This is a genomic window from Nesterenkonia aethiopica, from assembly GCF_039534665.1.
GTDB classification, from domain to species: Bacteria; Actinomycetota; Actinomycetes; order Actinomycetales; family Micrococcaceae; genus Nesterenkonia; species Nesterenkonia aethiopica.
Genome location: NZ_BAAAVT010000017.1, coordinates 1 through 57,671, shown reverse-complemented (window position 1 = coordinate 57,671; position 57,671 = coordinate 1). Strand labels below are relative to the sequence as shown.

The following is a 57,671-nucleotide window of genomic DNA, read 5'->3' as shown; positions in this document are numbered from 1 at the left end:
TGCGGGTGGGCCGGGTGCGGCGGGCAGAGCTGCGGGTCGGTTCACGCCGTGCAGCCCGCCCCCGTGGATCGGGTCGGTGAAGATCTCGTCGTCGTAGAGGCGTCGCCGTGCTCATGGGCCTTCCTGATCCCTTCTGCTCATCCACATCTCCTCATCGCCGTCTGGAGGATATGACGTCGAGTGTAATCAGATGATGCGATTTGATGTGGTTTGGTGGTCTTGAATGTTACACGGGACAGGCCGATTCGGATAGTGTGGTCCCGCAACGACAGGGGCGGTGGGGCCTGGGGAGGGGATCACATGCGATGGGACGCGCTGTTCGCCGACCTCGAGAGCCAGTGGGCGGGGGAGGCCTCAGCTGAGTTGGGCCGGGACATCGCGGAGTTCACACGTCATGAGACGGCCTCGGTGGACCTCGGAGATCGTCTCCGGGCGGCCCTCGGGGAGACGGTGGCCGTGACATTGCCCGGAGGGCGCGTGGTGGAGCTGAGCTTAGGAGCCGTGGGCGAGGAGTGGATCGCCGGAGCCGAGGGGCATCATGGCGTGGTGATCCCCCGGGTGGCAGTCCAGGCGATCGACGGTCTGCCTCGGCGGGCGGAGCGTGAGCGCAGCTCGGTGCGTCGACGTCTGGGGATGGCTGCGGTGCTTCGACGGCTGGCGCGCGATCGCCTTGTCGTGGAGATCCGAGGCACAGGGGGTGAGGTGCTCGTCCACGGGCTGCTGCTCAGCGTGGGCCGGGACCACTGCGAGGTCGCCCTCACCATCGCGGGTGAGGTGCCTCGGCTTCGTGGAGCCCGCGGGCTGCGGACCGTGCCGTTTGCTGCGATGTCGGAGATTCGGGCGGAGGGCCGACCCCCGGTCTGATTCAGGCGGAGGACTCCGAGTCGGCGCGGGTCGTGCGTCGGCGCTGCTGACGCGCCTGGCGCTGGGCCTCATACTGGCGCTCGATGTACTCATCGAGCTTGGCCTCCTCGACCCGCCACTGACCGCGGCCTCCGACCTGGATGGCCTCGAGGTCTCCGCTGCGCACGAGGCTGCGGGCCTGGTCCATGGAGATGTTCAGAATCTCGGCCACGTCGGGGAGGGTGAGGAAGCGACGCATCGGTCTCCTTCACTCGAACGGCGTCACGGACAGTCGGGACAGGCCTGTCGGCCGGGTCCCGATGAGGTGATTCTCTCACAGACGGTGGGCTTCGATGGGATTCGTCCACAGTTGATGCGGATATCCACAGCTTGTCATGCGCAGCCCGGCGGTGATGGTGGATTCGGTACGCTGAAGGCGAGGCGATGCCATGTCGACGGCATCTCGCATCCACTCGCACGGAACGGATTTCGAGGGGCACATCCATGACCTCAGAGAAACAGCACCCAGACGCCGCGCCGCGCTCCGCGGCAGAGGCTGCGGATCGGCTGAGACGGCCCAGCTGGAAGGACCCGCGGCTCATCGTTGGGGTCCTCCTGGTGGTGGTCTCGATGGCGGGCGTCGTGGCGCTGGTCGGCTCCCAGGATCGCACCGCCCCGGTGTACGCGGCTGACCGCACGATCTCGGTCGGCGAACCGGTCTCGGCTGAGGACCTCCGTGTTGTGGACGTGCGACTGGACGACGTCTCGGGTCAGTACCTGAGCGCTGACCGGGAGCCTCCTACGGATCTGCAGTTCGTCTCCGTGGTGGAGGAGGGGGAGCTGGTGCCCGCGCGAGCGGTCGACGCGGTCGACCCTCTGGGACGGCAGGCGGTCACGTTGGAGATCGAGGACACTCTCGCCCGTGCGGTCGAGCCGGGTCGGGCGGTGGACCTGTGGGCCGCGACCCCCGGCGCGATCGGCGAGGACGCCGGTGCCCGCGTGGACCAGGTGGTCGCTGGGGCCGAGGTCTCCGCGGTGACAGAGTCCAGCTCGACCTTCGGCGCCCAGTCGGCGGTCACGGTGGAGCTGCTGGTGGCCCCCGACGACCTTCCCGAGGTGCTCGCTGCGCGGAGCTCGGCGGCGGCTCTGTCCCTCGTGCCCGCGGGCGCAGCCCCGGTGGCAGCCGACCATGAGGGCGAATCGGCCCCCGACGGCGAGTCCACGGAGGGCGAGGACGCCGACGAGGATGAGGGCAGCGAGGAGGAGGCACCATGAGGCGCTGCTCGGTCATCACCGCCGGTCACCTTCAGCGGGATCACATCGCCGCCGTCGAGGGACTCCATGGTCCGGTGACTATCGATCGGCGGTGCGCAGACCTCGCAGAGCTGGTCGCCGCCGCACGGACAGGAATGGCCGATGCGGTTCTGATCATCGGGGAGACCGAGACCATCACGGGAAGCCTGCTGACGGAGTTCACCGAGCCGGGGCTGGTCGTGGTGGCGGTGTCCGACGTCTCCGAGGACCGTGCCCGACTGCGGGCTCTGGGAATCGTGGCGCTGCCTGACACCGTGGACGCGAAGACGCTCACCGACGCGCTGCGGGGACTGCCTGTCCCCGAGCAGTCGGCCGAGGAGGATCTCCTGGGCGCTCCAGCGGCGGTGGGGAAGGAGCTCGACGACGTCCCCGTCGACCCGGAGGACGTACAGGCTCCTGCAGTGCACGACTCCGGTGCGGAGTCGGAGGCGCCTTCGGGGCGCACACAGGAGGGTGAGGGCGCTCCTGGAGGGCAGCACCCGCTGGACGCAGAGCTGGCCGAACTGCTCAGCGCGGCCGAGACGACCCGGAGTCGGCGCGAGGCCGCCTCGGCGGAGCCCACACAGGAGGAGCCCACACAGGAGGAGCACACACCGGACGACAGGCCCCTGGCGGCAGCCGGAACCGGTTCCGCACGGGACGACGATGCCGTACGCGCAGCTGGTGCCGCCCGGCGGGGCACCACCGGGCGGGACGACGCCGGACCGCAGAATGCGGACCTGCGGGCAGCCGCCGAGGAGGACGCCGGACAGGAGGACTCCGGTGCCGCGCTGCGACGTCCGGGGATCACGACCGTCTGGGGAGCTCCGGGCAGTCCGGGCCGCACCACCGTGGCGGTCAATCTGGCCGCAGAGCTGGCTCTGACCGGCGCCCGTGTGCTGCTGATCGATGCTGACACCGTCGCATCCTCGGCCGCCACGCATCTGGGCCTTCTCGAGGAGTCGGCAGGGCTGGCGCAGGCCTGCCGCCAGGCGGACCTCGGGCGGCTCGATGCGGCACGGCTGCGGCGGGCACTGACCGTGGTGGACATCTGTGGCTACCGGCTCCACCTGCTCACCGGACTCCCGCGCGCCGATCGGTGGCCCGAACTGCGGGGCGGGGCCCTGCGCCAGGTCCTGCAGCGGGCGGCCCGTGACTTCTCCCACGTGGTGGTCGACGTCGCCGCACCCACGGAGCACGACGAGGAGCTGACCTTCGACACCCGCGCCCCGCAGCGTCACGCGGCCACGATCACCGCCGTGGAGGAGGCGGACACGCTGCTGGCGGTCGGAGGGCCGGATCCGGTCTCCTTCCCGCGCCTCGTCAAGGCGCTGGACGACCTGCGGCTCAACCTGCCGCAGGCCCCTGAGCCTCAGGTGCTGATCAACCAGATTCGGCGCGAGGCGGTCGGCCGCGCCCCCGAGGACCAGCTGCGTGAGGCCTGGGACCGGTTCGGGTCCGGCGAGGCGCTGGAGACCTTCCTGCCCTGGGACCGTGCAGCCTGCGATGACGCCCTGCTCACCGGCCGTGTCCTGGCGGAGTCGGCTCCCCAGTCGGCCCTGCGCCACGCGATCGCGGACCTGGCCGGGGCGACCCTTCCGACGCGCCGGAGGCGCCTGCTGAGGCGGTAGGCTGGGTGCGGGCGGTCGGACACCGTGGTCCGGCCCGTGACCGGGGCATCGATGACCCAGAAAGAGTGAGTGCACATGACCGGTGAGAAGTCCCTCTGGACCCGTGGTGACGATGATCTGGAGACTCTGGAGAGCGCGTACTTCGCCCACGTCGCTCCGGAGGATCTGTGGTCCGTCAGCTCGGAGCATCAGAGAGAGTGGGTGGCTCGTCATCTGGAGCTCGCCCGCCTCCGCAGGGACTCCTCGCCGCAGGCGGACGTCGTCACCGTGGAGGGCCGCAGCGTCGTGCTGGTCGTCACCGACGACATGCCTCACCTTGTGGACTCGGTGACAGCCGAGATCTCCCGGAACGGGCACGCCATGTCCCTGGTGGTCCACCCCATCTTCCTGGTCAGCCGCACCCCGGAAGGCTCCGACGTCCTGGGCGTGCGCTCCGTCCCGGCTCCGCAGCGCGGCATGTCCTCGGGCGACACCCAGACCCTGCCGGACCTCTCCGTGCTGACCGATGAGGGGCAGCGCACCGATGTCGAGTCCTGGATCGCCGTGGAGCTGGACCGGGTGATCACCGCCGAGCAGGTGGAGGCGCTGGTGGAGGGCCTCTACAGCGTCGTCGACGACGTGAAGTCGAGCCACCGGGACCAGAACCGCATGATCGGCAAGGCCCGCGGGGCAGCGGGGCTGCTGCGCGAGGCCGAAGGCCTTCACGAGTCCCAGGAGTCGGCCGACCTGCTCGACTGGATGGCCGATGGAAATTTCCTGTTCCTCGGCTACCGGGAGTACGAGCTCGATGAGCACGATGACGACTCGGTGCACCTGCAGCCGCTGGAGGAGACCGGGCTGGGCATCCTCTCCCAGGTGCGCGGCAAGGGCACCCTCCACCGGACCACGGAGCTCTCCGAGGCCGGCCGGGCCAGGGCCCGGGAGCGCCGGGCGCTGGTGATCACCAAGGCGAACTCCCGTTCCACGGTGCGTCGCCGCACCTACATGGACTACGTCGCGGTGAAGACCTTCGGTCCGGACGGGTCGGTGCGCGGAGAGCGCCGCTTCGTGGGTCTGTTCAGCCAGCGGGCCTACACGCAGTCGATCCAGAACATCCCGCTGCTGCGCTCGCGGGCCCAGCAGCTCCTGGCACGCTCCGGGTTCAGCCCGGACTCCCATTCCGGCTCGGACCTGATGCAGATCCTGGAGATCTATCCGCGCAACGAGCTGCTGCAGATGGACATCGAGGAGATCGAGGAGACTGCCTGGCAGATCCTGCAGCTGCAGGAGCGCCGGCGGGTGAAGCTCTTCCTCCGCAAGGACCACTACGGGCGGTTCATGACGGCGATCCTGTATCTGCCCAGGGACCGGTACAACACGGCGGTGCGTCAACGGGTGGAGCAGGAGCTGCGGCGCCACATCGACGCGGAGTCCATCGACTTCAACGTCCTGCTGACCGAATCCGTCCTGGCTCGGGTGTTCTTCCGCATGCGCCTCTCGGGCGATGCCGCCGAGCTGGGGATCACCGTCGACGAGCTGCAGAACAGGCTGGCCCGGGCGATCCGCTCCTGGGCCGAGGGCATCACCCAGGAGGCCGAGGAACGGTACTCCGGCCGTCGGGCGGAGGACCTGACCCGCCGGTGGGGCGACGCCTTCCCGGAGGACTACCGGGTGCTCTACGAGGTCTCCGACGCCCTGGCGGACATCACTCAGTTCGAGACGCTGGAGCGGCACCCCGAGGACGGCCCACGCATGCAGTTCTACCCGCCTCGCGGGGACGACTCGGCGCATATGAGGCTGAAGCTCTACCTCTCCGAGCCCAAGACGCTGACGGACACGCTGCCGATCCTCGACGACTTCGGCCTCTCCATCCTGGACGAGCGCTCCTACACGCTGACCTGCGACGACGGCACGACCTTCCACCTGTACGACCTGGGCCTCTGCTACCCGGCGGGAGTGGATCCGCACACGACGATCGAGCTGCTCAAGGAGGCCTACAGCCACGTGCTGGTGGGCACCGCCGAGTCGGACATCTTCTCCCGCCTGGTCCTGCAGCTCGGGCTGTCCATCCAGAAGGTGACGGTTCTGCGCGCCTACGCGAAGTACATGCGTCAGCTGGGGTCCGCGCACTCCTATGCCTTCCTGGCGGAGGCGCTGCTGCAGAATCCGGAGGTCTCGGCCGCGCTGGTGGCCTACTTCGAGGCCCGCTTCGACCCGCAGCTGGACGAAGACCGCGCCGAGCGGATGGAGGAGACCCGTCAGCGGATCCTGGACGCGCTGGAGAATGTGCGCACCCTCGACGCCGACCGGGTGCTCTCGACGTTCCTGAACCTCATCGACTCCACGCAGCGGACCAATGCCTACCAGGGCCGGGACTGGCTGTCCCTGAAGCTGACGCCGGGCACCATCGACTCGGCTCCGCAGCCCCGTCCGGCCCATGAGATCTGGGTGTACTCGCCGCAGGTGGAAGGGGTTCACCTGCGCTTCGACAAGGTCGCCCGTGGCGGTCTGCGCTGGTCGGACCGTCAGGAGGACTTCCGCACGGAGGTCCTCGGCCTGGTGAAGGCCCAGATGGTGAAGAACGCGGTGATCGTGCCCTCGGGCGCCAAGGGCGGCTTCTACGCCAAGCAGCTGCCCGACCCGGCGGAGGACCGCGGGGCATGGTTCGAAGCCGGTCGCGAGGCCTACAAGGTCTTCATCCGAGGGCTGCTGGACATCACCGACAACCAGCTGGAGCGCGACGGGCAGATGGAGATCGTGGCACCGGAGAACGTGGTCCGGCACGACGGCGACGATGCCTACCTGGTGGTGGCCGCGGACAAGGGCACGGCCACGTTCTCCGATACGGCCAACGCGGTCTCCGCCGAGTACGGGCACTGGCTGGGCGATGCCTTCGCCTCGGGCGGCTCAGTGGGCTATGACCACAAGGCGATGGGCATCACCGCCCGCGGCGCCTGGGAGTCGGTGAAGTCGCACTTCTCGGAGCTGGGCCACGACACCCAGAGCGAGGATTTCACCGTCATCGGCATCGGTGACATGTCTGGGGACGTGTTCGGCAATGGAATGCTGCTCTCGGAGCACATCCGGCTGGTGGCGGCGTTCAACCACCTGCACATCTTCATCGACCCGGACCCCGACTCCGGCGCATCCTTCCGGGAGCGCCAGCGGCTGTTCACGGCCGGACGGTCCGGCTGGGACGCCTACGACGCGTCGCTGATCTCTGCCGGCGGCGGCGTCTTCTCCCGCACGGCGAAGACGATCACCATCACGGAGCCGATGCGACGGCGGTTCGACCTTCCGGCCGGCGTCGAGGTCATGACGCCGCCGGAGCTGCTCCATGCGCTGCTGCAGGCCCCGGTGGACCTGCTGTACAACGGCGGGATCGGCACGTATGTGAAGGCCTCGCACGAGACCCACGAGGAGGTCGGCGACCGCGCGAACAACGGCATCCGCGTCGACGGTCGGCAGGTGCGGGCCCGCGTGGTGGGCGAGGGCGGCAACCTGGGTCTCACCCAGGCCGGCCGCATCGAGGCGGCCCAGCAGGGGGTGCGGCTCAACACCGACGCCATCGACAACTCCGCCGGCGTGGACTGCTCGGACCACGAGGTCAACATCAAGATCCTGGTGGACCAGCTGATCTCCTCGGGCCACCTGGCGGCCGAGGAGCGGGACGAGCTGCTGCGGGAGATGACCGACGACGTCGCCGAGCTGGTCCTGCAGACCAACCGGGACCAGAACATCCTGCTCATGACCGACCGGCATCGGATGGGCGACTGGTCGCCGAGCTTCCAGCGGCTCATGGGCTGGTTGGAGGACTCTGCCGGACTGGACCGAGAACTGGAGGTGCTGCCCTCCGACGCTCAGCTCGAGGAGCGGCGGGATGCGTCCCAGCCGCTGACCTCCCCGGAGCTGGCGGTGCTGGTGGCCTATGCGAAGATCCAGCTCAAGGGTGCGCTGGTGGCTTCGGACCTTCCCGACGACGACTGGTTCACCTCCCTGCTGGAGGACTACTTCCCCGAGGAGATCACCTCCCGCTTCGCCTCGGAGCTGCCACGGCATCCGCTGCATCGGGAGATCATCGCCACTGTGCTGGCGAACGACGTGATCAACATGGGTGGGGCGACCTTCGTCTTCCGCGCGATGGAGGAGACCTTCGCCTCGGAGGCTCAGGTGGTGCGGGCCTTCGCCACGGTGCGGGAACTGTTCCGCCTCGATGAGTTCGACGCCGCGATGCGCAGCCTGCCGGTGAGCTTCCCCCGCGAGCGGTGGGCGCTGACCTACCTCGACATGCGGCGCCTGCTGGACCGCGCGGTCCGGTGGTGCGTCAACCACGCCCCCCGGGGCACGACGGTGCAGCAGGATGTCGAGCTGTTCGCCGAGCACCTGCGACCGCTGTACGGCAACCTCTCGGAGCACCTGCGGGGCGGGGACCGGGAACGCGTTCTGCGGCAGAAGGAGGAGGTGCTGGCCACCGGCATGCCGGAGGACCTGGCACGCTGGGTCTCCGAGCTGTTCGAGACGTTCTCGCTGCTCGACGTCGCCGACGTGGCCCGGGAGCTCGGCGTCGACTCCGCCGAGGTGGCGGGTGTGTACTACACGGTCTACGACGAGTTCAGCGCCGATTCGCTCCTGGAGCGCATCACGGGGCTGCCGCGGAAGGACAAGTGGCAGGCGCTGGCCCGCGGCGCGCAGCGTGACGAGCTCTACCACGCGATCCGGGATGTCACGACCTCGGTGCTGAAGAGCACCGAACCGGGCACGCCGGATGAGCGCATGGCGGCCTGGCGCCGGGAGAACGAGGCGAAGATCAGTCGGGCAGAGCGGCTGGTGGCGGAGGTGGACCAGCTCAAGACGGACAACATCGCGTCGTTGACGGTGCTGCTGCGGCACCTGCGCGGTCTCATCGGAGCCTGAGCCGTGGCCGTCTTCGAGGATCCGCTCATCGACCACCCGCACCTGCATGACGGGGATGCCGACTGGCTGCATGCGCTGGTCGCGGACTGGCAGATGCTCTCTGACCTGGCGTTTTCCGACCTGGTCCTGTGGTTTCCTCACACCGTGGAGGGATTCGTCTCCGCGGAGGACAGGTCCTTCATCGCGCTGGCCCAGGCGCGCCCCTCCACGACACAGACGGTGGTGCACCGTGACGTCGTCGGGGACAGGATCCGTGCGGACCTCAAACCCATGGTGGAACGGGCCTGGCGCTATCAGGTGGAGACGAACTCCTCGGATGAGGGCCGGCCCGCCCCGGCCCGGATGCGGGTCACCGCGATCCCGCTGATCCGCGGGGGTCGCACCCTGGCGGTGATGACCCTGCACTTCTCGGTCACCGCCCTGCGCACCCCGTCCAGGCTGGAGCTGACCTACCGGCGCTGCGCCGCCGATCTGCTGGTCATGGTGGGCCAGGGGCGGTGGCCGGAGACCCACGTGGAGTTCAGCGCCTACGGCGGAGCCCCGAGGGTGGGGGACGGGCTGCTGCGTCTGGACGTCGAGGGCAAGATCACCTTCGCCAGCCCCAACGCCGTCTCCGCGCTGTCTCGGCTGGGAGTGGCAGACTCGCTGGAGGGCCGATCCCTGGCCGGGATCGGGGCGGAGCTCGAACGCTCCACCGGTGGTGTGGTGGATGAGACCCGGCCGCTGCTGCTGACGGGTCGCCGGGCGATGCGTGCTGAGCTCGAGGCCCACGGGGCCGCGGTGACGCTGCGGTCCATCCCGCTGTACAAGGACGGCGAGCGGTTCGCCGCCCTGGTGCTGTGCCGGGACGTCACCGAGCTGCGGCGCCGTGATCGCCAGCTGATGAGCAAGGATGCGACCATCAAGGAGATCCACCACCGAGTGAAGAACAATCTCCAGACGGTCTCGGCGCTGCTGCGGATGCAGTCGCGGCGCATGGACTCGGAGGAGGGCCGGGCCGGGATGCGTCGGGCGATGCGTCGCGTGGAGACCATCGCGATGGTCCACGACTCCCTGTCGAAGGGGCTGGAGGAGAGCGTCGACGTCGATGAGCTGATGCGCCGGCAGCTGAGGCTCGCCGCGGAGATGGCCCAGTCCGAGCGCAGGGTGGAGACACACCTGGAGGGGAGCTTCGGCCAGCTGCCGCCGGACATGGTGACTCCGCTGGCGCTGGTCATCACCGAAGTGGTGGCCAATGCCGTGGAGCATGGTTTCGGCCCGGATCCGACCCGGCGCAGCCTGACGGTACGCATGGTGGTGAGTCGCTCAGCGGACGCGGCCGGCCGGGAGCGGCTGGAGCTGGAGATCGTCGACGACGGCGTCGGGCTGCCGGAGACGGACTGGGAGCCGGGCCTGGGCCTGCAGATCGTCAGGACGCTGGTGCGGGGAGAGCTCTCCGGGGTGATCGACTGGGACCACGGTGAGGGACCCGACGGCGAACCGGTCGGCACACGTGCGGTGCTGAAGGCGCCGATCCTGGGCCTGCAGCACCACTGATCCGTCCTGGACGCTGCGGTGTGCAGCGACAGACGTACGACAGACGAACGACAGACGAAGGGGCGGGACTGCTCCGAGAGGAGAGTCCCGCCCCGTCGTCCGTGGTGGGCTGCTGCGGCGTCCTGTCCGGACGCGGGCCTCAGGAGGCCCGGCGCGCGCGTGCGGCGCGACGCTTCAGCGCTCGGCGCTCGTCCTCGCTCATGCCGCCCCAGACGCCGGCGTCCTGGCCGGTCTCCAGCGCCCACTGCAGGCAGGTGTCCATCACGGGGCACCGGCGGCACACGCTCTTGGCCTCCTCGATCTGGAGCAGGGCGGGGCCGGTGTTGCCCACGGGGAAGAAGAGCTCGGGGTCCTTGTCCAGGCACGCTGCTCGGCTGCGCCAATCCATGGGAATCACTACTCCTTGCGTCCGGTGGTGGGACGCTGTTGCTCGGGTGGGGTGCTGCGGCAGTTCCTCGACCCGGGGCCCAGGGGTAGGCCTCGGGGAGTCCGTGCCGCCTCCGGAAGGCAGAAGCTTCAGTTGTCGGTGCGGGACCTGACCGTAGGACGCAGTCGCGCAGGCAGAGTCAGAGGACTGCCAGCCCGGAGAAGTACGTGTTCAAGGCTGACACGTTAACAGGATGCAAACAAGACTTCGCAGGGCAGAAATACGCCCGAAACGCTGTGGCATTGCTCACAGCAGAAAGTGTGATCCGGCGGGCGCAGAGAGGTCGCCTCGGCGGCCTCCCGGGCTGACCTGGAGCGACTTGTGTATGCCCCGCGTGCGGTCCTCAAGGGGCGTCACAGTCTGGTGGACGGCCCGGGGCCCCCGAGCATTGGCAGGGTTGCCGGAGAGGTCGGACGTCGGGTGCGGCCATGTCGGCGGTCCGGCAGGGCGGGCGGACTGGACGGAGTGCCGCCGGAGGGACTCCCTGGCGGGGCGCTCATAGGGCCCGGGTGGTTCAATGGTGGGCATGCTCGAGAAGGACTCTCCCCAGCCGGACTTCAATGCCCCGCAGGGGCCCCGACGCTTCACCCACGCCAGGCCGCGGCCGTGGCCGGTGTGGCTGATCTTCCTGATCCTGCTGATGCAGGGGCTCGCCGTGGGCTTCAGCTCCGTGGCGCAGTTCGTCGCCTCGGAGCCTGAGCAGCTGGACACTGTCGGCTACATCGCGATGCTGGTGCTCTATCTGCTGCTGGCGGCAGTGCTGATCCTGCTGGGCTTCCGGCTGTTCATGGGGGCGCCCGGTGCCCGCACGCCGGCGATGGTCCTGCAGCTGATGATCGTGGTGCTCTCGTTCAGCTTCTTCGCCTCGGGGGTGTGGCAGGTCGGTGCGCTGTTCCTCGTCCCGGCCGCCGTGGCCCTGGTGCTGGCCTTCGTGGGGCCGACTCAGGCATGGCTCGCCGCCGGAGACGGCGCTCCCTCCTGAGCCGGCCCTCGGTCCGGGTGGGCGCTGCGCTGGGACGGTCAGCGGCGTCGGGTCAGTTGACCGGACCGGTCCACTTCTCGCCGGGGCCCTTGCCCGGTGCGTCCGGCACGAGCGACTCCTCGCGGAAGGCCAGCTGAAGCGAGCGGAGGCCGTCGCGCAGCGGCGCGGCGTGGGTGGAGCCGACCTCCGGGGCGGCCGCCGTGACCAGGCCGGCCAGGGCGGTGATGAGCTTGCGTGCCTCGTCCAGGTCCTTCAGCGCCTCGGCCTCCGGGTCGTCGGCGAGGCCGGTCTTGACGGCGGCCGCACTCATCAGGTGCACGGCCACGGTGTTGATCAGCTCCACGGCCGGGACTTCGGCGATGTCTCGGGCCTGCTGGTCCACGGCCTGCTTGATCCCCTCGACGTCGGGCCCCTCGGAGGAGGGGGTGGCGTCGGGACGGTTGTTCTGGTCACTCTGCATGCTGGTAAGCTTGTCACATGTCTCGGTAGGCGCGCGATGCGCGCCCTGAGCGCCGAAGCGGGCGTCATCTCGCACCCCGCCATCGGGGTTCCACACCGACGACGCCCACTCGCCATCGTCATCAAACAGGAGTTGGACAGATCAGCGAACCACGCATCAACGAACGGATCCGAGTTCCGGAGGTCCGCCTGGTCGGCCCGCAGGGGGAGCAGGTCGGCATCGTCAGGATCGAGGACGCCCAGCGGCTGGCCTCCGAGGCCGGTCTGGACCTGGTCGAGGTCGCGCCCCGCGCGAAGCCTCCCGTCTGCAAGCTGATGGACTTCGGCAAGTGGAAGTACGAGGCCGCTGTCAAGGCTCGTGAATCCCGGAAGAACCAGACCACGACCACGCTCAAAGAGGTCCGGTTCCGTCTCAAGATCGACGACCACGACTATGAGACCAAGGTCAGCCGCGCCCGAGGATTCCTCTCCGCCGGTGACAAGGTCAAGGCCATGATCCAGTTCCGCGGTCGTGAGCAGCAGCGCCCGGAGATGGGTGTCCGACTGCTCCAGCGGTTCGCGGAGGACGTGGGGGACCTGGGCTCGGTCGAGTCCTCCCCGCGTCAGGACGGGCGTCACATGGTGATGGTCGTCGGACCGCTGAAGACCAAGGCAGAGGTCAAGAAGCAGGAGGCCGCCGAAGCAGCGGCCGAGGCCGCAGAGGCGGAGCCCAAGGGCACCCCCTCGAAGCGTGCCCGCAAGAACCAGGAGCGGGTCTCCACGGAGAAGAAGGACGTCAAGCCGCTGTCCAACTCCATGGCTGACTACCTCCCGGACGAGCTGAAGAACCTCTAGATCTCTGCGGTCCGCCGCAGAAGATCATCACAGTGGCCCTCCGTCGGATCTGCGACGGAGGGCCACTGCATGCCCAACATGCCTTCCGGTGCCGCATGGCGTAGAATGGCTCTTCGGGTTCACGGCAGGATGTGCCTGCGCGTCACGCGTCACCATCCTGTCGTTCCTATGACAAGGGGGCCGAGGCCCGCGACATCCTCGTCCACGGCGTCCTTCGCCGGGACGTCGGAGACGCGACGCCGGTCGGCCCCACCTCTGCGCCGCTGCCCGGCCGAGGCCTCGGATACGTTCCGGGGTCGACGGACGGGCCTCGTAGGCGTTGCAGGTCCGCACGATGTAAGGAGAACGGCACCATGCCGAAGATGAAGACCCACTCCGGGGCCAAGAAGCGATTCAAGCTGACCGGCTCCGGCAAGATCAAGCGCCAGCAGGCCAACCGTCGCCACTACCTGGAGCACAAGTCTTCCCGCCTGACGCGTCGTCTGGCCGGTGACCGCATCGTCACCAAGGCCGACGAGAAGCGCATCAAGCGGATGCTGGGCATCTGAGCGTCCTGCGACCTCGATCCCGATGACCGGGCCTCTGGGCGGCGTGGCATGCCGATGAGCATGCCGCCTCCCGGGCCTATGAACACCAGAAGACTCACTGCACTAGGAGATTTCACGTGGCACGAGTGAAGAGGGCGGTCAACGCCCACAAGAAGCGCCGCAAGGTCCTCGACCGGGCCTCCGGCTACCGCGGTCAGCGTTCCCGCCTCTACCGGAAGGCCAAGGAGCAGCTGCTGCACAGCTACACCTACAACTACCAGCACCGCAAGAAGCGCAAGGGCGACTTCCGCCGCCTGTGGATCCAGCGCATCAACGCTGCGTCCCGCGCCCACGGTCTGACCTACAACCGCTTCATCCAGGGCCTGAAGGCCGCTGAGGTGGAGGTCGACCGTCGCATGCTGGCTGAGCTCGCCGTCTCCGACGCCAAGGCTTTCGAGACCCTGGTGGACGTGGCGCGCAAGGCTCTGCCGCAGGACGTCAACGCCAAGAAGGCCGCCTGAGCCTGATTAGCTGAGACCAGCTGAGGACGGCGCCCGCCCCTGGACTCCAGGGGTGGGCGCCGTCGTCATGTCTGAGCAGAGTATCCGGGCGGATCGGCGATGACCTGGGCCGCTGCGGCCACCGGTGAGGAAGAATGAGGACCATGACTGATCCTGCAGTGCTGAACAACCCCCATGCGGACCGCGTGAAGAAGGTGGCCTCGCTGGCGACCCGGGCGGGCCGGCGTCGTCAGCGGCTCTTCCTCGCCGAAGGTCCTCAGCCTGTGCGGGAGGCGCTGACCCTGTGGCTGCGCCGCTGGGAGGACGTCCCCGACGGCGCGGCGCGTCACCCGGCTTCCGCCGTCAAGGGCCTGCCGGAGCTGGACGCGCTCTTCTTCGACGCCGAGGCGCTGAGCGCCCATCCGGATCTCCAGGCGCTGCTGGACCAGGCCCGGGGTGTTCTCTTCGACCCGCAGGCCGCCCTTCCGCGGCCGGCGCGGTTCTTCCTGCGCGAGGCCACTGCGGAGGTCCTGGCAGCTATGGGAGACGCCGAGACCTCTCAGGGAGTGCTGGCCGTGTGCCGCATCCCGCAGACGGGGGCGAGCGACGGCGGGGCCGGTCCGCTGGAGTCCCTGCTCGGCGGGCCCGAGAGCTCAGGAGCGCCGGCTGGGTTGGTCGCAGGCCTGCTCGGAATCCAGGACCCGGGCAATGCCGGCACCATCATCCGCACCGCCGACGCCGCCGGTGCGTCGGCCGTCGTGCTCACGCCGGGCAGCGTGGATCCCTGGGCGCCGAAGGTGGTCCGCTCCGCTGCGGGCTCGCATTTCCACCTCCCGCTGCTCACCGGGACGGACCCGCAGCGGCTGGTGGCCACCGCCAGGAGCGCGGGGCTGCAGGTGTTGGCCGCCGACGGCGGAGGAGAAGTCCCGCTGCCGGAGATGGAGGATCTCGGATCCCCGACGCTGTGGCTGCTGGGCAATGAGGCCCACGGGCTCAGCTCCGAGCAGCGTGGGCTCGCCGATCGTCGGGTCTCCATCCCGCTCTACGGGCAGGCAGAGTCGCTGAACGTCGCCACCGCGGCCACCGTGTGCCTCTACGCCTCAGCCATGGCGCGCGCTGAGGCCGGAGGTTCCGTGGGGGAGACTCCATGAGCTACGCGCCCGGCGGTCGAGAGGTGGAGAACACCGGATTCGTCTGCGGGCACTGCGGCCGGGAGGTCAGCCGACATTCCGGGGGCAGCTACCGCAACCACTGCCCGTTCTGCCTGCATTCACGGCATGTGGACGTCGTGCCGGGGGACCGGTCTGCGGACTGCGGGGCCGTGATGGCGCCGGTCGGCGTCGACCACTCCGGGAAGAAGGGCTTCATCCTCATCCACCGGTGCACCGCCTGTGGGGTCACGGCTCGGAATCGGCTGGCCCCGGATGATGACATGGACGCGGTCATCGCCCTGCAGCGACCCGGCTGAGTGGCGCCTGCGAGTCCATGGGCCTGGCGTCGTGGCGACGTCAGTACAGTGATGGCCCCACCGCGGGCGCGATGGGGCCATCGCCCGTCCCGAGGGCCGGTCAGCGGGTCCCGGGGAGGGGTTCTGAGTGCTCAGCCGATCGGGGTGACGTCGCGGCTTCCGAGGAACTCGGGTCGTGGCGCCGGGGCGGCGAACGGCTCTGCCGGAGCGTTCTCCACCGAGTTGTAGACGATGAACACGTTGGACCGCGGGTACGGGGTGACGTTGCCGTTGGAGGCGTGCATGCAGTTCGAGTCGAACATGATGGCTCCGCCGGCTGGACCCTCCAGCACATCGATGCCGAAACGGTCGGCGAACTCCGTCAGCGTCTCCGGGTCGGGCACACCGGCGCCCTGCATGACCAGGGACTGCTTGAAGTTGTCCTCCGGCGTGGTGCCCACCGCGCTGATGTAGTGCTTGTGGGATCCGGGCATGATCATCAGCGGGCCGTTGAAGGAGTAGTTGTCGGTCAGGGAGATCGAGATGCTCACCGCCCGCGGGGTCGGCATCCCGTCTTCGGCATGCCAGGTCTCGAAGTCCGAGTGCCAGGTGAAGTCCTTGCCCACGAATCCGGGCTTGTAGTTGATCCGGCTCTGGTGGATGTACACCTGGGAGCCCAGGATCTGCTCGGCCCTCCGCACGATCCGTGGATCGTGGGCGATCCTCCGGAACACCGCGTTGCTGCGGTGGATGTCGAAGATCGACCGGACCTCCTGGGACGTGGCCTCGACGACGGTGCGTTCGTCGGCCTTGACCTCCGGGTCGTCGGCCAGGCGGGCGAGCTCGTCGCGGAAGAGCGTCAGCTCCTCGTCGCTGATGAGCTTCTCCATGGTCAGGTAGCCCTTCTCGTCGAAGCCGCGCAGTGTGGCGGCGTCCATCGGGCCCTGGTCGGCGGTGCCCTGCACCACCGGGTCCTGGCGGGGGATCACCCGGGGCGCGTCGCCCTGGCGGGTGGGGTACTGGTCCGTCACGTCGTGGACGGTGGTCGTCATGCGAAGACCTCCTTCATCGTGGGACGTTCCGTAGGGGCCGCCTCCTGTCAGAGGGGCGGCCGGTGCGGCGCCTGCCGATGGGGCAGCTCCGGCGCCGCCACCTACGGACCCTAACAGCTCAGTTCCTCGCTGCAACCGTCGATGCTAGAGTTCCCTTATGGTTGCAGAGAGAAACTATGTCATCGACAATGCCCACCTCGTGCCGGTCACCTCCGCGCCGGTCGAGGGTCGGATCGTGGTCACCGAGGGTCGGATCGCCGCGCTCGGTGCTGAGGCTGAGATCCCCGCAGGCCATGAGGTCATCGACGCCGCCGGCCGCTGGGTGCTGCCCGGTCTCGTGGACGCCCACGTCCACCTCGGCGTGCATGAGGAGGGCGAAGGGTGGGCCGGCGCCGACGTCAACGAGACCACCGACCCGGTCACCGCCGCGGCCCGTGCCCTGGACGCCATCAACCCCACCGAGGTCGGCTTCGACGACGCCCTGGCCGGTGGGATCACCAGCGTCAACGTCAACCCCGGATCGGCCAACCCCATCGGAGGCCTCGCTGTGGCCATCAAGACCCACGGGCGTATCGTCGATGAGATGGTGCTGCGGTCGCCGTCCGGGCTCAAGGCCGCCCTCGGCGAGAACCCCAAGCGGGTGTACGGCGAGCAGAAGAAGACGCCCAACACCCGCCTGGGTGTCGCGATGACCATGCGCAAGGCGTTCACCGAGGCCCGGCGGTGGGCGGAGAAGCCCCAGGGCGAGCGCGACGCCGACCTCATCTCAGAGGCTCTGGTGAAGGTCCTGGACCGCGAGATCCCGTGGCGGCAGCACTGCCACCGCGCCGATGACATCGCCACGGCCATCCGGCTGGCCGACGAGTTCGGCTATGAGCTCGTGCTGGACCACGGGACCGAGTCCTACAAGATCGCCGATGTCATCGCCGCCCGCGGCATCCCGGTGCTCTACGGGCCGATGATCGTATCCCGGAGCAAGGTCGAGGTGCGGGACCGCACGGCGGCGGCCCCGCGCATCCTCTCGGAGGCCGGTGTCAAGGTCTCCCTGATCACCGACCACCCGGTGGTGCCCATCGACTTTCTGATGCACCAGGCGGCGCTGGCTGTCCGCGAGGGGATGGACCCCGCCGAGGCGCTGAAGGCGGTCACCATCAACCCGGCGGAGGTGATCGGCGCCGCCGAGCGCATCGGCTCCCTCGAGGTCGGCAAGGACGCCGATGTGGTCCTCTGGTCCGGCGACCCGCTGGACACCCGGAACCGGGTGCTGCGCACCTGGATCGACGGCCGGGAGGTCTACAGCTACGACGAGCAGACCCGGACGGGCACGGTGCTGGAACGCTGGTGAGCGGCGGGCGGGCCGTCGGGCAGATCGGACGTCACGGGGCACCGGCCGACGTCACCCGCCGCCGTCGTGCTCAGGGGCGCGGCGGCGGCGCCGGGGCCCCACGCGGCGGGGCGATCTTCGGCGGTGCCGCAGCGGATGCCCGTGAGTCGGTCTCCGCCGTGTCGACGTCGGACGAGGGGTCTGTGCCGCCGTCGAGGGCCGGATCCGGGCGGCTGCGATGCGGGGAGGGGTCCCAGCCGACGTCGACGACCTTCTTCTGGACGAGGATCGCCGAGCCCAGCACCAGCAGGCCCAGGGCGGAGACCACGACCAGCCCGCCCACCGAGCCGATCGAGGCGCCGAAGCCGATGAGGATCCCGAACCAGCCGAAGTCGGTGTCGCCGAAGGTGGTGTTCGCCTCGCCGAAGTCACCGAGCACCAGCAGCAGCCCGGCCGGCAGGAACGTGATCAGCAGCCCGTTGACGAAGCCTCCGGCGGCCGCACCCCGACGTCCGCCGGTCGCATTGCCGTAGACCCCGGCGGCGCCGCCGGTGAAGAAGTGCGGCACCAGCCCGGGGAGGATCAGGGCCAGGCCGAAGGCAGGGTTCAGCCACAGCGAGAGCACGGCCAGCCCGAGCAGCCCACCCGTGAAGCTGGAGAGGAAGCCCACCAGCACCGCGTTCTGCGCGTAGGGGAAGACGATGGGCGCGTCCAGCGCCGGGATCGCGCCCGGCACCAGCTTGGCCGCGATGCCCTGGAACGCCGGCACGATCTCGCCCAGGATGGTGCGCACCCCGAAGAGGATCACCGCCACCGCGATCCCGAACTGCAGCCCCTGCGTGACCGCCTGCATCAGGAAGTTGCCCAGGTTCTCCGCCCCTCCGTCGAAGGCCTCGTACGCGGACTCGCCCTCGCGGGCCACGGAGATCGCGGCGACGACCACATACATCAGCACCATGGACAGTGCCGTGGCCACCATCGAGTCGCGGAGGAAGCGCAGCGACTCCGGCAGCTTCAGCTCCTCGGTGGAGCGGCTGGACCGCCCGCCCACCAGCCGGCCGACCGCTCCGGCGGCTACATAGCCGGCGGTGCCGAAGTGCCCGATGGCGATGGAGTCGTCCCCCGTGATGCGGCGAGTCCAGGGGTGTGCCAAGGCGGGCAGGGAGACCATCAGGATGCCCAGGAGCGCACCGCCGACGATGACGGTGACGGCGCCGGAGTACCCGCCGGTGGCCAGCACGATGGTCAGCAGGGTGGCCATGAACAGGATGTGATGACCGGTCAGGAACACATAGCGCAGCGGGGTGAACCGAGCCAGCACCAGGGAGACGGCGAAGCCGAGGATCATCAACCAGGCCACCTGCGCACCATGGAGCTCCTGAGCGATGCCGACGATCGCCTCATTGGTGGGGACGACGCCGTGAGCACCTGTGGCATCTTGGATCATGACCCCCAGCGGGTCCAGGGAAGCGACCACCAGTGTGGCTCCGGCGCCGATGAGCAGGAAGCCGAGAGTGGCCTTCAGCGCCCCGCCGATGACCTGCCCGGCGGAGCGGCGCAGCGCCACCAGCCCCACGCCGGTGATGATGCCGATGAGGAACGCGGGCACGCTGAGGATCTCGTTGACGAGGAATTGGGCGGCGGTGATCAGAAGATCCATGCGGGGTCCTTATCAGACGTCGTAGAGGTCGCGCAGGGCGGCGTCGAGCTCGCCGGTGCTGGTGAAGTTCTCCACGACACGGACGGGCACGCCGACGTCGCCGAGCGTCTTCGCGATCTCCCCGGAGGTAAGGATCGCCGCCGCCTCGGACGCCCGTCCCCGGGCGGAGATCGTGTCGGTGGCCTCGACGGTCACATGCCGGGACCAGCCCCAGGTGTCCAGCACCTGCTCGAGGGTGTTCTTGAGGAACAGGGAGGTGCCCAGTCCGTTGCCGCACACGGTGAGGATGAGATGCCGGTCCTCGGCCTCTGCGGCCGTGTCCGGGGTGTTGCGGTGGTGCCGTTCTCCGGAGGCCTTTCGGCCGTCGAGCACGTGGAGGACCTCCTGCGCGGATCCTGCCAGGTCGAGCGCCTCGCGTGTCGAAGGCTCGGCCAGTCTGCGGGCCAGCTGCGCCATGGCCCGAGTATGGGCCGAGGAGTCCACGGCGGCCAGGGCCACGACCAGCGAGACCGGGTCGTGGGAGTCATGTCCGAAGGGCACCGGCGTGGCCAGCCGCAGCCAGGCCAGCCCGGTGCGGGCTACGCCGTCGGTGGGGCGGGCGTGGGGGAGGGCGAAGCCGGGGGCCACCACGATGTAGGGGCCCTTCTCTTCGACCGTGGTGATCATGGCGCGGGTGTAGTCGGCGTCGGCGACTCCCTGGTCCTCCAGCAGAGTTCCGGCGGTGCGGACGGCCTCCCGCCAGTCGGCGGCCTCGGCGTCGAGGCGGATGCCCTCAGGGCTCAGCAGCTCAGACAGCGATGACATGTGCGGCACATTACCACCGGGGTGGTGGTCCGCGGGACGGCCTGGTTCACTGGTGACATGGCAGACCACCAGACTCCTCGGAGCCGATGCACCACCGGTCGGATGCTGCGCGTGACCGGCCGGGTCCAGGGAGTGTTCTTTCGGGCCTCCGCCCAGGCGGAGGCCGAGGACCTCAGCCTCACCGGCTGGGTGCGCAACACGAAGGACGGCGCGGTCGAGATCGTCGTCGGAGGCCAGGGCCCTGCCGTGGACGCCCTGATCCGCTGGTGTCACCACGGGCCGAAGAACGCTCGCGTGGACCAGGTGGAGGAACGGGCGGCCACCGCTGACGAGCTGGCAGCCCTCCCGGACTCCGGGTTCGAGATCCGCCGCTGACGGGACGGGGCTCCGCGCCGGCCCGTCAGCCTGCCCCGGCCCGTCAGTCTGCCCCGGCCCGTCAGGCTGATCGGGGCAGTCTCAGGTCAGCTGGAGGCCGCGTGCGGCAGGGCGTCGTCCTCGGGTGCTGACTCCCTGCTCCGCGCCTCGGCGCCCGACGGCGGTGGAGTCAGCCCGAGCTGGACGGGCAGCGCCCGTTCGTCGCCCAGGACGTGTTCGGCCAGGAAGCTGAGCACCACCTCGTACCAGATCTTCGCGTGGTGCGGAGTGAGGATCCAGTGGTTCTCCTGCGGGTAGTAGAGGAACCGGTGGACGGTGCTGCCGTCGGCGTCGGCCGGGAGCCCGGAGCGCTCCAGCAGCTCGTACCACAGCCGCAGGCCCTCCCCGATGGGCACGCGGTAGTCCTTGTCCCCGTGGATCACGAGCATCGGGGTGACGATCTCCTCCACGAAGCGGTGCGGCGAGTGTTTCTCCTCCATGGCGGCGTCGATCTGCCGGCGCCAGAAGAAGGACGCATCCGTGGTGGGTCCGAACTGGTCGAGTGCCCACAGGGAGGCGTGGGTGACGATCGCGGAGAACCGATCGGTGTGCCCGGCCACCCAGTTGGCCATGTATCCGCCGAAGGACCCGCCCATGGCGGCGGTGCGGGTCTCGTCGACGTCCTCTCGGGCCTCGGCGGCGTCGGTGATGCTCATCAGGTCCGTGAAGGGCTTGTCTCCCCAGGAGTTCCAGCCTCGCTGGACGAACTCCTGGCCGTAGCCCGTGGACAGGGCCGGGTCAGGGAGCAGGACGCCGTAGCCCTGGGCGACCATGAGCCAGGGGTTCCACCGCCAGGACCAGGCGTTCCAGGAGTTCAAGGGGCCTCCGTGGATCCACAGCAGCAGCGGGGCGGGAGCCTCGGCGTCGGCGCCCTCCGGGAGGGCCAGCCAGGCGCGCAGTCGCACGCCGTCGGCGGCGGTGGTCTCCACCTCGGTGAGTCGACCGGGAAGCTCCGGACGCGGCACCGGGTTCTTCAGCCGGGTCACGGCGCCGTCGGTGAGAGCCACCCGGACCGCTTCGGGCGGGAAGGCGCAGCTGGCGCGCACGCCATAGACGGCGGATCCGTCAGGGGCGACGACGGCGGTCGAATAGGTGGCATCGTCGTGGGTCAGCTGGGTGACGCGACCGTCGGCGACGTCCACGCGGAACAGTGGGCCGCGCCCGTCCGCGTCCGCTCCGGCGATGAATCCGGATCCGTCCGGCAGCCAGTCGAAGGGAGCCAGCCAGAGGTCGGTGTGCCCGGTGGGGCTGAGTTCGCCGGTCTCCAGGTCCATCAGGTGCAGGCGGGGCATGGGTGCCCGGGAGGGCACCGGGCGCCGGGTCATGGTCACCACGGCGGTGCGTCCGTCAGGGCTGATGGGTCCCGGGGTGTGATCATGCTCCACGTCGTCGGCGATGATGCGGCGCTCTCCGCTGGCCAGGTCCACCAGGGCCACGGCGGTGCGACGGTCCGCGCGAGCCTCCGGGACGTGCACAGAGATCAGCGCCCAGGTGCCGTCGGGGCTGAGCGTGACCTCCTCACCGTAGAGGGAGCCGAGGCCTTCGGTGACGTGGCGCAGCCGGCGGGGGAGCTCGTCTCCGGTGCGAGGGCGCGAGGCCGTCGGCGTCTGCTCCTCGTCCACGGTGAACAGTGCGGGCCGTGCCGGGCCCAGGTCGTGGTCCCAGTGGCGGACCGGATAGGAGGTGTGGAGGATCGCGTTGACCGAGGCGTCCTTGCGGGCTGCGTGCAGGGCGGCGTGCTGGTCCTCATCTGCTGCGCCGGTCAGCAGCGGTGCGGTGACGACGACGTCGGCGCCGGGGGCGCAGTGCACGCGGCTCACGCCGCCGGGACGCCGGTTGACCAGGGCGGCCTCGCCGCCAGAGGCCGGGAGGCGCCACAGCGCCGTGTCCGAGGAGTCGCCCTCCTCGCCGGGGCGGGCGGAGGTGAACCAGAGGTCTCCGGAGGCCGAGAACGCTGGGCCTGCCTCGCCTCGGGCGCTGCGGGTCAGCCGCCGGGCGTCGCGCTCGCCGAGGGGGTCGATCTCCCAGAGCGCGTTGACGTAGCCCGTGCCCTTCCCATCGAGCGTGGTCACCGTGGTGACCAGGCGGCGGCCGTCGGGGCTCATGGTCAGACCCTGAAGCCGGGGGAGGGCCACGTAGCGGTCGAGGTCGTGGAAGTCTTCTTCTGCGGCGTCGGTCATGGGAACTTTGTATCACCGGAACGCCGCCAGAATGTTGTGTGACGCAACCGATGGTGGGTGAGTCGGCGGGCCGGCCGCCTGCGGCGGCCCTCTGCGCCGGAGGTCGGGCGCAGCTGTGACATCAGGACGGGGAGATCCGGCGACGGCACGAACCGGCCACATCAAGGAGGAGTTGCGATGACGCACCATGCCAACGGCTCACCGGCCCATCCGCTGTGCCTGCGCCGATTCACCGAACGGCCCGCGGCGATGGCCGACTTCCTGGAGCTGCTCGGGATGACGCCGCAGAGGCCCTCCCGGGAGGGTGACGCCGGCATCCTCAGGGCCGCGGCCGGCCGCGTGGCCCTGCATCAGCTGGCCCCGGATCGACCGGCCGTCACCGGGGCCGTGCACGGAGAGACCCATCTGGTCTTCCTGGCCGAAGACGCGCGTCACACCGCGGCCCGACTCCAGGAGGATGGGCTGCGCAGTCTGTGGTGGGAGCACGCGGAGCGACGCCACGCCGGGGTCACCGGGCCGTCCGGGGAGGGCGTCTGGTTCCACGAGGAGCCGGATCTCTGCACCGCGGGACCGCCGGTGGGGGCGGTGGACGGGCTGACCGTGGTGGCGGTGCGCAGCTCTGAGGACCCGGGTGCGGATGTCGCATTCTTCTCGCATCTGGGCTATGAGCCGATCCCGGGCGAGGAGTCCGAGGGGTGGCTCCCGCTGGCGGTGCCGGAGGCTCCGAGCGGGATGATCGGTCTGCACGCTCCCGGCGGAGACAAGCCGGGACCGGCGGTCGAACCGCCTCCGGGCGGACACAATCCGGCCGGACTCAACGCCCCGGTGCTGCTGGGCTTCCAGACCCCTGAGGAGCTCGACGGGGTGGCCGCACGTCTCGAGGCCGCCGGCCACCCCGTCCAACGAGCGGAGGGCCCGGTCTCGGCCTTGGTGGTGCGGGACCCAGACGGGCGCCGTCTGGAGATCCACCCGGCCTGAGGCCAGGGAGATGTCCCCGCTCTGGGCTACTGTGCGGACATGGCACACCAGCGACAGGCAGCACAGCAGCAGGCAGCACAGCGACAGGCAGCACAGCGACAGGCAGCACAGCAGCGCGATCTCAGGCGGTCCGCGGAGGGTCATCCCGATGCCGACAGAGTCCCGGGAGAGTGCACCGTGGCGGGGGCTGGCTCAGGTGAGGGCGACGAAGGGCTGGCCATCGGTGAGGACGGGCTGGCCCGCACCGCCTGGGCGATGGGCAGCGAGATGATGCGGCAGTACTACGACACCGAATGGGGCATGCCGGTGCGGGACGAACGGGGGCTCTTCGAACGGCTGAGTCTGGAGGGATTCCAGTCGGGTCTCTCCTGGGCGACCATCCTCGCCAAACGGGAGAACTTCCGCCGAGCCTTCGCGGATTTCGAGCCGGACGTCGTCGCCGCCTTCGACGAGTCCGACGTCGAGCGTCTGGTGCAGGACGCCGGCATCATCCGGCACCGCGGCAAGATCACCGCGACCATCGGCAACGCCCGCGCCACGGTGGCGCTGCGGGCCGAGGGAGGGCTGCCCGAGGTCATCTGGTCCCACCGGCCCGAAGCCACCCCGGTGCCGCGGAGCATGGCGGAGGTCCCGTCGCGCTCGCCGGAGTCGGATGCGCTGGCGGCGCGGCTGCGCGCGGCCGGGTTCCGGTTCGTGGGACCGACCACCATGTTCGCGCTCATGGAAGCCGTCGGCATCGTGGACACCCACGTGGTCGGGTCTCACCGCCGGGGGTCCTCCGGCGTCTGGTCCTGAGGCCGAGGCGCCGAGGTCGCGCCCGCTGGACCAGGTGCAGCGGGCGATGCGGGCGAGCTCAGCGGTGTCGGTGCCTCTCACGCGCGGCCACTGCTGCCGTCTCGATCTGGAAGGTGGAATGCTCCAGGCTCACGGGGAAGTGCTCCGCCACGCAGGTGCGCAGGTGTTCGAGGATCTCCGGGGCGTGGCCGTCGCGGAAGCAGCTGTCATCGACCACCACATGGCCGGTGATCAATGGGAGTCCGGAGGCGACGGTGGACGCGTGGAGGTCGTGGACCTCCCGCACATGCGGCTGGGCGAGCATGTGCTCGCGCACCTCCTCCAGGTCGATGCCGCGAGGTGTGAACTCCAGCAGGATGCGCACCGCCTCCCGCAGCAGCAGCGCGGCTCGCGGCAGGATCAGCGCAGCGATGGCCAGGGCGGCCACTGCGTCGGCCTGGTGCCAGTCGGTCAGCGCGATGACGACGGCGGCCACCATCACCCCCAGCGATCCCAGTCCGTCGGCGGCGACCTCCAGGAAGGCCGCGCGCATGTTCAGGCTGCTGCGGCGTCCCGCGCGGAGCACCAGCAGGGAGATGACATTGCCGACGAGTCCGACAGCGCCGAAGATCAGCAGTTCGAGGGGCGGAACGGTCGGGGCCGCGCTGAGACGAGCCACGCCCTCCACGGCGGCATAGACCCCGATGCCCAGCAGCAGCAGCGCTTGGACGACGGCGGCCAGCACCTCGACGCGTCGCAGGCCCCACGTGCGGGTCGAGGTGGGGGCGCGGCCCATCAGCACGGCGGCGAGCAGGGCCACCAGGAGTCCGATCGAATCGGTGAGGGAATGGACCGCGTCCGTCAGCAGCGCCAAGGAGCCGGTGAGCCAGGCGCCGGCGAACTGGGCGACGACCACGACGCCGGTGATGCCGCACACCACCGCCAGGCTCCCACGGTGGGTGGACGCCTCGGCATGGCTGTGTCCATGGTGGGAGCCCATCGGCGCCGTCCTCCTGTGCCTTCTGCTGGCTGTTCGCTGTGTCGAGCGGGATCCCAGCATAAGGAGGGGCGGACCGAGACGCCCAAGCTGCGACTGCCTCTGAGAGGCATTCCCAGCAGCGGAGCCTCCTTGCCGGTGCATTCGGCCGTCAGCGGGCAGACGACATGTGGCCGTCAGCGGCCGACGAACCACCGATTCGAGGAGGGCAGCCACAGCAGCACCACCATCGCTGCGATGATCACCAGGTCCCAGCGCATGCCCATGGCGAGCACCGACGGGTACGCCCAGCTGCGCAGCAGCGCCTCCAGGACGGAGACCGCCAACAGGATCGTGAGCAGGAATCGGACCCATTCCAGGCGCTCCGGGATCTTCAGCACCAGAGCGACCTGGAGGATCCCCAGTACCAGGGACACCATGATGACCATCAGGCCGACGAGCCCCGGCACCAGGCCCGCGACCTGCGAGATCGTGTGGAGACCGGTCAGGTAGATCAGGAACCCCGGGACCAGGAACACCAGGGTCAAAAGAGTCACGGCCAGCATGCCCGCATAGGCGATGCGGGGCACCAGCGGCATGTGGTCCACGCGCAGCACGGCGTGGAGGGCACGGCGGGGGACGAGGTCACCGACGCTGTGCGGCCAGGAGGGCGGCAGACGGTAGGACCGGGGCGGCAGGCCGGGCCGGTCGACAGAGAAGGTGTGCTGTGTGCTCATGACAGCATCATCATAGCCGTGGATCCCCGTCATGGCGGGGATCCACGGGGTGTCGCAGTGGTCGAGGACCCTGCGTGCGCCGTGCCCGATCCAGGGCTGATGCGCCGTGAGTGTCATCGTGTGGGGGACCTGCTTGCCAGGAGCAGATGTCGACCCCCTATCATGTCATTATGAGTGACCGGATGATCCCTGACGTGACGTACCCCCTCGACGGCGGCCTGCGTGCCGCATCGCCTCGTGTGCTGGCGGGGCTGGCCCTGAGCCTGGGGCTGGCACTCACCGCCTGCGGCGGCGAGGAATCGCCCGGCGCGGACCAGGACGCCGCAGGCCAGGACGCCGCGGATCAGGATCCTGCCGACGCGTCGACCGACGATGGAGAGCAGTCCGGCGAGCATGAGGCCTCTGCGGAACCCTTCGCCTCCGCCGATCTGGCCGACGCTGTGGGCAATGAGGTCGGCGAGGTGACGTTCAGCGAGGTCGACGCGGGAGTCCTGGTGGAGGTGCAGGTGCAGGACCTGGAGTCCGGATTCCGCGGCTTCCACATCCACGAGCACGGCGTCTGCGAACCGCAGTCCACGAACGATGACGGCGACATCGGCGATTTCCTCTCCGCAGGTGGTCACCTGCCCGGGGAGGGTGAGGAGGACCACGGTCTGGTCGAGGGCGAAGAGGCGCCGGAGACCGACGACGCCGAGGGAGCTGAGGAGGCTGAGGTGCCGGACGGGGATCCGCAGGACGCTGAGGATGTCCAGGCCGGTGCCGATCACCCGGGACATGCCGGGGACCTGCCGAACCTCCTCGTGGCCCAGGACGGCACCGCCCGGATGAGCGTCGTCACGGACCGGCTGGACCCTGAGCTGCTCCTGGAGGGGGACGGCACGGCGGTCATCATCCACGCCGGTGCCGACAACCATGCCAACATTCCGGAGCGCTACGCCCCGCAGGGGCCGGATGAGGAGACCCACGGCGCCGGAGATGCCGGTGAGCGGAGCGCCTGCGGCGTCGTCGAGGGATCGTGAGCACGGTCCTCCTGTGACCTCTGCCATAGGCCCCCGCCCATGTCAGAGGGGCAGGCGGGACGGCCTGTGGTCGCCTTCACCCGCGTCATGCCGGGCATGGCCGGCCGACCTCGATGGGTCTTGCAGGCCGGGACGGCCCGTGCGGGGAATTGCTCGGGCTCTGCCGCGCTCGATATAGTCGCCTTCGGTGTGCCGGGAAGACTGGTCGGCGAAGAGCAGATTCTGTGTGCAGAGCGCGTGGTCTGGGACGAGTGGGTGCAGAACCGGTTCGTCACCCGTGCCGGTCCTGCCCACGGACGCTCCCGCACGATGATGACGCCTGGACCGCTGGCGACATGTTCCCCGCACCGACAGGAGGCTCGCACCATGCACCTGCCCCTCTGCACGCCACCCTCCTGCGCACCTCAGGCCCCCTGCGGGTCTGTCGCTGAGCGCAGGCCGGGGCGGATCCGGGCGGTGGGCTGCTGATGACGGTCATGGTGCTGCTGTTCCTCTCGCTGGTCCTCGTGCCGGTCTCTGCGGCCGTGCATCGTGTCCTGGGCCGCGACACCGGGTGGTTCGCCGCTGCCGCTCTCATCGGCCTCGGCGCCGCTGCGCTGCCATGGATCGGTCCGATCGTCGAGGGAGAGGTCCTCGAGGAGCACCTTCCCTGGATCCCCACCGTCGACGTCGGGATCTCTCTGCGGCTGGACGGGCTCGGCATGGTCTTCCTGCTGCTGGTGCTGTTCATCGGGGCGCTGGTCATGGCCTACAGCGCCCGGTACTTCTCAGCCCAGAAGCGCACCAATGACTACTACATCTGGATGCTGCTGTTCGTCTTCGCGATGAGCGGCATGGTCATGGCTGATGACCTCATCCTGCTGTTCGTCTTCTGGGAGTTCACCACTCTCTGCTCGTTCTTCCTCATCAACCGCTCCGGGGACAAGGCCCCCGCACCGGCGCAGCGGACGCTGCTGATCACCATGGCCGGCGGGCTGGGCCTGCTGACCGCGGTGCTGCTGACCATCGTGGCCACCGGCACCACGCGGATATCCGAGGCCCTGCAGCATGAGGTCTGGCAGCAGGACGGCGTGTTCACCTCGGTCGTGGCGGTGTTGGTGGTCCTCGCGGCGTTCACCAAATCTGCGCAGTTCCCGTTCCACCTGTGGCTCCCGGACGCCATGGTGGCCCCCGCCCCGGTGTCCGCCTACCTGCATGCCGCGGCGATGGTGAAGGCCGGCATCTACCTGCTGCTGCGATTCTCCCCGGCGTTCGAGGGAGTGGTCATCTGGCAGACCCTGCTCATCGTCTGCGGACTCATCACCGCGCTCATCGGCGCTCTGTTCGCCATGCAGCGGCACGACATCAAAGAGATCATGGCCTACTCCACGGTCAGCCAGCTGGGCTTCCTGGTCACCGTGATCGGCGTCGGGACCCCGACGGCCCTGGCGGCCGCGACGATCCACGTGATCGCCCATGCCCTGTTCAAGTCCTCGCTGTTCATGATGGTGGGCATCATCGAGCATGAGGCGCACTCGCGGGACATCCGCAGGCTCAACGGCCTGCATCGGACGATGCGCGTCTCCGGGGTCATCACGCTGATCGCCTGCCTGTCCATGGCGGGCATCCCGCCGCTGATGGGCTTCGTCTCCAAGGAACACCTGCTGGCCGGCTTCCTCTCCGCCGAGTTCGGCGCCGGTCTCACGTGGCTGATCACCGGGCTGATGGTGCTCGCGGCCGTCGGCACCTTCGCCTACTGCGGTCGCATCGTCCTGGGCTCGTTCACCTCCTACACCGGCGCCGGCCGTCAGGACGAGGTGCTGGAGCCCATGCGGCCCGAGGCCAGCCACGAGGCTCCGCTGTCGTTCTACCTGCCAGCCCTGCTTCCGGCGGCCGCCGGCCTGATGCTGGGCTTCACGCCGCAGATCTTCGACGGGCTGGTCAGCGCGGCCGCTTCGGCGGCCTCCACGGTGGAGTATGAGGCGCACTTCCTCCTCTGGCATGGGTTCACCGTGGACCTGGCCCTCTCGGCCACGGTCATGGTGGTCGGCGTCGTGCTGGTGCTCTCCAGGACCAGGGTGGACTCACTCATCCCGCGCACCATCCTGCCCTTCACCGGGGTGCAGGTCGTTGAGCGGCTGCGCACCGGCTCCATCGCCTTCGGGCGTCGGGTCGGAGACATCACCCGCACCGATGTGCATGGCCTGCACCTGACCGTGCCCGGCATCCTGCTGGGCGGCATCTTCGTCGCCGGCATCCTGGCCGCCCCGTTCGTGGGAGAGCTGACCCCCGGGCACACGCGGATGACCGACTGGGTGCTGATCGGTCTGCTGGTCGCCTTCCTCATCGGCTCCGTCGTCGCCCAGAGCCGCACCGCGGCCGTGGTGCTGGTCGGCGGTGCCGGCTTCGTGGTGGCCGCCTGGTACTTCCTGCTCGGCGCCATCGACGTCGGCATGACGCAGCTGCTGGTGGAGATCCTCACCGTGGTGGTGCTGGTGCTGGTGATGCGCAAACTCCCCAAGCGCTTCCACGAGGTCTCCCGCACCCGCACCGTGGTCTCGGCCGCCGTCGCCATCGCCTTCGGTGTGATGGCCTTCATCGCAGCCTTCGCTCTGACGGGCCGCCGCGGCCAGTCCCCGGTGGCGGAGTGGTACCTGGAGAACACCTACGAGGAGGCCCAGGCCACCAATATCATCAACTCGATCCTGGTGGACTTCCGCGCCCTGGACACGTTCGGCGAGCTGACGGTGCTCGGCGTCGCCGGGTTCGCGATCCTGGCACTGCTGAACTCCGCGTTCTCCACCTCGGACAACGCCCCAGCGGCCTCCCGGCTGTGGGTCGGCACCCCGATCTCGAACGCCGAGGACAACACCACGGCGATGCGCATGGTGTTCAACTGGATGGCGCCGTTCATCATCCTGCTCTCGGTGGTGCTGCTGGTCCGCGGCCACTACGAGTCCGGCGGCGGGTTCATCGCCGCGCTCGTCGCCGGCGGCTTCTTCGCCCTGCGGTACCTGGTGGCGCCGTCGGACTCCGCGGTCAAGCTGCGCTTCGACTACGCGATGGTCATCGTCGGGGGCATCATGACCGGCGCGGCGGTGGGCCTGCTCGGCTTCCTGGAGGGCTCCTACCTGCGGCCGATCATGTGGGACATTCCGCTGCCCTGGGGCGGGGAGTTCACCTTCACCACGGCGCTGATCTTCGACGTCGGCATCTACCTCGCCGTCATCGGTGCGGTCCTGGTGGCGCTGGATCGGCTCGGCCAGGCCCAGCGCTACCCGGCCGAGCTCCTGCGGGCCCACCGCAAGGCCTTCGGCACACCGGAGGGCCAGCCGCACAACTCCGAACATCGCTACGTGGACCCCGGAGATGTGCCCCTCGAGGTGGATCCGACGGCCGGAGAGGATACGACGAGCATGCAGGAGGTGAGCGACCGATGAGCATCGCCATCGCCATCGGGGTCCTGACGGCAGCGGCCGTCTACCTCTTCATGCAGCGCGGCATGGTCAGGATCGTGCTGGGCTTCGTGCTGGCCTCGCATGCGGCGAACCTGCTGCTGTTCTCCGCCGGCAACGTCGCCTACCGCGGTGTGCCCTACATCGGCTCCGGTGAGGTGGGGGAGCAGGCCGACCCGCTGCCCCAGGCCTTCGTGCTGACCGCGATCGTCATCGCCTTCTCCATCACCATGTTCATGGTGACCCTGGCGATCACCACCACCACCGACGACGACACCGAGAACGAGGAGGAGTCGCCGATCATGGTGCTCACCGGCGGCACCGGCGACATCAACGACGCCGGCATGATGCGCCACGACGTCGAGTGCACCGGTGCCGCGGGCGCGGGCACGGGCGGGGCACACGCCAGCCCGCTGAGCCCGGTCCACGACTTCGAGGGCCCGGAGGATCTCCCTGACGCGCTCCCCGGGCACGGCAACGGCGCCCCTGAGCGCGGAGACGGAGGTCCCCGATGAGCGAGACTCTGGCCCCGCTGCTGCCCCTGCTGGTCGGCATCCCGCTGTTCCTGGGCGCCCTAGGTGCGCTGTTCCGGCAGAACAAGCTGGTCCGCCACATCATCAGCCTCGGAACTCTGGCCGCCCTCTTCGCCTTCTCGATCCTGCTGGTCGTGGTCACCCATGACGGCACGGTCATCGCCCACCAGGTGGGGCTGTGGGACTACGGGGTCTCCATCCCCTTCGTGGTCGACGCGCTCTCCGCCCTGGTGCTGATGATCATCTCCATCCTCGGCATCGCCTCGGTGCTGTTCGCGATGGCCACCCACGAGGCTCGCGCCCGGTTCTATCACCCCTTCGTCCTGGTCCTGATGGCCGGTGTCTCCGGGGCGCTGATGACCGGCGACATCTTCAACCTGTTCGTCTTCATCGAGGTCATGCTGCTGCCCTCCTACGGGCTGCTCTCCATGATGGGGGCGAAGCTCGGGGCGCACGGGGCCCGCATCTACGTCTCGGTGAACCTGATGGCCTCCACGCTGCTGCTGGCAGGGGTCGGGCTGGTCTATGCGACCGCCGGCACGGTCAACCTGGCTGAGCTGCACGGTGCGGCCGTGGACGACCCCGCGGTGGCGGTCGGCGGCGGCGTAGTGCTGACCGCGATCGCCATCAAGGCCGCCGTGGTGCCGGTGCACGGCTGGCTGACCCGCACCTACACGTTGACCTCTCCGGCGGTCACCGCGCTGTTCTCCGGCATCCACACCAAGGTCGCCATCTACGCGATCTACCGGATCTACTCGCTGCTCTTCGACGGCGACCAGCGCTTCCTGTGGGTGGCGCTGCTCATCACGAGCCTCACCATGCTCATCGGTGTGCTGGGCGCGATCGGGGAGAAGACGACACGCTCGATCCTGGTGTTCCACATGATCAGCCAGATCGGCTACATCCTCATCGGCGTGGGGCTGTTCACCATGCTGGGGCTGACCGCGGCGATCTTCTACCTGCTGCACCACATGATCGTGAAGGCCTCGCTGTTCCTCTCCACCGGGGCGATCGAGGAGACCTACGGCACCGGGGAGATCGACAAGCTCGGCGGTATGCTCAAGCGGGAGCCGCTGGTGGCGATCACCTTCATGGTCGCCGCACTGTCCCTGGCGGGCCTGCCGCCGTTCTCCGGGTTCGTCGCGAAGTTCACCATCATCCAGGGGACGCTGGAGCAGTCGCACTACTGGGTGGCGGCCACCGCCGTCGTGGTCTCTGTGTTCACGCTGCTCTCCATGCTGAAGATCTGGACCGGGGTGTTCATGGGCTCCGAGCCGGAGAACCTGGAGAAGCGCGCTCTCATCCACCAGCAGCGCACCCATGGGAGGCGATACCTGCGGGTGGAGGCCCAGGCGGAGACGCCGACGCTGAGCATCGGGCCGCCGACGACCACCACCACGAAGGTCCTGGCCGGTGAGCGTGCGGTGAAGATCCCGCCGAAGCTCATCATCCCGGGAGCCCTGCTGGCCGCGGTCACGCTGTTCTTCGGGCTGGGCGCGGAGCTGCTGATGAGTCTCTCGGCCACGGCGGCGGAGAACCTGTTGAACCCGATCGAGTACGTCAGGGCGGTGAGCGGCGCATGAGCCTCCAGAGACTCTCCCGGCAGCCCTGGCCGTTGCGCATCCTGAGCTTCCTACTCTGGTACGCCAAGGAATTTCTCCTGGCGAACCTCAAGGTCACCGCAGACGTGCTGCGTCCGCGCCGCAGGATGCGGATGACCCCGGCGATCGTCGCCGTGCCTGCCGCATCCCGCACCGACACCGAGTGGACGCTCATCTCGACGCTGATCACGCTGACGCCCGGCACGCTGACCATCACCCTGTCCAAGGAGCACGGCATCCTCTACGTGCACGGCATGTTCGTGGAGACCCGCGAATCGCTGGTCACCGAGATCCAGGAGATGGAGGACCGTCTGCTGCATGCGACCCGTCGCGACGTCGGCGACCTGACCCGTCCGCTGGAGGCACCTGTGGTGACCCCGGTGGACGTCGACGAGGACGAGGCAGGTGATCCGCTGTGATCACGGAGATCACTCTGGAGCTGGCCCTCGTCCTGCTCGGCGTGGCCATGCTCATCGCAGGCGTCCGCGGGTTCCTGGGGCCCCGCACCTCGGACCGCGCGGTCGCCTCGGACCTCATCTTCTTCGCGATGATCGGCTTCATCGCGCTCATCGGGCTGAGGATCGACATCGAGGCCCTGTTCGACATCATCCTCATCGCCACGCTGCTGGGCTTCATGGCCGCCATCTCCATGGCACGACTCGGATCGGGGGGACAGCGCTGATGGATCTGCACATCCTCGACATGAGCGCCCACGTGGTGGGACTGGTGCTGGTATTCCTCGGGATCTTCATCATCATGGTCTCGGCGATCAGCCTCTTCAAGCTCCCGGACCTGTACCTGCGGGCCTCGGGTGTGGGCACGTCCGCAGGCATGGGAGTGGCGACCATCGTGGTCGGCGCACTGCTGATCGACTTCTCCTGGCTGAACCTCGTCAAGGCGCTCATCGCGGTCATCGCGCAGCTGCTGACCTCAGCGGTGGGGTCCATGGCCATCGCCCGGTCCGGCTACCTCAACAACTCGTTGCCGGCGGCCATCACGCACATCGATGAGCTGCGCCTGACGCGGCGGGACGCCACCGCTGACTGACTCCTCGAGCAGATGTACGATCAGGAACTCGGCATCACCCGCTGACCTGGGGCGTCTTTGCCGCTAGTGTGGCCCCATGAGCACGGAGTCGCAGCAGGACACCCGGACCTCCGATGACGGCCTGCCCCCGCACCGCGTGCGGCGGACGCAGGAGGAACCCTCCGACGTCGCGGACGAGCAGGCCACCTATGAGGACGGCGCACGGCCCGGCACGGTGGCGGCGGCCGCGGATCAGCCGCATCGTGTCAAGGACCTCCAGCGTCTGGAGTTCGCCGAGTCCGACGACGTCCCGGTCAGGCCTCGCGCCCCGTGGCGGCTGACGGGGTCCACCTGGCGGTACAGCCTGAGACGGACCCTGTCCGAGTTCGGGCGCGACCAGTGCACCGATCTGGCCGCCGGACTGACCTACTATGCGGTGCTCTCGCTGTTCCCGGCGCTGATCGCCTTCGTCTCGCTGCTCTCGCTGATCGGAGAGGCCCAGCGCACGCAGGACTTCATCCTGGGCACGCTCGACGAGCTCGTGGAGGACGAGTTCATGGAGACGGTGGAGAACATCGTCGGCGTGGTGACCTCGGCGCCCGGGGCGGGGCTGGGTCTGGCGGTCGGCATCCTGGTGGCGATGTGGACAGCGTCGAACTACGTCAATGCCTTCTCCCGCGCCATGAACCGCATCCACCAGGTGGAGGAGGGCCGCTCCATGCTGCAGCTGCGGCCGATCCTGTATTCGGTCACGGTGGGACTGATCGTCCTGGTCGCACTCTCGGCGGTGATGCTGGTGGTCTCGGGGCCGCTGGCGGAGGCGATCGGCAGCACCGTGGGTCTGGGGGAGACGGCCGTAGTGGTCTGGGACTATGCCACCTACCCGGCGCTGCTGCTGGTTGCGGCGGCCTGCATCGGCCTGCTCTACTACGCCACGCCGAACATCCGGCAGCCTGGCCCGCTGTGGATCGCGCCGGGCGCCGTCGTCGCCATCCTGGTGATGGTGCTGGCCACCATGGGTGTCGGCTTCTACATCGGGAACTTCGCGAACTACGAGGCCACCTACGGTGCGCTGGCCGGGATCATCATCTTCCTGTTCTGGATCTACATCATGAACGTGGTGCTCCTCCTCGGCGCTGAACTCGACTCTGAGCTGGAGCGCGGACGGCAGCTGCAGGCCGGCATCGAGGCGGAACGGACGCTGATGCTCTCGCCTCGGGCAGTGAAGGCCGCCGAGAAGGCCGCGGCCAAGCATGAACGCATGGTGGCCCAGGGGCAGGCGCTGCGGATGAGCGGAGGGCAGACCTCGGACCCGGACGAGGTCTGGCGACGGTGACCAGATCGTGACCTGCGTCATGGCTGATGGTGCAGTCCTGAAACACTTGTGAAAGATTTGCTTGATAGACTCCGATCACCAGGTGACGTACGCAACATCGTGACGCGATGACGCGTGGCAGGACGGCGTAGCTCACCGCACCCCTGGGCGAGCCGCCGCACCGACGGTTCGCCCGACCGCAGTCGCGGCAGAGTCTGTTCAGGCTCCGCCGCTCGCACCCCATGAGGAGAGAATCGCAGATGCGAACACATACGACGTTCAGCCGCGGGGCGGTGGCCGTCTCCGCGGCGGCGGCCCTGACGCTGACCGCATGCGGCGGCAACGGCGACACCGGCGACGGCGAGGCGGCCGCTGACGGCGGCACCGTCTCGGCCTACAACTGTGAGCCCCAGTTCCTGGTCCCGGGCAACTCGACCGAGGTCTGTGGGTCCTGGGTCCTGGAGAACCTGTTCACGGGTCTCACCCAGGTCGACTACGACACCATGGAGGCGGGCCCCGGCGTGGCTGAGAGCTGGGAGACGGACGACAACGTCACCTGGACCTTCGAGCTCGGCGAGGACTGGACCTTCCACAACGGCGAGCCGATCACCGCCCAGACCTTCGTGGACACCTTCAACTGGGTCGTGGATCCGGACAACGCCCAGCAGAACGAGAGCTTCCACAACAAGTTCGTCGGCTATGACGAGGTCGCCGCGGGCGACGCCGAGGAGATGGAGGGCGTCCGTGCGCTGGACGACCACACCCTCGAGCTCGAGCTGACGGAGCCGTTCTCCCCGCTGCCGATGATGCTGTCCTACACCGGCTTCTATCCGCTGCCGGAGGAGGCCTACGAGGACATCGACGCCTTCGAGCAGGCGCCGATCGGCAACGGTCGCTACCAGATGGACGGCGAATGGGTCCACGACGAGGAGATCGCCGTGGAGCGCTTCGAGGACTGGGCCGGCGAGGACCCAGGGCTGCCGCAGCGCATCGAGTGGAAGATCTACGCGGACATCGACACCGCCTACATGGACGTGCAGGCCGGCAACCTGGACATCATGGACACCGTGCCGCCGCATCTGCGCCCCAACATGGAGGCCGACTTCGGCGACAACCAGCACACGTTCGACACCTCCTCCTTCACCTATATGGGCTTCCCGCTCTACCAGGAGGAGTTCCAGGACCCGGACGTCCGCCACGCGCTCTCCATGGCGATCGATCGCCAGGAGATCATCGACACCATCCACAACGGGGCGTTCACACCGGCGTCGAACATCATCCCGCCGATGCTGCCGGAGGCCCGTGAGGACGCCTGCGAGTACTGCGATTTCGACCCGGAGGCCGCCGCGGACCTGTATGAGGAGGCCGACGGTCCCACCGACGTCACGGTCTACTTCAACTCGGGCGCCGGTCACGAGGAGTGGGTCGAGGCCATCACCAACCAGTGGCAGCAGCACCTGGGCGTGGAGAACGTGAGCTTCGAGTCGCTGGACTTCGCGCAGTACCTGGACCTGCACGACAACGAAGAGGTCACCGGTCCGTACCGTCTGGGCTGGGTGCTCTCGTACCCCTCGCCGCAGTACGCGATGGAGCCCATCTACACCACTGGTGTCTCCTCGAACTACGCGCGGTACTCCAACGAGGAGTTCGACGACCTCATCGACCAGGCCAACGGGGCACTGGAGGAGGACGAAGCGGCCGAGCTCTATCAGCAGGCCGAGGACATCCTCCTGGAGGACATGCCGGTCATGCCGCTGTGGTTCCAGAACTTCGGAGTGGTCCACAGCGAGAACATCGATGGTGACAGCGTCCTGATGGACCCGCGCACCTTCCTGCGCGTCGAGCAGCTCGTCGTCACCGAGGACTGAGCCAGCCACCGCAGCACCCCTGAGGACGCGGCCCGTACCGGCCCAGAAGCCCGTGCGGGCCGCGTCCCATGCCGGGGAGGTGTCCACCCTTCACGCCTCTCCGGCACCACTGCCGCACTGCCGCGGCGTCATCCGCGGCACGCCATGCCCGCCACGCACCGATGACCCCGACCGGGCCGGCCACAAGCCGGGCCCAGCGAGGAGCCCCGTGAACAACCCCGAGCCGAACGTTCAGCCGCACGCGACCGCATTGTCCGCCTCCGACCAGCGATCTCAGCCGACGCCGAGTCCAACGCCCGCCCGCGGCCGTCTGCTCGCCGGCGCGGGGCTCAGCACCGCGCTGCTGCTGACCGCCTGTGCCGAGGGAGGCGGCGGCGAAGACGCCTCCGCCGACGGCGGCGAGTTCACCGCCTATACGTGTGAGCCGCAGAGCCTCACGCCCGGCAACACCTCGGAGGTCTGCGGAGCCCGTGTGCTCGAGCAGCTCTTCACCGGTCTCACCGAGATCGACTACGACACCTTCGAGGCCACCGAGGGAGTGGCCGAGTCCTGGGAGTCCGAGGACAACATCACCTGGACCTTCCACCTGCGCGACGACTACGCCTTCCACGACGGTGAGGAGATCGACGCCCACACCTTCGTGGACACCTTCACCTGGACGGCCGACGAGTCCAACGCCCAGGTCAACTCGGAGTTCTACGAGATCATCGCCGGCTATGACGAGCTGCAGGACGACGACGTCGACGAGCTCTCCGGCGTGCGAGCCATTGATGACCACACCCTGGAGATCGAGCTCTCCGACCCCTTCGGTCAGCTTCCTGTTCATCTGGGACTGCTCGGATTCTCGCCGATCCCCTCGGCGGCCTACGAGGACATGGACGCCTTCGAGCAGGCGCCGATCGGCAACGGCCGCTACCGGATGGACGGCGAGTGGGTGCATGACGAGCAGATCGCCGTCACCCGCCACGAGGACTGGCCGGGTGAGGTGCCTGGCAATGCCGAACGCATCGAGTGGAGGATCTACTCCGACGTCGGCACCGCCTATATGGACGTCCAGGCGGGTCAGCTCGACCTGCTGGAGCAGGCTCCGCCGGAGCAGATCCCGAATATGGAAGCCGACTTCGGCGAGAACCAGGAAGCCTTCGAGACCGGGACCTTCACCTATCTGGGCTTCCCGCTGTACCAGGAGGACTTCCAGGACCCGGACGTGCGCCGGGCGCTGTCGATGGCCATCGATCGCGACTCCATCGTGGAGACGATCTTCGACGGCGGCATGCAGCCGGCCCGGTCCATCATCCCTCCTGTGCTGCCCGAGGGTCGCGAGGACGCCTGCGACGCCTGCGAGTATGACCCGGAGACAGCCGCAGACCTCTATGAGGCTGCCGGCGGGCCCTCCGAGATGGAGATCTACTACAACTCGGGGGCGGGGCATGACGACTGGGTGGAGGCTGTGACGAATCAGTGGCAGCAGCATCTCGGCATCGACGACATCACCTTCCGCTCCCTGGACTTCGCCCAGTACCTCGACGATCTCGCGGAGGAGAACGCCTCCGGGCCGTTCCGACTCGGCTGGACGCTGTCCTCGCCGAGCGCTCAGTACGCGATGGAGCCCATCTACTCCACCGGGGCCTCCCGCAACTACGCGGGATACTCCAGCGAGGAGTTCGACTCGCTGATCCAGCAGGCCAATGCGGCCGACGTCGAGGACGCCGAGCCGCTCTACCACGAGGTGGAGGACGTGCTGCTTGAGGATCTGCCGGTGATTCCGCTGTGGTTCAACCAGCAGCACGTGGTCCACACTGACCGCATCACCGATGTCGAGGTCAGCCCGCGAGGTCTGCCGCGCGTCGAGTCCATCACGGTCACCGAGTGACACGCCTGAAGGAGGCGACCACCTGATGAGGACGCATACCGGAGGCTCCCGCCTCGCCGCCGTCGGAGCCGGCGCGGCCCTGCTGCTGACCGCCTGTGGCGACGACGGCGCAGAGACCGCGTCCGCCGAGGACGGCGGAACCTTGAGCATCTACAACTGCGAGCCGCAGAACCTGATGCCGGGGAACAACACCGAGAACTGCGGCTCCCGGGTCCTGGAGCAGCTGTTCACCGGGCTCACCCAGATCGACTACGAGACCTACGAGGCCGTGCCTGCGGTCGCCGAGAGCTGGGAGACCGAGGACCAGACCACCTGGACCTTCCACCTGCGGGACGACTTCACCTTCCACAACGGGGACCCCGTCACCGCGCAGACCTTCGTGGACACCTTCAACTGGGTGGTGGATCCGGACAACGCCCAGGCCGGCGCGACGTTCCATGACAAGTTCGTCGGCTATGACGATGTCGTCGAAGGGGAGGCTCAGGAGATGGAGGGGGTGCGCGCCGTCGACGAGCACACGCTCGAACTGGAGCTGAGCGAGCCGTTCGGCCAGCTGCCTGTCGTGCTGACCTACACATCGTTCTTCCCCATGCCTGAGGTCGCCTTCGACGATATGGAGGCGTTCCAGAGCTCCCCGATCGGCAACGGCCGCTACCAGATGGACGGCGAGTGGGTCCACGACGTCGAGATCGCCATGGAACGCTACGAGGAGTGGCCGGGGGAGGACCCGGGTGCCCCGCAGCGCATCGAGTGGATGATCTACAACGACGTCGACACCGCCTACACCGATGTGCTCGCCGGGAACCTGGACATCCTCGGTGAGGTTCCGCCGCACCGGATCGCCGGCGTCGAGGACGACTTCGGGGACAACTGGTCCCAGCACGAGTCCTCACGCTTCGTGTACATGGGCTTCCCGCTGTACCAGGAGGAGTTCGAGGACCCGGACCTCCGTCACGCGATGTCCATGGCGATCGACCGCGAGGAGATCATCGAGAACATCTTCGACGGCTCCCAGACCCCGGCCCGGTCCATCCTGCCGCCGGTGCTGCCGCAGGGGCGCGACGACGCCTGCGAGCACTGTCACTTCGATCCCGAGGCGGCGGCAGACCTGTACGAGGACGCGGGAGGGCCGTCCGAGCTGACGCTCTACACCGATTCCGGCACCGGACATGATGAGTACGTCGAGGCCATCGGCAATCAGTGGCGGCAGAACCTGGGCATCGAGGAGATCCGCTACGAGTCGCTGGACTTCGCCCAGTACCTGGACCTGCACGAGTCCGAGGGCGTCACGGGCCCGTACCGGCTGGGCTGGCTGCTGGCCTATCCCAGCCCGCAGTACGCGATGGAGCCGCTGTACTCCGCCGGGGCGCCGTCGAACTATTCGGGGTACGCCTCCGAGGAGTTCGATGAGCTCATCGACCAGGCCAACGCGGCCGACGTCGAGGAGGCCGACACGATCTATCAGGAGGCCGAGGACGTGCTTCTGGAGGATCTGCCGGTCATTCCCCTCTGGTTCCAGGACTACTTCATCGTGCACAGCGACCGTGTGACTGATGTGGACATGGATCTGCGCAGCTTCGTGCGTGTCGAGGATGTGACGGTGACCGACTGAGAGACCACCTGACCTTCGCGGCCGAGCCCGGCGTCACGGACCCTTCGCGGTCTGAGACGTCGGGCCTCCGCCTGACAAGCCCTCTGTAAGCGCACCCACCCTAGGACACCAATGACCCGCTACATCATTCGGCGTCTGCTCCAGTTCATCCCGGTACTCCTCATCGCGACCCTGCTGGTCTACGCGATGGTGTTCCTCATGCCGGGAGACCCGATCCGCGCCCTGGCCGGCGACCGGCCCATGAGCGACGCGGTCCGGGAGACGCTTCGTGAGCAGTACAACCTCAACGACCCCTTCCTCGTCCAGTACGGCAAGTACATCTGGGGAGTCTTCACCGCCGCCGACTTCGGCACCACCTTCACCGGGCGTCCCGTGCTGGAGATCATCCAGCAGCGCCTGCCGGTGACGCTGCAGCTGGCCGCCGTCGCCCTGATCATCCAGGCCGTGATCGGCATCATCGCCGGCGCGTTGGCCGCCATCTACCGTGACCGGTTCATCGACCGCCTCGTCCAGGTCTCCACGGTCGTGGTCGTGGCGCTGCCGGTCATCGCCATCGGCTTCCTGCTGCAGCTGGTCTTCGGCCTGAACCTCGGCTGGTTCCCGATCGCTGGGGCCCGCGAAGGGCTCATCAGCTTCGTCCTGCCCGGGCTCACGATGGCCGCGGTCTCCACCGCCATGGTGGCGCGGCTGCTGCGCGGCGAGCTCATGGACGCCCTGCATTCGGACTATGTGCGCACCGCCACGGCCAAGGGCATGAAGCGGGGCCGCGTCGTGGGACGTCATGCGATGCGCAACTCGCTCATCCCGGTGGTGACGTTCCTCGGCGCCGACCTGGCCACCATGATGGGTGGTTCCATCGTGGTCGAATCGATCTTCAACCTGCCGGGCCTGGGCAATCAGGTGTTCCAGTCCATCCAGGCGCAGGAGGGGACCGTCGTCGTCGGCATCGTGACGCTGTTCGTGATGTTCTTCGTCGTCGTGAACCTCGTCGTCGACCTCCTGTACGGCCTGCTCGACCCTAGGATCCGCTATGAGTGACACTGCACTGCACACCCAGGACCCCTCCCGCGACCCCCACCAGCCCAGCCAGGCTGAGGTGCAGGACGCGAAGCACACCGAAGAGGCCAGCCTCTGGGCCGATGCCTGGCGCACGCTGCGGAAGAACCCCTGGTTCATCGTGGCCGCGGCGCTGCTGGTGGTGCTGCTGACCATGGCGATCTTCCCCCAGCTCTTCACGACCACGGATCCCCGGGAATGCCTGCTGAGCCGCAGCCGCCAGAGCCCGTCGGCCGCGCACTGGTTCGGCACCGACGTCCAGGGCTGCGACTACTACACCCGCGTGGTCTATGGCGCCCGGAACTCCATCGCGATCGGCTTCATCACCACCATCGGCGTGTTCGTCGTCGCGGTGGTCATGGGTCTGCTCGCCGGCTACTTCGGCCGCATGGTGGACACCGTGCTCGCCCGTCTGGCGGACATGGTCTTCGCCGTGCCCTACATCCTGGGCGCCCTGGTCTTCCTGAACTCCATCGAGGACCGCGGCGTGACGGAAGTGGCCGGGATCCTGATCTTCTTCACCTGGCCCACCATGATGCGTCTGATGCGAGGCTCGGTGCTCTCGGTGGTCAACAGCGAGTACGTGGTGGCCGCACGGGCTCTGGGCGCTGGGCATCTGACCATCATGCGTCGGCACATCCTGCCGAATTCGCTGGGTCCGGTCATCGGCTACGCGACGGTGTTCGTCGGGATCATCGTCGGCGCGGAGGCGACGCTGACCTATCTGGGCGTCGGGCTTCAGCTGCCCTCCATCTCCTGGGGCCTGCAGCTGCAGAACGCCCAGCCGTACCTGCAGTCGCATCCGCATCTGATCCTGTTCCCGCTGATCTTCGTGGGGCTGACCGTCTTCGGCTTCATGACGCTGGGCGATGCGGTGCGGGACGCGATCGATCCCAAGGGCAAGAAGTGAGGCAGGAGAGCATGAGCATGGATCAGACACAGCCTGCCACCGGGCAGGCCAAGAACGGCCACGGCCCCCTGCTGGAGGTCAAGGACCTGCAGGTCGAGTTCCGCACCAAAGCAGGAGTCGCCCAGGCCATCAACGGCCTGAACTTCACCCTGAACGCGGGAGAGACCTTGGCGATCCTCGGGGAGTCGGGCTCCGGGAAGTCCGTGACCGCCCAGACGATCATGGGGATCCTGGACATGCCCCCGGGGCACATCGCGGGTGGGGAGATCCGCTACCGCGGCGAGGACCTGCTGACGATGCCGGTCGAGAAGCGGCGGAAGCTGCGCGGGGCGAGCATCTCGATGATCTTCCAGGACGCCTTGTCCTCGCTGAACCCGGTGCTGCCGGTCGGCTGGCAGATCGCCGAGATGTTCCGTGTGCACCGGGGGATGAAGCGCAAGGAGGCCCGTCAGAAGTCCATCGAGATGATGCGGCGAGTCGGGATTCCTGCCGCGGAGGAGCGCGTGGGGGACTTTCCCCACCAGTTCTCCGGCGGGATGCGGCAGCGCATCATGATCGCCATGGCCATCGCGCTGGACCCGGATGTGCTGATCGCGGACGAGCCCACCACCGCCCTGGACGTGACGGTCCAAGCACAGGTGATGCGGCTGCTCAAGGAGCTGCAGGTGGAGTACAACATGGGGCTGATCCTCATCACCCATGACCTTGGCGTGGTGGCGGATGTGGCCGACAAGATCGCGGTCATGTATGCCGGCCGCGTCATGGAGGCCGCCGACGTCTATGAGATCTACCGGCAGCCGGCCCACCCGTACACGCGCGGCCTGCTGCAGTCGATCCCCCGGGTGGACGGCCAGGAGGACCGTCTGAAGGCCATCCCCGGGCTCCCGCCCATGCTGACCGACATGCCGCCCGGCTGTCCGTTCAACCCCCGCTGCGAGTTCGCCACGGACCGGTGCCGCACCGAGCGGCCCGAGCTGCGTCAGGTGGCCTCGGGCCATACCTCGGCCTGCCACTACGCGGAGAAGATCCACACCCTCGAGGAGGCCCAGAATGAGCCTGTATGACCACAGCCCGGCTGGCCGCCCGGCCGATCCGTTCGCGGACGCAGAGGTGGTCCTGGACGTCGACGGCCTCGTCAAGCACTTCCCCCTGACGCAGGGGATCATCTTCCAGCGGAAGATCGGGGCGGTCAAAGCCGTCGACGGTGTGAGCTTCCAGCTGCGCAAGGGCGAGACCTTGGGCATCGTGGGAGAGTCCGGCTGCGGCAAGTCCACGTTGGCCAAACTCCTGATGCGCCTGGAGGAGCCGGATGAGGGCTCAATCCGCTTCGGCGGAGAGGACTTCCTCGCGGTGAAGGGGGAGGAGCTGCGGAAGCTGCGCCGCAAGATCCAGGTGATCTTCCAGGACCCCTACACCTCGCTGAATCCGCGCATGTCGGTCGGCGACATCATCGGGGAGCCCTTCCGGCTGCACCCCGATGCGAAACCGGCGCAGGGGATCCGGCCTCGGGTGAAGGAGCTGCTGGACCTCGTGGGCCTGAACCCGGACCACATCAACCGCTACCCGCACCAGTTCTCTGGGGGTCAGCGGCAGCGCATCGGCATCGCCCGCGGCCTGGCCCTGAACCCGGAGGTGATCATCTGCGATGAGCCGGTCTCCGCACTGGACGTGTCCGTCCAGGCTCAGGTGATGAACCTGCTGGAGGACCTGCAGTCCGAACTGGGGCTCTCGTACATCTTCATCGCCCATGACCTCTCGGTGGTCCGCCACATCTCCGACCGCGTGGGTGTGATGTATCTGGGCAAGCTGGCGGAGATCGGGACGGAGCAGGAGATCTACCAGGCCCCGGCGCATCCCTACACCCAGGCGCTGCTCTCGGCGGTGCCGGTGCCGGATCCGACACTGCGTGGTCAGCGGGAGCAGATCGTCCTGAAGGGCGATCCGCCGAACCCGGCGAACCCGCCCTCGGGGTGCCGCTTCCGCACCCGGTGCTGGATGGCCACAGACCTGTGTGAGACGCAGGTGCCGGAGCTCATCACCCGGCCGGGCATCACTCAGCAGGCGGCCTGTCACTACGCCAAGGCCAACGAGGATGTGACGGCGTGAGCGCCCTCTCGGCGCAGCATCTGGGCGAGCGCCCGATAATGGCGACGACTGGTCCGTAACATCCTGACATGTTCAGTCACAGCAGCGGGGCCCCGGGGAACACTCCGGGGCCCCGCTGCTGTGACGGCGATGTTTCGCGCCCCCATGAGACAAATGTGATGGTGAACACGAGCTGTGCGACGACTGGAGATGACCTGGATGCCTGAATCCCTGGAATGACGCGGAACTCTGAAAGATGTCTTGCACGTCTGCTGATCGGGGCTGTGTTTCGCTCATGTTGACGGCGTGGGGTTGACAGTGACCTCCCGCGTCCTATCAGGCCTGTTGGGCGAAAATGTGACCGCAGTAACAATTCGATCACGGGTCCTGTGGGGGTGCGGGCAGGTCTCCCTGCGCCCGTATTCTGGTGCACACCTTGATCCGGTGTCAGATGCGTCACAGTCAGGGTCGCGTCGGGCGAGAGCCCGAAGGGACGACCCACCTCCTGCCCGCGGTCCGCCGCAGGGAGGCGCGGCAGACGTCTCGGCACCGGTGAACACTCGCATCAGCAGTGAGGAGAAGCTGTGAAGATCAGGAAGCTTTCAGCCGCCGTGGCGATGACCGCCGCCGGCGCACTCGTGATCTCGGGGTGCACCCCGGGCTCGGACGACAACGGCAACGGCGACGCGGAGGAGAACGGCAACGGCGCGGCCGCCGACCAGACCCAGGAGGGCCAGCAGTACACCGTCGAGCCGACCGACGGCACCCGCGCCTCCTTCGAGGACTTCGAGACCACCGACGATGAGATCAACGTCGCGGTGGCGGACGTGGAGTACGTCTCCTACAACAACAACGCCCGGACGTCGAACAACACGACGAACTCGGCCATCGCTGGACTGCAGAGCTCGAGCTTCTGGTACTACGGCACAGACCTCTCGATCAACCAGAACGAGGAGTTTGGCTCCTTCGAGATCACCCAGGAGGGCGAGACCGTCTACGAGGAGGACGAGGACGGCGAGACGCTGCTCGATGAGGAGACCGGTGAGCCGGTCATCAACGAGGAGGAGTCCACCCCGCTGATCGTGGAGTACACGATCAGTGACGACGCCACCTGGTCCGACGGCACTCCCATCACCGTCGCCGACTACGTGCTGACCTGGGGTGCTCAGCACCCCGGCATCGTGAACGAGGACGAGCCGGAGACCGAAGACGGCGAGGCCAACTACCTGTTCGACTCCGTGAGCAAGAACTTCGGCACCTACATTCCGGACGGCCCGCAGGGCGACCTGGACGGCAAGACGTTCACCGTCGAGTACTCCGACCACTACGCCTACGTCGACTGGCAGCTGATCATCACCTGGCCCGAGCCGGCGCACATCGTGGCCGAGCAGGCGGGCATGAGCGTGGAGGAGCTCTCCGAGGCGTTCCGCGACCAGGACTCCGCGTCCTTGGAGGAGGCCGCAGAGTTCTGGAACGAGGGGTGGCACGTGCAGGACGGCGACCTCCCCGACGCCGACCTCATGCCGTCCAGCGGTCCGTACGTGGTGGACTCCTTCGTCAGCGGTGAGTACGTCTCGCTGGTCGCCAACGAGGACTTCTGGGGCACCCCTCCGGGCACCGAGCGCATCACCTTCCACTTCGTGGACGACGGATCCATGCCGCAGGCCATGGAGAACGGCGACCTCGATGTGATCGCGCCCCAGGCCACGCTGGACACCCTCCAGCAGCTGGAGAACATGGGCGACCAGATCGTCATCCACGAGCAGGAGCTCGCCACCTGGGAGCACCTGGACATGAACCACAGCGAGGACTCCGTCTTCCAGGACCACGCCGTGCGTGAGGCCTTCGCACTCTGCGTGCCTCGCCAGCTGATCCTGGACAACCTCATCGAGCCGCTCTACCCGGAGGCTGAGCTGCTCAACGGCCGCGAAGTGCTCAACTTCGAGGACACCTATGACGAGGTCATCAGCGAGGCCTACGACGGCCGCTACGACGAGCAGGACATCGAGCGCGCCGCCGAGCTCCTCGAGGAGGCCGACGCCGTCGGCGCCGAGGTGGAGATCGGCTACCAGTCGCCCAACCCGCGGCGCTCCGACCAGGTGCAGCTGATCGCCGAGGCCTGCGGAGAGGCCGGCTTCGAGATCTCCGACGGTGGTCATGAGGCGTTCTTCGCCGAGGTCATCCCCAGCGGGGACTGGGACGTGGCGATGTTCGCCTGGGCCGGCTCCGGGCAGATCGCCTCGGGCCGCAACATGTACCACTCCACCGGCGGCCAGAACGACGGCTCCTGGAGCAACGAGGAGCTGGACGAGCTCTGGGACGAGCTGGTGATCACCATGGACGAGGAGGACCGCATCCCGCTGCTGCAGGGCATCGAGCAGATCCTGTGGGATGACCTCATGAGCATCCCGCTCTACGTCCACCCCGGCATCTTCGCCTCGGATGCGGAGATCTACAACGTGCGGGCCACCTCCGCCCAGACAGGCATCACGTGGAACGCCGATCAGTGGCAGCGCAGCGCTGAGTGAGAACCAGTCCCTGACTGACTCTCACCAGCCGAGACGGCAGGAGCGGCGACCGCTCTCCTGCTGAGCACGTAGGCGGCGGGGTCTGACAGACCACAAATCTGCCAGGCCCCGCCGCCCCGTCTCCTCGACCCTTGGAAGGCGAACCTCAGCTGTGCTGACATACATCCTCAAACGCCTCGGCAGCACGATCATCGTGCTGTTCGGGGCCTCCGTCCTGGTCTTCTTCATGGTCGTCCACTCGGGCGACCCTCTGTCCGACCTCCGCGAGAGCAACGATCCTGACGCCGCGCACCAGATGGAGCAGCGGACCCAGGCCATGAATCTGGATCAGCCCTGGTACATCCGCTACTGGTGGTGGTTCCGCGGCGTGGCCGGCTGCGTGACCCTGAGTTGCGACTTCGGCACCAATCGGGACGGCCAGCATCTCAACAGCATCCTGGCCAATGCCGCTCAGGATTCTCTGCGCCTGGTGTTCATCGCCACGATCGCCTCGATCGTGCTGGGCATCCTCATCGGGATCATCTCCGCGATCCGCCAGTACTCCCTGTTCGACTACACGGTCTCGTTCATCGTGTTCGTGTTCTTCTCCCTGCCGATCTTCTGGGCCGCGGTGCTCGGGAAGGAGTGGCTGGCCATCCGCTACAACAACTGGATGGCTGACGGCAGCTACAGCTGGGGGCAGATGCTCGGGATATCCGTGGTCCTGGCCATCGCCCTGCCCCTGATCATCGGCGGGGAGCCTCTCCGCCGGGTCATCACCGCCGGCATGACGTTCGTGGCGAGCGTCGGGGCCCTCTGGTACTTCGACGCCTCGAACTTCGCCCATGAGCCGCGCCTCGGCGCGGTCGGCATCATCGTGCTGAGCCTCGGCCTCGCCGTCGGGCTCACGGCGCTGCTCGCCGGGCTCGGGAACCGCAGGGTGCTCTATACGGCACTGACCGTGTCGGGCCTGGGGATCGTGTCCTACTACGCCACCTGGGAGCTGCTCGCGGAACCCGCCGGCGGGTGGTTCCTGCTGCTGGGGCTGTTCCTGCTGACCATCGCCATCTGCCTGGTGCTCGCCCGCACCATGGGCGGCTACGCCAAGGGGCAGGCGACCGCCGTCGCGGTGATCACCGGGATGCTGACCTCCGGGCTGATCCTGCTGGACCACTTCATGTACCACTGGCCCAGCCTGCTGAGCCTGAAGTCCCGTCCGGTGAGCACCATCGGCTCGCACACCCGGCGGTTCACCGAGGACGACGTGACCTTCTGGCAGGTCTCTCTGGACCAGCTGACCCAGCTGTGGATCCCCACGATGCTGCTGATGATCGTCTCGCTGGCGACCTACACCCGCTACACCCGCGCCTCGATGCTGGAGGTGGCACGCCAGGACTACATCCGCACCGCCCGGGCCAAGGGAGCCAACGAGCGCACCGTGGTCTTCAAGCACGCCTTCCGCAACGCGCTGATCCCGCTGGCGACCATCGTGGCCTTCGACTTCGCCGGACTGATCGGAGGCACCGTCATCGTGGAGTCGATCTTCAACTGGAACGGCATGGGCGGAGTCTTCATCACCGGGCTGCGCAACGTGGACCCTGCGCCCGTCATGGGCTTCGTGATGATCACCGGCTTCGTAGCCGTGATCTTCAACTTCATCGCGGACATCATGTACGCCGTCCTGGACCCGAGGATTCGAGTATGAGCGACACGATCAACAGACCCCCCGACGACCTGGACCAGTCGGCTCAGCCGGGTCAGGACCTCCCGGCCGACGGCCTGGACCAGCAGATGGTCGACCTCACCGAGGTCGAGGACTCCAAGCTGGAGCAGAAGGGCCAGTCCCTCTCCCAGGCGCAGCTGGTGCGCCGTCGCTTCTTCGCCCACAAGCCGGCCGTGATCTCGCTGATCGTGCTGGTGTTCTGCACAGTGATCGCGTTCAGCTCCCTCGGGTTCCTGGGGATCCCCGGCTGGTGGGACAAGGGCTACCGGGAGACCGGACCCATCCTCGACGGCGGAGTGCCCACCATGTTCCGGGACGGCGCCATCCTCGGCGAACACCCCTTCGGTCAGGACAACCTGGGACGCGACTATTTCGCCCTGACCATGCAGGGGATGAAGCAGTCGCTGACCATCGCCTTCATGGTCGGCGTCGTCTCCACGGGCATCGGAGTGCTCGTCGGCGCGATGGCCGGATACTTCCGCGGGTGGATCGAGACGATCCTGATGCGCCTGACCGACCTCGTGATCGTGGTGCCGCTGCTGGTCTTCGCGGCGATCGCCGGGCAGATGGTCCAGGGCAACATCGTGCTGCTGGGCTTCGCCCTGGGCTGCTTCACGTGGACCGGGCTCGCCAGGCTCGTCCGGGCAGAGGTGCTCTCCCTGCGGGAGAAGGAGTACGTCTCCGCCGCCGTGGCGATGGGGTCCTCCCCGTCGCGGATCATCCTGAAGCACATGCTGCCCAACAGTGTGGGCGTGATCATCGTCAACGCGACGTTCTCGATCGCCGCAGCGGTGCTGCTGGAGTCCTCGCTGTCCTACCTCGGCCTGGGCGTCCAGGCTCCGGAGACCTCCCTGGGTCTGCTCATCACCACCTATGAGAACGCCTCGGGGACGCGGCCCTGGCTGTTCTGGTTCCCGGGCATCTTCATCATCATCATCGCCCTGACCGTGAACTTCATCGGGGACGGGCTGCGGGACGCCTACGACCCGCGCCAGCAGCGCGTGGGGGACCGGCGCCCGAGCCTGCTGACCGCCCTGGGCCTGCGCGGGTTCTCCCAGCGCCACAAGGCGCGGATCGGCGGAGCCGGGGAAGCCCCGGGAGGCCCGGGAAGTTCCACGACCGCCCCCTCGGTCACCGATCCCACCGCGGCGACGCGGCGGAGCAGGAGGAAGAAGTGACTCAGCCCATCCTGAGCTATCAGGACATCAAGGTCCGCTTCGCCACGGAGTTCGGGGAGATCGACGCCGTCAAAGGCGTCAGCTTCGACCTGCACCCCGGTGAGGTCGTCGCCGTGGTCGGAGAGTCGGGGTCCGGGAAGTCGGTGACCTCCTCGACCGCCATGGGCCTGCTGGCGGACAATGCCGCCGTCGAGGGCACCGTGCTGCTCGACGGCAAGGACGTCACGGCGATGTCGGCGTCTCAGCTGCGGAAGCTGCGCGGCAACGACATCTCCATGGTCTTCCAGGAGCCGATGACTGCGCTCAATCCGGTGCTCAAGGTCTCCACCCAGATGGTGGAGGTGCTGGAGATCCATGGGAAGGCCTACGGCACGGACGCGCTGCGGCGGTCAATCGAGCTGCTGGAACAGGTCGGCATCCCTGACCCGGAGAAACGGATCCACGAATATCCGCATCAGTTCTCCGGAGGCCAGCGGCAGCGCATCGTCATCGCGATGGCCATCGCCTGCGGGCCGAAAGTCATCATCGCCGACGAGCCGACCACCGCACTCGACGTGACCGTCCAGGCGGAGATCCTGGACCTGCTGCGTCGGCTGAAGGACGAGCTGAACACCGGCATCGTGCTCATCACCCACAACATGGGAGTGGTGGCGGACATGGCCGATCGTGTCGTGGTGATGTTCCACGGCGAAGTGGTGGAGCACGGAACCGCCGAGGAGATCCTCACTCGACCGCAGCACCCGTATACGCAGCGGCTGCTCGACGCCATGCCGCACCTCGGTGAGCACGCCGTGGAGGTCCGCGAGCAGGAGATCCCCGCAGCGATCGAGCCGGAGTACGCGCTGCAGGGCAAGGACCTCGCTCTGGCCTACAGGTTCCGGGGGAAGTCCATCCGCGTGGTGGAAGGGGTGAACTTCGGGGTCCAGCCGGGCGAGATCCTCGGACTGGTCGGCGAGTCGGGGTCGGGCAAGTCCACCGTCGCCAAGGCGGTGCTGGGACTGCTGGAGGTCGAGGAGGGGGAGCTGCTGGTTCGCGGTCAGGACCTTCCCCAGCTCCCGCGGAAGCAGCGCAAGGCGCTGCGGCGCGAGATCGGCGTCGTCTTCCAGGACCCTGCGGCGTCCCTGGACCCCCGATTCCCGATCGGCGACATCATCACCGAACCGATGGTGATCCATAAGGTGGGCACAGCCCAGGAGCGCATCCGGCGCGCTGAGGAGCTCCTGGAGGCGGTCAAGCTGCCGACCAGCGTGATCAACCGGTATCCGCACGAGCTCTCGGGAGGCCAGCGGCAGCGCATCAGCATCGCCCGAGCACTCTCCCTGAGCCCGTCGATCCTGATCGCCGACGAGCCCACCTCCGCCCTGGACGTGTCCGTGCAGGCACGCGTGCTGGAGATGTTCGCCGAGCTGCAGGAGCAGTTCTCCTTCGCCTGCCTGTTCGTGACCCATGACCTCGCCGTGGTGGACCAGCTGGCCGACCAGATCCTGGTGATGCAGAACGGACGAGTCGTGGAACAGGGGACCAAGGACCAGATCCTGCGGGCGCCCCGGGAGGACTACACCCGGCGTCTGCTGGCCGCCGCGCCCGTCCCGAACCCCGTGACCCAGGCCGAACGTCGCGCGGCACGGCTCCGTCTGCTCGCCGACCAGGGGCGGCTGCCCGGCTGACCTGCGATCGCGTCGGTCCATGGACCGGCGGCCCGGTGGGACAGGGTGCGACCACCGGGCCGCCTCCCGGGGCGTGCGGCCCCGAGCCGATCGGAACGGTGATCGACGCCGCACCGGCGGTTTGCACCGGGGCAGTACACTGGATCGGGTGCCTGCGCCGCTCAGCGGCGGTGCGGGGCCCCATCCACACCTCTTTCTACTCCGGAAGGCGCTGCCCCGACATGACCACTGCTGCCGTACGCGCACAAGCAGGCACTGACGAGCGTCAGGACCTGCGCAACGTCGCGATCGTCGCCCACGTCGACCACGGCAAGACCACCCTGGTCGACGCCATGCTGCGTCAGACCAAGGCCGTCGGTGGCCATGGCGACCTCGAGGACCGAGTCATGGACTCCGGGGACCTCGAGAAGGAGAAGGGCATCACGATCCTGGCCAAGAACACCACCGTGTTCTACTCCGGTCCGGCCGCCGCTGAGCATGCCGGGACCGAAAAGGTCACCATCAACGTGATCGACACCCCCGGACACGCCGACTTCGGTGGCGAGGTCGAGCGCGGGCTGTCCATGGTCGACGGCGTCGTGCTGCTCGTCGACGCCTCCGAGGGGCCGTTGCCGCAGACGCGTTTCGTGCTGCGCAAGGCGCTCAACGCCCAGCTGCCCGTCATCCTGGTGGTCAACAAGACGGACCGCCCCGACGCCCGCATCGACGGCGTCGTCTCCGACACCATGGACCTGCTGCTCGGGCTGGCCTCCGACGTCGCCGAGGAGAACCCTGACCTGGACCTGGACTCCGTGCTGGACGTCCCCGTGGTCTACGCCTCCGGCAAGGCCGGCCGGGCCTCCACCGAGCAGCCCGCCGACGGCGGTCTGCCGGAGAACGAGGACCTCGAGCCGCTGTTCTCCACCATCCTGGAGCACGTCCCGGCCCCGCGCTACGACGCCGACGAGGTCCTCCAGGCCCACGTGACCAACCTGGACGCCTCGCCGTTCCTGGGCCGCCTGGCGCTGCTGCGCATCTTCAACGGCACACTGCGGAAGAACCAGCAGGTCGCCTGGGCGCGCAATGACGGTTCGGTCAAGACGGTCAAGATCACCGAGCTGCTGGCCACCAAGGGCCTGGAGCGGGTCTCCGCCGAGTCCGCGGGGCCCGGCGAGATCGTGGCAGTGGCCGGCATCGAGGACATCATGATCGGCGAGACCCTCACCGACCTGGAGTCCCCGAAGCCGCTGCCGAACATCATCGTGGACGACCCGGCGATCTCCATGACGGTGGGCATCAACACCTCCCCGATGGCCGGCCGCGTCAAGGGCGCGAAGGTCACCGCCCGTCAGGTCAAGGACCGACTGGACAAGGAGCTCATCGGCAACGTCTCCATCAAGGTGCTCCCCACGGAGCGTCCTGACACCTGGGAGGTCCAGGGCCGCGGCGAGCTCGCCCTGGCCATCCTGGTGGAGCAGATGCGCCGTGAGGGCTTCGAGCTGACCGTGGGCAAGCCGCAGGTGGTCACCCGTGAGATCGACGGAGTCCTCCACGAGCCGATGGAGAACATGACCATCGACGCCCCCGAAGAGCACATGGGTGCGATCACCCAGCTCATGGCCGCCCGCAAGGGCACCATGACCACCATGACGAACAACGGCACCGGCTGGATCCGCATGGAGTTCATGGTTCCCGCCCGCGGGCTCATCGGTTTCCGCACCAAGTTCCTCACTGAGACCCGCGGGGCCGGCATCGCCTCCTCCTACGCGGCCGGATACGAGCCGTGGAAGGGCGAGATCGAGTACCGGATCTCCGGCTCTCTGGTGGCGGACCGCGCCGGATCGGCCACTCCGTTCGCCATGATCAACCTTCAGGAGCGCGGCACCTTCTTCGTGGAGGCCCAGTCCGAGGTCTATGAGGGCCAGGTGGTGGGGGAGAACTCCCGCAACGAGGACATGGAGGTCAACATCACCAAGGAGAAGAAGCTGACCAACATGCGCGCCGCCAGCGCCGACAGCTTCGAGGGCCTGACCCCGCCGGTCAAGCTCACCTTGGAGGAGTCCCTCGAGTTCGCCAACGACGACGAGTGTGTGGAGGTCACCCCGGAGTCCATCCGGATCCGCAAGGTCACCCTCAACGCCTCGGACCGCCTGAAGGAATCCCGGAAGAAGAAGAGCGCGGCCCAGTGACCACCCCTCCCCATCAGCACGGAGCAGCGGACGGATCAGCCCACGGTGCGACCTCGGACCCGGCAGGTCCGGAGCGCATCGCGCGCAACCGCCCGCGGAACCGCCCCGTGCTGATGGGGATCTGCTTCTCCGCCGGAGCCGTCATCGGAGTGCTGGGCACTGCGGTGCACGGCAACCTGTGGATGCTGGGGGAGACCCACAGCGGGTTCGTGATCCCCTGGGGTGCGGCGGTGGCGCTGCTGCTGTGCCTGCTCGCCCAGCTCTGGGCCGGCCTGCGGGCCGACTCGCTGCTGGAGCCCACCGTCATGGGCATCACCACCTTCACCGTGGCCACCGTCGCCTATCTCTGGCCGGGTCCGGACCAGCTCATGGTGCCCTACAGCGCCGAGGCGATGGAGCTGCTGCCCGGGCCGACGATCGCCTCACTGATCTGGTGGTTGGGCAGTGCGGGCATCACGCTGGTGTCCATGGTGCTGGTGAAGTGGATCCTCGCCCGTGACGCCGCCGTCGCCCGCTCCCGCCCGACCCCGGGCGAGGGCTTCCTCATGTGACGCAGAGACCGGCGCCCGCTGGGACATCCGCAGCTCCGGATCGGTAGACTGGAGTCCACCGGCACGCCATGTGCCGCGTGCACCTGAGTACAGTCGCCGGTCGCCTCGCCCACCGACCGGCATTCCCGGGTCACCGTCCGGTGGCCAGGAGAGACAGAGGAGTCCATGACTTACATCATCGCCCTTCCCTGTGTGGACCTGAAGGACAAGGCCTGCATCGAGGAATGCCCGGTGGACTGCATCTATGAGGGCGAACGGTCGCTCTACATCCACCCCGACGAGTGCGTAGACTGCGGCGCCTGCGAACCCGTCTGCCCGGTGGAGGCCATTTACTACGAGGACGACGTCCCGGAGGAGTGGTCCGAGTACTACCGGGCCAATGTCGAGTTCTTCGACGACATCGGCTCTCCGGGCGGTGCGGCGAAGGTCGGCATGATCGCTAAGGACCACGAGGTCATCTCCGCACTGCCTCCGCAGGAGCACTGACTGCCGCCTATGCTCACGCTTCCTGACTACCCGTGGGACGCCATGGCTCCGTACCTGGAGCAGGCGGCCGCCCACCCCGACGGCGCGGTCAACCTCTCCATCGGGACCCCCGTGGATCCCACTCCCGCAGTGATCCGCGAGGCACTGGCCTCCGCCGCGGATGCACCGGGATACCCGACCACCCACGGACGGCGTGAGCTGCGCGAGGCGGTGGTCTCCTGGTTCGCTCGGCGCCGCGGCGTCGAGGGCCTGGACCCGGAGGCCGTGCTGCCCACGATCGGCTCCAAGGAGCTCGTCGCCTGGCTGCCGACCCTGCTGGGGCTGGGGGAGGGCGACGTCGTGCTGCGGCCGAAGGTCGCCTATCCCACCTACGACATCGGGGCCCAGATCGCCGGGGCCACCCCGCTGGCGGTCGAGGACCCGGCCGAGGTGGACGAGGAGACCCTGTCACGGGTGAAGCTGATCTGGCTGAACTCGCCGTCGAACCCGACCGGGGCGGTCACGGGCGTCGAGAGCATGGCCGCGGTGGTTCGGCTGGCTCGGCGCCTCGGCGCCGTCGTCGCCTCCGACGAGTGCTACGCCGAGCTGCCGTGGATGGTCGACGACGTCCCCTCCGTGCTCGATCCCCGGGTCAGCGCCGGCGATCACGCGGGACTGCTGGCGGTCTACTCGGCCTCCAAGCAGTCGAACCTGGCCGGGTACCGTGCGGCGTTCGTCGCCGGCTGCCCGGAGCTGATCGCCGGACTGGTCAACACCCGCAAGCATGCGGGGATGATCATGCCGGCACCCGTGCAGGAGGCGCTGCGGGTGGCGCTGAGCGACGACGCGCACGTCGACGCCCAGCGGGAGGTCTACCGTCGGCGACGGGAGCGGCTGCTGCCCGCCCTGCAGGCCGCCGGTCTGCAGGTGCAGCACTCCGACGCCGGGCTCTACCTGTGGTGCACCGACGGCGCCTCCGACTCGTGGACGCTGGTGGAGCAGATGGCCGCGCGCGGCATCGTCGTCGGCCCTGGTGTGTTCTACGGGGAGCACGGGGACGGGTTCATCCGGGTGGCGCTGACCGCCTCCGATGAGCGGATCGCCGCCGCCTCTGCACGGCTGAGATGACCCCGCGCCGGGCCCGTCCCGGCGCCCGACGTGAAACGTGACACAACTGGCGACGCGACGTGACGACCAGGTAGGTTGTCAGAGTTGCGTACGAGTGTTTCTGATGAGGAGACCGCATGACTGAGCAGACAGCAGCCCGCCTGAGCTATCAGGACCAGGAGCTCGAGCTACCCGTCGAGAATGCCGTGGAAGGCAATGACGGGCTCGACATCGCTCCGCTGCTGAAGACCACCGGGGCGGTCACCTACGACCCCGGATTCATGAACACCGCGAACGCGAAGTCGGCGATCACCTACATCGATGGTGCCGAGGGGATCCTGCGCTACCGCGGCTACCCGATCGAGCAGCTCGCTCAGCACTCGAACTTCCTCGAGGTGAGCTACCTGCTCATCTACGGCGAGCTGCCCACCGCGGAGCAGCTGGACGCCTTCGACAACCTCACCCGCCGCCACACGCTGCTGCACGAGGAGCTCAAGGGTTTCTTCGGCGGCTTCCCACGTGACGCCCACCCGATGCCGGTGCTGTCCTCGGCCGTTTCGGCCCTGTCGACCTTCTACCAGGACTCGCTCGACCCCTTCGACGACGAGCACGTCGAGCGCTCCACCTACCGACTGCTGGCGAAGGTCCCCACCATCGCCGCCTACGCGTACAAGAAGTCCATCGGCCAGCCGATGCTCTACCCGGACAACAACCTGGACCTGGTGGAGAACTTCCTGCGCGGCTGCTTCGGTGTGCCCGCCGAGCAGTACGAGCTGGACCCCGAGATCGTCAAGGCGCTGGACACCCTGCTGATCCTGCACGCCGACCACGAGCAGAACTGCTCCACCTCCACGGTCCGTCTGGTGGGCTCCTCGCAGGCGAACATGTTCGCCTCCATCTCCGCGGGGATCAACGCCCTGTTCGGCCCGGCCCACGGCGGCGCGAACGAAGCGGTGCTGAAGATGCTGCGCCAGATCCAGGCGGGCGACGTCAGCCCCGAGGCCTTCATGGAGAAGGTCAAGAACAAGGAGGACGGCGTCCGTCTGATGGGCTTCGGGCACCGCGTGTACAAGAACTACGACCCGCGTGCCCGGGTGGTGAAGGGCATCGCTGACTCCATGTTGGCCAAGCTCGGCGGCGACGACGAGCTCTTCGACATCGCCCAGCGGCTCGAGCAGAAGGCGCTGGAGGACGACTACTTCATCGAGCGCAAGCTCTACCCGAACGTCGACTTCTACACGGGCCTCATCTACAAGGCGATGGGCTTCCCGGAGAAGATGTTCACCGTGCTCTTCGCCCTCGGTCGCCTGCCCGGCTGGATCGCCCAGTGGCGCGAGATGATGAGGGACCCCTCCACCAAGATCGGGCGACCGCGTCAGCTCTACATCGGTGAGCCGGAGCGCAGCTACCCGGGCGCCTGACCCGAGGCCGAGGCGCCGTCAGTGCAGGACCCCGCAGCCGGAGCACGGCGGCGGGGTCTTCTGCTGTCGTGGGTCGCACGGGTATCGCGCGGGTGGCCGCGGTCTGGGTGGGGCCTGCGGCAGAGCCGCCGCAGGGAGCTGTACGAGGAGTCATCTTCCCGCAGATCGCACGCCAGGCGAAGCGGGCGGGGTCTATCGGTGGTTGCACCGGCCTGTTCATCAGGAGCCGCAGTGGAGCCCACTGAACCTAGTCCTCGAGTCTTTCGTCATGGCGATGATGT

General features: G+C 68.3%; 48 protein-coding genes. 39 read left to right on the top strand and 9 right to left on the bottom strand.

Features of this window, described 5'->3' with window-relative positions; translation table 11 throughout:
- The first annotated feature begins 300 nt into the window (after positions 1-300).
- Positions 301-864, top strand: coding sequence for a hypothetical protein (locus ABD658_RS12670; RefSeq protein WP_344682673.1), 564 nt, complete (start codon positions 301-303; stop codon positions 862-864).
- A gap of 1 nt (position 865) precedes the next feature.
- Here the strand turns inward: ABD658_RS12670 and ABD658_RS12665 are convergent, their stop codons facing one another.
- Complete coding sequence (locus ABD658_RS12665) at positions 866-1,102, bottom strand: helix-turn-helix domain-containing protein (protein WP_070159245.1); 237 nt, start codon at positions 1,100-1,102, stop codon at positions 866-868.
- A 245-nt stretch (positions 1,103-1,347) separates the two neighbouring features.
- Between ABD658_RS12665 and ABD658_RS12660 the strand changes: the two genes are divergently transcribed.
- From ABD658_RS12660 to ABD658_RS12645, 4 genes are all read left to right on the top strand, one after another.
- Positions 1,348-2,118 carry a CpaB family protein gene (locus ABD658_RS12660; protein WP_344682676.1) on the top strand — a complete coding sequence of 257 codons (771 nt, stop codon included), beginning with the start codon at positions 1,348-1,350 and terminating at the stop codon, positions 2,116-2,118.
- Positions 2,115-3,767, top strand: coding sequence for a CpaE/TadZ family protein (locus ABD658_RS12655; RefSeq protein ID WP_344682677.1), 1,653 nt, complete (start codon positions 2,115-2,117; stop codon positions 3,765-3,767). The genes ABD658_RS12660 and ABD658_RS12655 overlap by 4 nt, the downstream gene beginning before the upstream one ends.
- 75 nt (positions 3,768-3,842) lie before the next feature.
- Positions 3,843-8,660, top strand: a complete 4,818-nt coding sequence (locus ABD658_RS12650) for an NAD-glutamate dehydrogenase (protein ID WP_344682679.1) — start codon at positions 3,843-3,845, stop codon at positions 8,658-8,660.
- Positions 8,661-8,663: 3 nt separating this feature from the next.
- Positions 8,664-10,196, top strand: a complete 1,533-nt coding sequence (locus tag ABD658_RS12645) for a sensor histidine kinase (protein ID WP_344682681.1) — start codon at positions 8,664-8,666, stop codon at positions 10,194-10,196.
- Positions 10,197-10,335: 139 nt separating this feature from the next.
- Here ABD658_RS12645 and ABD658_RS12640 read toward each other — a convergent pair whose 3' ends face one another.
- On the bottom strand, positions 10,336-10,584 hold the full coding sequence (locus ABD658_RS12640; RefSeq protein ID WP_070159252.1) for a WhiB family transcriptional regulator: 249 nt from the start codon (positions 10,582-10,584) through the stop codon (positions 10,336-10,338).
- 565 nt (positions 10,585-11,149) lie between these two features.
- Here ABD658_RS12640 and ABD658_RS12635 point away from each other — a divergent pair.
- Complete coding sequence (locus tag ABD658_RS12635) at positions 11,150-11,605, top strand: hypothetical protein (RefSeq protein WP_344682683.1); 456 nt, start codon at positions 11,150-11,152, stop codon at positions 11,603-11,605.
- A gap of 52 nt (positions 11,606-11,657) precedes the next feature.
- Here ABD658_RS12635 and ABD658_RS12630 read toward each other — a convergent pair whose 3' ends face one another.
- Complete coding sequence (locus ABD658_RS12630; RefSeq protein ID WP_083277377.1) at positions 11,658-12,065, bottom strand: DUF1844 domain-containing protein; 408 nt, start codon at positions 12,063-12,065, stop codon at positions 11,658-11,660.
- Between the two features lie 140 nt (positions 12,066-12,205).
- On the opposite strand from ABD658_RS12630, the gene infC reads away from it, so the two are divergent.
- The 5 genes from infC (at position 12,206) to ABD658_RS12605 (ending at position 15,393) form a co-directional block, all read left to right on the top strand.
- The gene (gene infC / locus ABD658_RS12625) at positions 12,206-12,898 is read left to right on the top strand and encodes a translation initiation factor IF-3 (protein WP_083277378.1); all 693 of its coding nucleotides are present in this window, start codon (positions 12,206-12,208) and stop codon (positions 12,896-12,898) included.
- A 353-nt stretch (positions 12,899-13,251) separates the two neighbouring features.
- Positions 13,252-13,446 carry a 50S ribosomal protein L35 gene (rpmI, locus tag ABD658_RS12620; protein WP_070159257.1) on the top strand — a complete coding sequence of 65 codons (195 nt, stop codon included), beginning with the start codon at positions 13,252-13,254 and terminating at the stop codon, positions 13,444-13,446.
- Between the two features lie 116 nt (positions 13,447-13,562).
- Entirely contained in the window at positions 13,563-13,946 is a 384-nt protein-coding gene (gene rplT / locus ABD658_RS12615) for a 50S ribosomal protein L20 (RefSeq protein WP_070159259.1), read from the top strand.
- Positions 13,947-14,089: 143 nt separating this feature from the next.
- Positions 14,090-15,076, top strand: a complete 987-nt coding sequence (locus ABD658_RS12610; protein ID WP_344682688.1) for a TrmH family RNA methyltransferase — start codon at positions 14,090-14,092, stop codon at positions 15,074-15,076.
- Positions 15,073-15,393, top strand: coding sequence for an RNHCP domain-containing protein (locus ABD658_RS12605; RefSeq protein WP_344682690.1), 321 nt, complete (start codon positions 15,073-15,075; stop codon positions 15,391-15,393). Before ABD658_RS12610 ends, ABD658_RS12605 begins: the two co-directional genes overlap by 4 nt.
- 131 nt (positions 15,394-15,524) lie before the next feature.
- Here the strand turns inward: ABD658_RS12605 and thpD are convergent, their stop codons facing one another.
- Entirely contained in the window at positions 15,525-16,424 is a 900-nt protein-coding gene (gene thpD, locus ABD658_RS12600) for an ectoine hydroxylase (protein WP_344682692.1), read from the bottom strand.
- Between the two features lie 157 nt (positions 16,425-16,581).
- On the opposite strand from thpD, the gene ABD658_RS12595 reads away from it, so the two are divergent.
- Positions 16,582-17,769, top strand: coding sequence for an amidohydrolase (locus ABD658_RS12595; protein WP_344682694.1), 1,188 nt, complete (start codon positions 16,582-16,584; stop codon positions 17,767-17,769).
- 70 nt (positions 17,770-17,839) lie between these two features.
- Here the strand turns inward: ABD658_RS12595 and ulaA are convergent, their stop codons facing one another.
- Together ulaA and ABD658_RS12585 are read right to left on the bottom strand one after the other, a co-directional pair.
- Entirely contained in the window at positions 17,840-19,408 is a 1,569-nt protein-coding gene (gene ulaA / locus ABD658_RS12590; RefSeq protein WP_344744697.1) for a PTS ascorbate transporter subunit IIC, read from the bottom strand.
- Between the two features lie 12 nt (positions 19,409-19,420).
- Complete coding sequence (locus ABD658_RS12585; protein WP_344682698.1) at positions 19,421-20,212, bottom strand: PTS sugar transporter subunit IIAB; 792 nt, start codon at positions 20,210-20,212, stop codon at positions 19,421-19,423.
- 57 nt (positions 20,213-20,269) lie between these two features.
- Between ABD658_RS12585 and ABD658_RS12580 the strand changes: the two genes are divergently transcribed.
- A complete protein-coding gene (locus ABD658_RS12580; protein ID WP_344682700.1) occupies positions 20,270-20,587 on the top strand; it encodes an acylphosphatase in 318 nt (105 codons plus the stop codon).
- A gap of 86 nt (positions 20,588-20,673) precedes the next feature.
- On the opposite strand, the gene ABD658_RS12575 is transcribed toward ABD658_RS12580, so the two are convergent.
- A complete protein-coding gene (locus tag ABD658_RS12575; protein ID WP_344682702.1) occupies positions 20,674-22,806 on the bottom strand; it encodes a S9 family peptidase in 2,133 nt (710 codons plus the stop codon).
- A 177-nt stretch (positions 22,807-22,983) separates the two neighbouring features.
- On the opposite strand from ABD658_RS12575, the gene ABD658_RS12570 reads away from it, so the two are divergent.
- On the top strand, positions 22,984-23,784 hold the full coding sequence (locus ABD658_RS12570; protein WP_344682704.1) for a VOC family protein: 801 nt from the start codon (positions 22,984-22,986) through the stop codon (positions 23,782-23,784).
- 255 nt (positions 23,785-24,039) lie between these two features.
- Positions 24,040-24,579 (top strand): DNA-3-methyladenine glycosylase I, encoded by a 540-nt coding sequence (locus tag ABD658_RS12565; RefSeq protein WP_344744717.1) that lies wholly within the window; start codon positions 24,040-24,042, stop codon positions 24,577-24,579.
- Positions 24,580-24,637: 58 nt separating this feature from the next.
- On the opposite strand, the gene ABD658_RS12560 is transcribed toward ABD658_RS12565, so the two are convergent.
- Entirely contained in the window at positions 24,638-25,558 is a 921-nt protein-coding gene (locus ABD658_RS12560) for a cation diffusion facilitator family transporter (protein ID WP_344682708.1), read from the bottom strand.
- A gap of 173 nt (positions 25,559-25,731) precedes the next feature.
- Positions 25,732-26,271 carry a hypothetical protein gene (locus tag ABD658_RS12555; protein ID WP_344682710.1) on the bottom strand — a complete coding sequence of 180 codons (540 nt, stop codon included), beginning with the start codon at positions 26,269-26,271 and terminating at the stop codon, positions 25,732-25,734.
- Between the two features lie 194 nt (positions 26,272-26,465).
- Here ABD658_RS12555 and ABD658_RS12550 point away from each other — a divergent pair, with 194 nt between their 5' ends.
- From ABD658_RS12550 to ABD658_RS12435, 24 genes are all read left to right on the top strand, one after another.
- The gene (locus tag ABD658_RS12550) at positions 26,466-27,290 is read left to right on the top strand and encodes a superoxide dismutase family protein (RefSeq protein ID WP_344682712.1); all 825 of its coding nucleotides are present in this window, start codon (positions 26,466-26,468) and stop codon (positions 27,288-27,290) included.
- Between the two features lie 467 nt (positions 27,291-27,757).
- Entirely contained in the window at positions 27,758-30,709 is a 2,952-nt protein-coding gene (locus ABD658_RS12545) for a DUF4040 family protein (protein WP_344682714.1), read from the top strand.
- On the top strand, positions 30,706-31,239 hold the full coding sequence (locus ABD658_RS12540) for a sodium:proton antiporter (RefSeq protein WP_070159276.1): 534 nt from the start codon (positions 30,706-30,708) through the stop codon (positions 31,237-31,239). The genes ABD658_RS12545 and ABD658_RS12540 overlap by 4 nt, the downstream gene beginning before the upstream one ends.
- A complete protein-coding gene (locus ABD658_RS12535) occupies positions 31,236-32,840 on the top strand; it encodes a monovalent cation/H+ antiporter subunit D family protein (RefSeq protein ID WP_311023604.1) in 1,605 nt (534 codons plus the stop codon). The genes ABD658_RS12540 and ABD658_RS12535 overlap by 4 nt, the downstream gene beginning before the upstream one ends.
- Positions 32,837-33,277 (top strand): Na+/H+ antiporter subunit E, encoded by a 441-nt coding sequence (locus ABD658_RS12530; RefSeq protein ID WP_344682718.1) that lies wholly within the window; start codon positions 32,837-32,839, stop codon positions 33,275-33,277. The genes ABD658_RS12535 and ABD658_RS12530 overlap by 4 nt, the downstream gene beginning before the upstream one ends.
- A complete protein-coding gene (locus ABD658_RS12525; RefSeq protein WP_083277381.1) occupies positions 33,274-33,540 on the top strand; it encodes an MrpF/PhaF family protein in 267 nt (88 codons plus the stop codon). Before ABD658_RS12530 ends, ABD658_RS12525 begins: the two co-directional genes overlap by 4 nt.
- Positions 33,540-33,905 (top strand): cation:proton antiporter, encoded by a 366-nt coding sequence (locus tag ABD658_RS12520; RefSeq protein ID WP_237089943.1) that lies wholly within the window; start codon positions 33,540-33,542, stop codon positions 33,903-33,905. Before ABD658_RS12525 ends, ABD658_RS12520 begins: the two co-directional genes overlap by 1 nt.
- A 76-nt stretch (positions 33,906-33,981) precedes the next feature.
- Positions 33,982-35,220, top strand: a complete 1,239-nt coding sequence (locus tag ABD658_RS12515; protein ID WP_139827597.1) for a YihY/virulence factor BrkB family protein — start codon at positions 33,982-33,984, stop codon at positions 35,218-35,220.
- Between the two features lie 239 nt (positions 35,221-35,459).
- On the top strand, positions 35,460-37,067 hold the full coding sequence (locus ABD658_RS12510) for a peptide ABC transporter substrate-binding protein (protein WP_070159280.1): 1,608 nt from the start codon (positions 35,460-35,462) through the stop codon (positions 37,065-37,067).
- A gap of 208 nt (positions 37,068-37,275) precedes the next feature.
- Positions 37,276-38,940, top strand: a complete 1,665-nt coding sequence (locus ABD658_RS12505; protein WP_170922569.1) for a peptide ABC transporter substrate-binding protein — start codon at positions 37,276-37,278, stop codon at positions 38,938-38,940.
- 25 nt (positions 38,941-38,965) lie between these two features.
- Positions 38,966-40,552 carry a peptide ABC transporter substrate-binding protein gene (locus ABD658_RS12500; RefSeq protein WP_344682724.1) on the top strand — a complete coding sequence of 529 codons (1,587 nt, stop codon included), beginning with the start codon at positions 38,966-38,968 and terminating at the stop codon, positions 40,550-40,552.
- A 111-nt stretch (positions 40,553-40,663) separates the two neighbouring features.
- Positions 40,664-41,590, top strand: coding sequence for an ABC transporter permease (locus ABD658_RS12495; RefSeq protein WP_344682726.1), 927 nt, complete (start codon positions 40,664-40,666; stop codon positions 41,588-41,590).
- The gene (locus ABD658_RS12490) at positions 41,583-42,518 is read left to right on the top strand and encodes an ABC transporter permease (RefSeq protein WP_344744692.1); all 936 of its coding nucleotides are present in this window, start codon (positions 41,583-41,585) and stop codon (positions 42,516-42,518) included. The genes ABD658_RS12495 and ABD658_RS12490 overlap by 8 nt, the downstream gene beginning before the upstream one ends.
- Positions 42,519-42,535: 17 nt before the next feature.
- The gene (locus ABD658_RS12485; RefSeq protein ID WP_344682730.1) at positions 42,536-43,582 is read left to right on the top strand and encodes an ABC transporter ATP-binding protein; all 1,047 of its coding nucleotides are present in this window, start codon (positions 42,536-42,538) and stop codon (positions 43,580-43,582) included.
- Complete coding sequence (locus ABD658_RS12480) at positions 43,569-44,624, top strand: ABC transporter ATP-binding protein (RefSeq protein WP_070159288.1); 1,056 nt, start codon at positions 43,569-43,571, stop codon at positions 44,622-44,624. The genes ABD658_RS12485 and ABD658_RS12480 overlap by 14 nt, the downstream gene beginning before the upstream one ends.
- A 563-nt stretch (positions 44,625-45,187) precedes the next feature.
- Complete coding sequence (locus ABD658_RS12475; RefSeq protein WP_311023618.1) at positions 45,188-47,131, top strand: ABC transporter substrate-binding protein; 1,944 nt, start codon at positions 45,188-45,190, stop codon at positions 47,129-47,131.
- A 151-nt stretch (positions 47,132-47,282) separates the two neighbouring features.
- Positions 47,283-48,815 carry an ABC transporter permease gene (locus tag ABD658_RS12470; RefSeq protein ID WP_311023619.1) on the top strand — a complete coding sequence of 511 codons (1,533 nt, stop codon included), beginning with the start codon at positions 47,283-47,285 and terminating at the stop codon, positions 48,813-48,815.
- Positions 48,812-50,011 carry an ABC transporter permease gene (locus tag ABD658_RS12465; protein ID WP_311023620.1) on the top strand — a complete coding sequence of 400 codons (1,200 nt, stop codon included), beginning with the start codon at positions 48,812-48,814 and terminating at the stop codon, positions 50,009-50,011. Before ABD658_RS12470 ends, ABD658_RS12465 begins: the two co-directional genes overlap by 4 nt.
- On the top strand, positions 50,008-51,678 hold the full coding sequence (locus tag ABD658_RS12460; RefSeq protein WP_344682734.1) for an ABC transporter ATP-binding protein: 1,671 nt from the start codon (positions 50,008-50,010) through the stop codon (positions 51,676-51,678). Before ABD658_RS12465 ends, ABD658_RS12460 begins: the two co-directional genes overlap by 4 nt.
- Before the next feature lie 221 nt (positions 51,679-51,899).
- Positions 51,900-53,846 (top strand): translational GTPase TypA, encoded by a 1,947-nt coding sequence (gene typA / locus ABD658_RS12455; protein WP_344682736.1) that lies wholly within the window; start codon positions 51,900-51,902, stop codon positions 53,844-53,846.
- Positions 53,843-54,397 carry a hypothetical protein gene (locus tag ABD658_RS12450; protein WP_344682738.1) on the top strand — a complete coding sequence of 185 codons (555 nt, stop codon included), beginning with the start codon at positions 53,843-53,845 and terminating at the stop codon, positions 54,395-54,397. Before typA ends, ABD658_RS12450 begins: the two co-directional genes overlap by 4 nt.
- A gap of 165 nt (positions 54,398-54,562) precedes the next feature.
- Positions 54,563-54,883 (top strand): ferredoxin, encoded by a 321-nt coding sequence (fdxA, locus tag ABD658_RS12445; RefSeq protein ID WP_070159298.1) that lies wholly within the window; start codon positions 54,563-54,565, stop codon positions 54,881-54,883.
- 9 nt (positions 54,884-54,892) lie between these two features.
- A complete protein-coding gene (dapC, locus tag ABD658_RS12440) occupies positions 54,893-55,990 on the top strand; it encodes a succinyldiaminopimelate transaminase (RefSeq protein WP_344682741.1) in 1,098 nt (365 codons plus the stop codon).
- Positions 55,991-56,106: 116 nt separating this feature from the next.
- On the top strand, positions 56,107-57,390 hold the full coding sequence (locus ABD658_RS12435; protein ID WP_344682743.1) for a citrate synthase: 1,284 nt from the start codon (positions 56,107-56,109) through the stop codon (positions 57,388-57,390).
- Positions 57,391-57,671: the final 281 nt, after the last annotated feature.

Excerpts from the sequence above, each read along its gene's own strand:
- ABD658_RS12540 (WP_070159276.1), top strand. The coding sequence starts at position 30,706 with ATGAGCATCGCCATCGCCATCGGGGTCCTGACGGCAGCGGCCGTCTAC.
- ABD658_RS12640 (WP_070159252.1), bottom strand. The coding sequence starts at position 10,584 with ATGGATTGGCGCAGCCGAGCAGCGTGCCTGGACAAGGACCCCGAGCTC.
- ABD658_RS12490 (WP_344744692.1), top strand. The coding sequence starts at position 41,583 with ATGAGTGACACTGCACTGCACACCCAGGACCCCTCCCGCGACCCCCAC.
- ABD658_RS12510 (WP_070159280.1), top strand. The coding sequence starts at position 35,460 with ATGCGAACACATACGACGTTCAGCCGCGGGGCGGTGGCCGTCTCCGCG.
- ABD658_RS12495 (WP_344682726.1), top strand. The coding sequence starts at position 40,664 with ATGACCCGCTACATCATTCGGCGTCTGCTCCAGTTCATCCCGGTACTC.
- ABD658_RS12660 (WP_344682676.1), top strand. The coding sequence starts at position 1,348 with ATGACCTCAGAGAAACAGCACCCAGACGCCGCGCCGCGCTCCGCGGCA.
- ABD658_RS12565 (WP_344744717.1), top strand. The coding sequence starts at position 24,040 with ATGGGCAGCGAGATGATGCGGCAGTACTACGACACCGAATGGGGCATG.
- ABD658_RS12545 (WP_344682714.1), top strand. The coding sequence starts at position 27,758 with ATGACGGTCATGGTGCTGCTGTTCCTCTCGCTGGTCCTCGTGCCGGTC.
- ABD658_RS12435 (WP_344682743.1), top strand. The coding sequence starts at position 56,107 with ATGACTGAGCAGACAGCAGCCCGCCTGAGCTATCAGGACCAGGAGCTC.
- ABD658_RS12465 (WP_311023620.1), top strand. The coding sequence starts at position 48,812 with ATGAGCGACACGATCAACAGACCCCCCGACGACCTGGACCAGTCGGCT.
- ABD658_RS12500 (WP_344682724.1), top strand. The coding sequence starts at position 38,966 with ATGAGGACGCATACCGGAGGCTCCCGCCTCGCCGCCGTCGGAGCCGGC.
- ABD658_RS12665 (WP_070159245.1), bottom strand. The coding sequence starts at position 1,102 with ATGCGTCGCTTCCTCACCCTCCCCGACGTGGCCGAGATTCTGAACATC.
- ABD658_RS12650 (WP_344682679.1), top strand. The coding sequence starts at position 3,843 with ATGACCGGTGAGAAGTCCCTCTGGACCCGTGGTGACGATGATCTGGAG.
- rpmI (WP_070159257.1), top strand. The coding sequence starts at position 13,252 with ATGCCGAAGATGAAGACCCACTCCGGGGCCAAGAAGCGATTCAAGCTG.
- ABD658_RS12555 (WP_344682710.1), bottom strand. The coding sequence starts at position 26,271 with ATGAGCACACAGCACACCTTCTCTGTCGACCGGCCCGGCCTGCCGCCC.
- ABD658_RS12575 (WP_344682702.1), bottom strand. The coding sequence starts at position 22,806 with ATGACCGACGCCGCAGAAGAAGACTTCCACGACCTCGACCGCTACGTG.
- ABD658_RS12520 (WP_237089943.1), top strand. The coding sequence starts at position 33,540 with ATGGATCTGCACATCCTCGACATGAGCGCCCACGTGGTGGGACTGGTG.
- ABD658_RS12605 (WP_344682690.1), top strand. The coding sequence starts at position 15,073 with ATGAGCTACGCGCCCGGCGGTCGAGAGGTGGAGAACACCGGATTCGTC.
- ABD658_RS12670 (WP_344682673.1), top strand. The coding sequence starts at position 301 with ATGCGATGGGACGCGCTGTTCGCCGACCTCGAGAGCCAGTGGGCGGGG.
- ABD658_RS12630 (WP_083277377.1), bottom strand. The coding sequence starts at position 12,065 with ATGCAGAGTGACCAGAACAACCGTCCCGACGCCACCCCCTCCTCCGAG.
- dapC (WP_344682741.1), top strand. The coding sequence starts at position 54,893 with ATGCTCACGCTTCCTGACTACCCGTGGGACGCCATGGCTCCGTACCTG.
- ulaA (WP_344744697.1), bottom strand. The coding sequence starts at position 19,408 with ATGGATCTTCTGATCACCGCCGCCCAATTCCTCGTCAACGAGATCCTC.
- ABD658_RS12635 (WP_344682683.1), top strand. The coding sequence starts at position 11,150 with ATGCTCGAGAAGGACTCTCCCCAGCCGGACTTCAATGCCCCGCAGGGG.
- ABD658_RS12535 (WP_311023604.1), top strand. The coding sequence starts at position 31,236 with ATGAGCGAGACTCTGGCCCCGCTGCTGCCCCTGCTGGTCGGCATCCCG.
- ABD658_RS12485 (WP_344682730.1), top strand. The coding sequence starts at position 42,536 with ATGGATCAGACACAGCCTGCCACCGGGCAGGCCAAGAACGGCCACGGC.
- ABD658_RS12530 (WP_344682718.1), top strand. The coding sequence starts at position 32,837 with ATGAGCCTCCAGAGACTCTCCCGGCAGCCCTGGCCGTTGCGCATCCTG.
- fdxA (WP_070159298.1), top strand. The coding sequence starts at position 54,563 with ATGACTTACATCATCGCCCTTCCCTGTGTGGACCTGAAGGACAAGGCC.
- typA (WP_344682736.1), top strand. The coding sequence starts at position 51,900 with ATGACCACTGCTGCCGTACGCGCACAAGCAGGCACTGACGAGCGTCAG.
- ABD658_RS12560 (WP_344682708.1), bottom strand. The coding sequence starts at position 25,558 with ATGGGCTCCCACCATGGACACAGCCATGCCGAGGCGTCCACCCACCGT.
- ABD658_RS12655 (WP_344682677.1), top strand. The coding sequence starts at position 2,115 with ATGAGGCGCTGCTCGGTCATCACCGCCGGTCACCTTCAGCGGGATCAC.
- ABD658_RS12515 (WP_139827597.1), top strand. The coding sequence starts at position 33,982 with ATGAGCACGGAGTCGCAGCAGGACACCCGGACCTCCGATGACGGCCTG.
- ABD658_RS12570 (WP_344682704.1), top strand. The coding sequence starts at position 22,984 with ATGACGCACCATGCCAACGGCTCACCGGCCCATCCGCTGTGCCTGCGC.
- ABD658_RS12595 (WP_344682694.1), top strand. The coding sequence starts at position 16,582 with ATGGTTGCAGAGAGAAACTATGTCATCGACAATGCCCACCTCGTGCCG.
- ABD658_RS12610 (WP_344682688.1), top strand. The coding sequence starts at position 14,090 with ATGACTGATCCTGCAGTGCTGAACAACCCCCATGCGGACCGCGTGAAG.
- thpD (WP_344682692.1), bottom strand. The coding sequence starts at position 16,424 with ATGACGACCACCGTCCACGACGTGACGGACCAGTACCCCACCCGCCAG.
- ABD658_RS12585 (WP_344682698.1), bottom strand. The coding sequence starts at position 20,212 with ATGTCATCGCTGTCTGAGCTGCTGAGCCCTGAGGGCATCCGCCTCGAC.
- ABD658_RS12580 (WP_344682700.1), top strand. The coding sequence starts at position 20,270 with ATGGCAGACCACCAGACTCCTCGGAGCCGATGCACCACCGGTCGGATG.
- ABD658_RS12480 (WP_070159288.1), top strand. The coding sequence starts at position 43,569 with ATGAGCCTGTATGACCACAGCCCGGCTGGCCGCCCGGCCGATCCGTTC.